Genomic DNA, 56,284 nt, shown 5'->3' on the forward strand with positions numbered 1-56,284 from the left:
TGGCGAGGAAGCGCAGGGCTGAGGTGGACAGATCGGCGCCAGCTGGGTAGACAAGCACGCGGAAGCTCCTGGCAGGACGGCTTGGACTCGACACCCACCCGTCTACCAGGAGCTTCTCTACATCTGCGCACCGCCCGCATACTCAACGGCCGTGCTCAGCAGACAGGTTGGAAAACGCTCACTGCCGCGCACGTCAAAGCCTTCCGGGAGCGCCCCGACAGCAAGATCGCCCAGCGGGATCTGGGCGACCTGCGTCTGCTGTTCGAAGGGGAATCGGTCAGGTCACAGCTGACCGAGGCCGCGTGGAACGCCTTCGACGTGCGGCTCTCCCGCGCGGGGCAGGCGGGCGGTGCGCCCGGGTACTCCGACGGCGAGCTGGCACGGCTGATGGCTGCTCTGCGGTCCGCGTGCCTGGCCATCCGGCGCCGGATCCGGGCAGGTGAGGACCTGCTGCAGCGGTACGGCACCACGCCGGACGCGCTCAGCATGGACGAGCGGGCACTCGGCGCGGTCCTGGCTGAGATGGATGGCGCGGGCGGTCCGCCGCGGCCGAGGCTGCACACCAGCGAGCTCAGGCCGTATCGGCGGGCGATGGCCGCACATCTCTTCCTGACCCGTGAGGATCTCGCCCCGCTGATGATGCTGATGGCCGCCCTTGCGCACCGCAACGGGGAGACGGTCAAGGAACTGCCGGTCAAGCACCGCGTCCTGGAGGGGCGCGCGGTCGAGCTCACCATCGTCAAACGCCGCCGCGGTGCGCGGCGCTGGCACGAGAGGGTCACCTGGGAGATCGGTCCGCCGGGACGCGAGCTGCACTACCCGGGCGGGATGTATCTCCTGCTGCTGGAGCTCACAGCCCGTAGCCGCGCACGTTGCAACTCGCCGCTGGCTCTGTGTATCTGGACCGACCGCCAAAATGCCGATGCTCCGGAGCACGTCGCCCCGTTTCAGGAGGACCTGCGCGGCCCCGACCTCCGGCTGAACGGATGGGCACGCGACAAGAAGCTGTGGGCCGATCCCGCACCGGGGAAGAAGCCGGTCGCACTGGACCTCTCCTTCAACCGGATCAAGACGAGCATGGACGTGCGCAGAACCAAGCATCTGGGCGGGCACCTGCCGTCGGCAGCCCGCAGCAACACCATGCAGGTCCTCTTCAGGCACTACCTCAGCGGCGATCCGGTCATTACGGCCTGGGCATCGGAGGTGATGGCCGAAGCCCTGGACGACGCGGAACAAGCGGCGATCGCCTCTCACCAGCGGGCGCTGAACGCGGCCGGCGGTGCGCTGCGCGTCGTGCCCGGGCCGGTCTCCGCCCACACACTGGTCGAAGCCGGGCTCGACGCTAAGACCGCCAAGCTGGCGGTGGCCGGAGACCTGGACACCGGATGGACCAGCTGCACCGACCACGACCATCATCCGCTCACCGGGGAGGAATGCCAGATCACCTTCCTGGATTGCTTCCATTGCGGCAACTGCCTGGTCACCAGAGCACACCTGCCGCGCCTGCTGGAACTGCTCGACGCGCTCAACGCCCGGCGCATCATGCTGTCCGAGGACGCCTGGTGGGAGAGGTACGGCCCCGCGTGGGCGGCGATCCGGCGCGACATCCTCACGAAGTTCACTCCGCAGGAGCGTGCCGCGGCGGAGCGGGAGAAGTCGGCCGACATGATCCTGGAGCTGGTGGAGAATCCGTGGGACGAACCTTAGTCGCCACCGTCAGTACTGGTCCCCCGCACCGGTTCGACCGCCGGTATGTGCTGCGGTCCTGCAAGCTGCGGCCCGGCCGCCGCCTGAAGGATACCGCCCGGTTCCATGACATGGTCTGGCGGCTGGCCCCGGCCGCGCCCCAGGCGCACCAGGACGTCGGCATCCTGAACTTCAACCTCGTGCCCAAGCGGTTCCTGATCGTTGCCAAGGAGCTCTTCTACGGGTTGTTGGCGGGCCCGCTGCCGCCGGGCGAGGACCGCCCTGCCCTTGCCGGACTGCGCTTGTACTTCAAGGAGATCGTCCGGTTCTGCAACTGGCTCGAGAAGCAGCCACAGGAACGCTTCCGTCGGCTGGAGAGCCTGGGTGGCGAGGATCTCACCGCGTATCAGAAGTATCTGCTGGCGAGCCTGCCGACCAAGCACACCACGCGATCGCACAGCCGGTCGGCCGTACGACTGCTGTGGCGGTGGCGCAGCCAACTGGCGGCGGACCGGCTGATGTTCGATCCCCGGCATGCCGAGGGATGGAGCGAAAGTCAGCGACGGCGCCATGAGAACAGCACGGACCGCGTGCCCGAGGAGGTCATGGGCCCCCTGTACGTGTGGGCGGTGCGGTTCATCGACTGCTTTGCGCCTGACATTCTCGCTGCTTCCGCGCGCTGGCAGGCACCGGACCGGCGTCCGCCTCGCCACTGCGGCAACCGTACGGTCCGGCAGCGGCTCGTGCGTCTGCTCGACAGCTATGTCCAACAGGGCAGGCCGTTGCCGGCCACGCGCTTTGACCAGGTGCACCTTGAGGCTCTCGCCGCCGAGATCAACTGCGGAGCAAAGGGGCTGTCCCACCGCTACCAGGATTTGATCGACCAAGCCGTTCAGGTCGTCGGGCTGGACGAAGGCACTCCCGTGGACGTGCCCATTCGTGCCCAGCTCGATGACCGCCCCTGGACGGAGCGAATCTATGTCAACAAGGGGCTGCACACCAGTGTGCGGCTGTTGCTGAGATTGCTGCAAAGCGCCTGCTACATCGTCATCGCCTATCTGAGCGGGATGCGTGACGCTGAGGTCAAGCACCTGCGGCGCGGCTGTGTGCAGGTCGAGCTCGACGAAGCCGGGCACCCCTATCGCTGGAAGGTCAACAGTCTGGCGTTCAAAGGCGAGGACGATACCGACGGCGTTCCCGCCACCTGGCACGTCGGAGAACCGGTCACCCGTGCCATCACGGTTTTGGAAGCGATCCACCCGCCCTCGGTCGATCTGCTGTTCACCCTGCCCCACCCCGGTAGCCGGCCGTCTGCCACTGAGGTGAGCCGCAGCACCCTCACCAACTCCCGCCTGCGGCAGTTCATCACCTGGGTCAACGACCATTGCGTCCTCCACGGCCGCGACGACGGCATTCCGGACGTCGACGGGCGGGCCTGGCACCTTCACACGCGGCAGTTCCGACGCACCCTGGCCTGGTACATCGCCCGCCGGCCGGGAGGTGCAGTGGCCGGTGCTCTTCAATTCCGGCATCACTCAATCCAGATGTTCGAGGGGTACGCGGACCCTCCGGAATTGCATCAGATGGGCGAGAAACCGCAGGTCGCAAGTTCAGAGCGACGACCCGATGGACTCAAACGTTACTACGGACTAGCCGCCTGAGCAGGCATGTTGCCGAAGTGATCCCGTCTGATGCATGATCTGCCCGCCAGAAGGGATGGTCTGGAGTGGTGCATCAGCAGAAGGTGGCCCTAGCGGGGGCGGCTCATCTGGAGCTTGTCTCCGGGGTGGTCCAGCTGCGTCCCGAGGACGCGATGTTCGACGCGATGATGCGGGGATGGCGGGCTCAGCAGAAGTCCCGGGGACTGAAAGATGAGACGATCCGCCCGCGGGAGCGGTTGGTCCGCCGGTTCCTCGAGTTCGCGAACGAGTACCCATGGCAGTGGACGCCGGCCCACATAGACGAGTGGTCGGCCTCGTTGACCGGTGAGAAGCATCTTGCGCCGTCCACGATCCGCAGCTACCAGGGCGACATCCGTCTGTTCAGCGAGTTCCTCATCGACGGTCGATACGGTTGGGGCCCGGCCTGTGAAGAAGCCTTCGGCGCTCATCCGGTGGCGATCTGCCATGAGTGGAATACCCTCCCTCACCTGCAGGACTACGAAGGCGACCCGGAGGCGCGACCGTTCACGCGGGAAGAGCTGCAGCGATTCCTCGACTACGCCGACGACCAGGTCGCCCGCGCCGTGAAGTCCAAGCGAAAAGGCGCTCTTGCCGCCTACCGAGACGCCACACTCTTCAAGGTCATCTACGGGTGGGGACTTCGCCGCACCGAGACGTCCAAGCTGGATGTTGTCGATTTCGGGCGGAACCCGAAGGCCCGCCAGTTCGGCCGGTACGGCACGCTCAATGTCCGCTATGGCAAGGCGAAGAAGGGCCAGCCGCCGCGGCGGAGGAACGTGCTATCGGTGATGGACTGGGCTGTCGAGGCGGTCGAGGACTACGTCGAGAACGTCCGGCCGCGCTTCGGATTCCCCGATCACCCGGCCCTATGGATCACTGAACGCGGGGGACGCCTCCAGCCCAGCTCCATCAACGACCGGTTCGAGGCATATCGAGATGCCCTAAAGCTCCCAAAAGGGTTAGTTCCGCACTCAATTCGCCATTCTTACGTCACGCATCTGACCGAGGATGGGGTCGACCGGCGCTTCATTCAGCAGCAGGTCGGCCATGAGTGCGACAGCTCCACCGCCATCTACACGCACGTCAGCGACGACTTCATGAACACTGCCCTGACCAAGGCCCTGGCACCCGCCTTCGCCGGAGCCTGACGAGGAAGGACCCGATGATGGTCGGCAAGCTCGACTACCGCTGGCACCTGCGCAAGGTCATGGCGGACCGCGGGATGTTCTCCACCACAGACCTGCTGCCAGCGTTGAAGGAACGCGGCATCGTACTGTCCACGAGCCAGGTCTACCGGCTCGTCGTCGAGCGACCCGAGCGACTCAGCCTGAAGATCCTCATGGCCTTGCTAGACATCCTCGACTGCTCCATGGACGACCTCATCGAGCCCATCATCGGGGCCGGCGCCGCGACGAAACCGAAGAAGGCCGCCGCTGGCGGGATCGCGGTCTCCGACGGTGTCGGTGACTTGCGGCCAAAGCGCGCCCGGATCACCGGAGTTGACCGGTGACCGGTCTTGCCGAGGAAGTCCTCGCGGACCCGGTCGGCCTGGTGGTGCGACTCGTCGGCAATGTCGAGAAGCATCTGGATGCCGCTCACATCCGCGCCATCGTCTGCATGGTCGTACGCGCACGAGCCGGCCGCCGCAGCCTCGCCCAGGCCCTGCACGACGACCCGTCGCTCCTGCGGACTGGGCAGCCGCCGGCGCCCTACTGCGTCGCGAAACTGCTGATGGCCCTACACGACGCCGGCGCCCGGGACGTCGCACTGCCCCGCTGCGGCGAGTGCGGCCGCGCATGCCGCTACGTCGGCAGCAGCACCGGAGGACGGTGGGGGTGCTCGCCCTGCTTCGACAAGCCAGCCGTATGCGCAAGCTGCCACGAAGAACGACGCGTCACCAGCCGAGACCGCAACGGCGAGCCCCGATGCGCGAACTGCCCCGACACTGACGGAGACCCGCTCCAAGAACTCACCGAGCTCGTCACTCGCCTGGATCCTGCCCTAGACACCGCCGGGGTCCTGGCCGCGCTCGGACGAGCCACCGTCCGGCCTGCCGGACAGCGCCGCCTGGCCTGGGCCGTCGTCGCCCGACCCGAGCTGCTGACCGGCGCCGGTTACGAAGCCCCCACCCCAGCTGCCCTGCGGTTCATCAACGAGCTCGTCGCGGCCGGGGCGACCAAGGTCGTCCGGCCTGCCTGCCCGCGCTGCCAGGGAGTGAAGGCGCTGTCCAAACTGCTGGAGGGCAAGCGGATCTGCCGGGCCTGCTTCGCCCACCACGCGGCTATCCCCTGCTTCGGCTGCGGAGCCGTTCGTGAGCCCGCCACCCGCGACTCCCAGGGCCGACCGTTGTGTCCGAACTGCATGATCAGACAGCCAGCGAACCTGGAGGAGTGCGTCGGCTGCGGCCGACGCATGCCCGTCGCGAACCGGCTGCCCGACGGCCCGCGCTGCAACAACTGCCGCCCGAGGCTGACCGCGGAGTGCGGCATCTGCGGGAGGACGACGCTCTGCGAGCTGTCTAGGGCCACCGGCCAGCCATGGTGCGAGCGATGCCAGCACCGATGGGTGACCTGCAACGGCTGCGGGACCGTCGCCCAGGCCCGCGGCGGCACCTGGGAGGCGCCCTTGTGCGCGAAGTGCACCAACCCCGACCCGGACTTCTGGGGCCGCTGCCCGGTCTGCACCACCACCTGGCAGCTCAGCCCCCGCCCCTGCCAGCGATGCCTCCTCGACCAGCAAGTACGCGACCTCCTCGGCGACACCACCGGCGCCATCCGGCCCGAACTCGTCCCGTTCCACGAAGCATTGACGAGCGCCGAACGCCCTGACGTCGCCATCGCCTGGATCGCCCGCTCGAAGGCCCGGGACCTCCTGGAACACATAGGACGCGACGAGCGGCCCGTCACCCACGAGGTCCTCGATGAATTACCTCCGGGCAAAGTGCTGGCCCACCTGCGCAGTGTCCTGGTCGCGACCGGTGCCCTCCCGCCCCGCGACGAACGGCTTCTTGCCTTGGAGAAATGGATCACCGAGACCGTCCACTCCCGCACCGATCTCGCCGAGCGCCGGATCCTGCACGGCTACGCGGTCTGGCACCACATGCGCCGGCTCCGTCGCCGCCTCGGCGAAGACCATACGACTCGTCTTCAGGATCTGAACGTGCGCTGCCACGTCACCGCAGCCGACAACTTCCTCACCTGGCTTACCGGTGAAGGGCTCACGATGGGGACCTGCACCCAGACGGATCTGGAACGGTGGATGGCCGACGCCACGGTCAGCTATCGCGACGAGACCGGCCACTTCGTCCGATGGGCGGTACAGCACCGACATGCCCGCGACCTGACCTACGGCACCGTCCGCTGGACCGGCCCGCTCAGCACCATCGACAGCGAGAAACGGTGGGCCGACGCCCGCCGCCTGCTCAACGACGACACACTGCCGACCCCGGACCGCGTCGCTGGACTGCTGCTGATCCTCTACGCGCAGAAGATCGCCACCATCAGCCAACTCACCGTCGACGACATCAACATCGACGGTGACACCGTCGCGATCGCGTTCGGCACATCGCCGGTCGTTCTCCCTGCACCGCTGGCCAGCCTGGTCCGCGATCTCGTCGCGACCCGCCGTGGGAAGGCGAAGATCGGCACCCCCGACGACGTCCCCTGGCTGTTTCCGGGTGGCCACCCGGGGCGCCCTCTCACCGACAGCCAGATCAGCAAGCGCCTTCACCGCATCGGAATCCGGCCCAAACAGGACCGATCCACCGCGCTGTTCACCCTCGCCACCGAGCTCCCCGCAGCGATCCTCGCCCGGATGCTCGGCGTCCACATCAAAGTCGCCGTCCAGTGGCAGCAAGCATCAGCCGGCGACTGGGCGGCCTATGCCGCTGACGTGAGCCGACGCACCAGCCAGCGGACCATATTGTTCCGGACCCCCATACCGTCCGGGGATTCAGATGAGTAGTCGACCAAACTAGGTTTCGTACTGTGCGAATGCACCCAATTTCCAGCGGAGTTGAAACTCCAAAGTGATACCGCGTCAAACGCGCCTGCCCGTCGACTCAATATCATTTTCCTCTGGAGAACTCGCGATGGACTGGCGTCCTTCGATAGACGCCCCGAGCGCAACCAATCTCACAGCCCCAGCCCCTTGCGGAAGAGTGTCGACGTCCGGTAGCAACTCGCCCCAAGGGTTGCCAATCGTTGCCTAGCAGATCTTCAGTGAGGTGCAGCCCCGCGCGCCCGCTGGAGATCATTTTGCGCACAGCGCCACAGAGGAGGTATTTTGTCAAATAGGGAGCGTGGGATCCGAGTAATGGCTACCCTGACCCGCTGGAAGCGGGAGGTAAAAGGAATGGCAACATCTAGGGTTAAGAAGACCTGGGAAAGGGTTACGCATCCAACCCCTGCTGGCCTTGCGGGTCAGCTCCCCAAGGCCGGAGAGGTGGAAGAGAAATACTTCACCTCCGGTCCCGATATTGACAGCCATCCGACTCCTGATGTCTTGTCTGCCTTTGCACGCGGCGTCGAACTCGACTCGGTGCGCAAGCATGCTGTGGTGCGGCATTTGGACACAAACTGTTCTCAGTGTTCCCATGCCGTCCAGTCGATACGCGAGAACATCGATTCCATTCGGAGGATGCCACCTCTGGTGGAGCCGTAGACTCTTCGCTTTCGAGGCGTAGTTACTCAATCGCGGGTTTGAGTATTCTCTTCTCGCTTGAGTAAGTACAGGTGCCCTGCCCGGCACAGGAGGTAGATTCTATGAAACACCTCCACATGGGAGCAGGCGGACTCGGGCTTGGGCTAGTCGTTGCGCTTACCGCAAAACTACGGGGCACGGACGCGTTCGTACTTCAACGCGACGGCCACAAGCTCGATGCTCTTCGGGACAAGCGCTTCTACTTTAGGGACGTAAAGCCAGGTGGAGAGTCGCAACAGGTAGACATATCGGGGGCGCTCAGCCTTGAGCAAGCGGAAGAAATCCGAGTTCTCATCACCCAGCCAGGGCCGGTTCTGCTAACTACAGCACTCACAGAAAACGGCCTTGAGGGTCAAGTCGAGCGGATAAGAGACCTGCTCTCTGAGCGGGTTTCAGCGGGTCACCCTGAGCCTCTCTACGTTATCGCCTGCGAAAATATCGTGGGGCGATTCTACCAGAAACTAGAGCAGGGACACTTCGGAGAGAATATACATTTTCTTCCGTGCGTAGTTGACCGGCTCTGCAATAATTCGAGTGTCGAGCATGGCTCCGTCCGAGTCGAAACCGAAGAGTATGGTAGCTGGGTGATTGAGAGGAGAACGCCTTGGACAGAGGAACTGGAGCGGATTCTGGCACCCGCCATCGCCAACATCTCATTCGTTGATGACTTGGAGTCCGAGGCCCGAAAGAAGCGGTGGCTGGTAAATGGCCCCCATTTCGCGCTTGGCCTGATGGCGCATAGGCGACGTCGAGCGTTGTTGCACGAATTCGCTTCTGATCCCGAAGGTGGGCAGCCGTTCTTCAGAGGCGTCCTGGCGGAGTGTGCTGACGCCTACGCCTACTGGTATCAGCTTGACCCCAGCGAGCTTGCTGATTTTGTGGACGTAGTTTACCGCCGATTCTCTTCTTTCTATACCGAAACACACAGGGTTGTTAAGCGACTCCACCCGGACAGGTTGGAGCCCCTACTGCACGCCGCATATGAGCGCATACTGGAACCCTCCGAATCTTTCCGAAGGGCTCGGCGCGAATGTCCGGAATACCTTCATTGGGCGTTGCGAACATTGCTCTGGCTGATTTATGTCGGCGACTACGTTGATCCGAGCCTGGATCCGGCTCCCGCTGCTGATCGGCCGGTGAGCGACCAGGCGCTGTGACCTGTGCATGAGGTGGTCGATGGAACTGTCCGCAGCTGCCACGGTGTCGTCCCGGTCACCCTGCCTGACCCACTGGCCGCCGCCACACCGTTCTCGCCCGCCGGCCCCGTCGTGGCTTCTTCCTGCGGCCAGCCCGGCCTCCCGATCAGCAGATGGGTCAGGACGAACGGTTCCGTAAGCTCGCCATCCGGCTCACGGAGCCCCTACCCATTCCGAGGGTTGCAATACCCGACTCCACCGTTAGGCACCAGCGACTCAGGGTTCCGCGCCGAGGTGGAGAGCGAACAGGCCCTGGCCCGCGGCGAGCACTACATGACCATGATCGATGCCCATGAGCACGAGGACCTCGCAGGCCCGGCCGCCGACGAAGCAGAGCGACGGCTGCAGGGCTTCGGCCATCGGGCACGCTTCCAGGGCCGGGTCATCGTCGACGACGACCAGCGGCTCAAGCGCATCCTGAAGCGTCACGACCCTGCCATCTACCCCGGTGAGTTCATCACCTGCGTACACGACCACCCCAAGGCCCTGTGCGAGAAAGCACGGCGAGGGCGCTCCGAGCAGCTCCCCGACCACGGTGGCTGCAAGCCGCTCGCCTGCCGCAACGTCACCCTCTCCCGCGCCAACATCGACGCCTGGCTCCGCGCAGTCGACCGCATCGACCGTCGGCTTGCCACCCAGCCGGCGCTGCCGCCGCTTCGGGAACGGATGCTGCACGCCCGTCGCCAAGAAATCGTCGGCTTCCTCCGCGCCAACGCCCCCGAAGGGACGAATCCGTGACCACGCCGAGCGGCTTCGTCAGCGAACGCCGGGTTCGTCAGGCTCTGGAGGAGCTGCTGCGCCGGGCGGAGGAGACAGGGCAGCGTCCTAGCGTGCTCGCCCTGGCCCGGCAGTTCTCCATGAGTAACACCACCTTCCGCCGTCACTTCCCCGACATCACCCGCGAGATCGGTCAGGCCCGCTCCACCGCGCCGGCCGACCGGGGCGAGCGGACCACGGCGTACGACAAGCTCGTGGCGCGCAACGCCCGGCTCAAGCGCCGCAACAGCGAGCAACAGGCCCACCTGCGTCTGGCCGCTGCGGAGATCCAGCGCCTTGCTCTGCTCAACGCCGCACTGCTGGAGGACCTGGAGGAGGCCCGCAGCATCACGCCGATCCGCCCCAGGACCAGGTGACCCCTCGACCGGAGTGACGGCGGGCGCCCCGAACGTCGGCGAAAAACGCGACATCGTGGCAGGGCTGCGCCGCGCCACGGCCCTTGCGGCTTCCGGCACGGATAACCGGTGTCGGAATCGGGTCGATCAGCCGTTCCCGTCCCGGTTCGCGGTTCCGAGCCAGGTTCGTGGCCAGGTCTCCTGAGCAGGGCGGGGGCGTCGCGGCGCACCCAGGTCCAGGAGACACAGGTCCAATCCGGAACGGTTTCAGGCCATTTCCATATGGGCGAGACAGTTTGACCACATCGATTGCTACGCTTCGTGACGTCCAAATCGCTCTCTGGTCATCGTGCCACTGGGGGTGGTCTATCCGTTGTTCCACCCCCGTTGCCCGCGAACGGTGTCCGTGCCCGGGACCTGCGCCGCCTTAGCGCTGGGCCCAGGCCCCTGCCCACCTCTTAGGCATCCGCATGCCGGCGTCCACGCCACCCATGCATATCCCGGTCGTGCACAACAGGCGTACCGGGCTCGGGGAGGTGGCAAGGATGCGCGGCCGTGGCTGCTTGGCGTCCGACCAGCCTGCTGATGTTCCGCGCCCGGGCGCCGCCTTGTTCGTTGGCCTTTGTCCTACCCAATTGTGCTCGCGTCGCTCCGTCGAGGCAGTCCTGCCTGTGCGGATGCCGTGTCGAGGAGGCGTGGAATTCAGTGACGGTCCAGGTGAACCAGCTGCGGGAGCGGCTGCGCGGGAACGGAGACGGCTCCGGCCCGGGGCACATGGTGGAGGTGCCCGGTGAGCTCCTCGGTGACGGTGAGGGGTTCCGGCCGGTATTCGCCGACGGAGTACTGCGTGCGGTGTGGGAGAAGGGCGACGCCGACGCTCTGGCGTTCGCCGGTTCGGCGCGCACCGCACTGGCGGACGCCGCGGTGCCTGTTGAGGTGATTTTCGAGCACGACGGCGGTGATGCCGTCACTGGGGCCCGGCTGTCGGTCGAGCTGCCGGCGCCGGGCGTGGCCGGTGAGTTGCTGGGCCGTGGGCTGGGAATCGACGTGCCGTGCCTGCCCCGGACGGCTGTCGTTTCCCGGCTGGTGTGGCAGCAGTCGGACGGCACCACGGTCGTGGTGGGTGAGGGTGAGCACGGGCGGATCACGGTGGTGTGCCGGCCGGACACCGGCAGGCTGCTGGTCGCCTCGGGCGATGCCTGGCACACCCTGTGCACCGACCAGGACCTGACGGCTGCACAGGTGGCCGTCTTGCTGGAGGCGAGTGACGTCACGACGGTGGCCCCGTCCGTTCTGCCTGCGGATGGCCTTGCGGCGGGGGCCTGGCTCGTCCTGCCCGATGCGAGCGGGAGGGGTGGCTCGGCGTGGGTTCCGGTACGTCCTGACCAGGCGCGGCGGGAGACGGACCCGTCACGCCGCGACGGTCTGGGCCGCCCCCTGCCGGTTGCCCGTGGGGGCGCTGAGCCGTCGGGGGTGCGGCGGGTGGGGATCCGGCGTGTCCCCCATGCGGTGGCGACCGACGACGGGTACGTCGTCCTGGCACCAGGTGCCCTGGCCGGACGGGGCCGCCGGGCCGGCTTCATGCTCGGCGGCGTGACCGACGAGGTGGCGCTGCGGGGGTTCCTCGACTTCGGCAATCTCGCGGACGGCAAGTCGAAGACGATCACGTACGACAAGCCTCCGTTGCTCATCAGTGGTGGTCTTGCGATCCGGAAGGCGCACCAGCCCTACACCCTGGCGGTGGGCGGGGTACTGCTGGTGGACACCGGAGCGATGACCGGCACCGCGATCGCCGCCGCCTACATCCCAGGCGCCGGGGCGCGGCCGTCGTTCTTCGCGTTCGGTGCGCTGAGCGCCGAGAAGGGGATCGGGCCGCCGCCGTTCCAGGTCCGCGGGATCGCCGCAGGGATGGGGTGGCGCAGCAACCTGCGGCTGCCAGACGGGGCACACAACGTCCCCGATTTCCCGTTCATCAAGGCTCTGGACGATCCGCGCTCGATCGGTGCGAGGCCGGACGGGACCGCGGATCCGCTGGCGGTGCTGGACACCCTCATCGGGGGTAATACGCCGTGGGTCACCCCGGCCCGCGGTAGTGACGATCCACTGTGGATCGCGGCGGGGCTGGCGTTCACAGTCGCCGAGCGGCTGGACGGACGGGCGATGCTCGTCCTGCAGACCGGCGCGGACCTGACACTGGGGCTGCTGGGCGTGGCCGGGATGAGTTTCCCCAAGGAGGCGGGACGACGGAAGTACGCGCACGCGGAGATCGGGCTGGAGGCGTTGCTGAAGCCGAAGGCGGGCGAGCTGAGCCTGTCCGCCGCGCTGACCCCGAACTCTTTCGTCCTGGACCCGAACTGCAAGCTGCGGGGCGGGGTGGCGTTCAAAACATGGTTCGGGTCCAACCCGAACCAGGGCGATTTCGTCGTCACCGCCGGCGGCTACCACCACAACTACCGCAGGCCCGCCCATTACCCGAACGTGCCGCGGCTGGGGTTCGACTGGGACCTGTCCGGCACAGTGACCGTCTCCGGCAGCGCCTATCTGGCGTTTACCCCGGCGGCGGTGATGGCCGGCGGGGCGCTGGAGGTGCGGTTCCACTCCGGGGCGGTGCGCGCGTGGCTGACGGCGAAGGTCGATGCGCTGATCCGGTGGAAGCCGTTCTACTTCGATGTCGGTATGCGGGTCTCGGTGGGAGTGCAGGCCCGCGTCAAGGTCCTGTTCGTCAAGATCACGATCACGGTGGAGGTCGGGGTCTCACTGAACGTATGGGGGCCGCCGACCGGTGGCAGGGCCAAGATCCACCTGTGGTTCATCTCCTTCACCGTCCACTTCGGCAAGGACCCCGAACCGGACGACAACCCGCTGGGCTGGGCGGACTTCCGCACGATGCTGCCGCCGCCGGAAACCGCGGTGCGGGTCCTGCCCGGTGCCGGACTGCTCGCCGACCGCCCGCAGGCGCCGGACGGGCAAACCCGCGGCAGTGACGATGAGCAGGCGTGGCAAGTCTCCTCCGCCGGCTTCACCTTCTCCACCGACTCCGCGGTCCCGGTCACCGAGCTGTACCTGACCCGAACCGGCGGCAGCCCGGCGGAAACCGGGAGCACCCTCAACATCCGCCCAATGCACAAGACCGGCCTGACCAGCACCCAGCGCATCTCCCTCGCACGTGAGAGCGGGCAGGTGGACCTCGCGGCCTGGGACCGGGCGCGGACCACCGCTTCGGTACCGCAGGCCCTGTGGGGCACCGGGGCCGGCGACGCGCTGCCCGCACCAGGCGAGCAGGTCATCCCCCGGCAGCTGACCGGGGCCACACTCAGCTCGCCGGGACCGGATTACGGCAACGACACCGGCTACATCACCGAGGAAGCCTTCGCCTTCGACCCGATGCCCCGGGACGGCGTCCAGCCGCTGGATCCGTCCGCCGGGCCGGCCGGGCCCACCCCGCAGCGCCCGGGCGGGGTGATCGGCACGATCGCGCGGACGGTCGCGGCCCAGGAGCAGACCCGCGACCGCGCCGAGCTGGTCCAGGCGCTGGCCGGGTTCGGCCTGAACCTCGGCCAGGTGGACGGGGACTTGTCGGCGCACAAGACGGCGGCCGAGACGGCATTCACCGCTGATCCCATGCTCATCCCGGCCTGACCCCGCCCCCCTGCCGTGGCGGCCCCGTGCCATGGGCCCGCCACGGCGCCGCCGATCACCGGCCACCAACGGCCCATCGCCGCGAGGCAGTCGCCCAGACACCCCCTTGCGGGACGTCCGACCACCCCAGGAGTGTGTTTTCGCCGTGCCGTCCACACCACCGGTCCAGCACCGGACCCGGTTCTTCGACCAGCGCGTCCCCGCGCTGTACTCGGGCAAATACACCATCACCACCGAGCAGTCCATCAGCGGCCTGAGCACCGCCGACGGGCTGCCGCCCCGCACCCAGCGGTTCGATGTGCGCGGCCCCCGCTTCCAGATCGCCGGGGACGACGTCCACGCCTGCTACCCCCTGCCGGGCTCAACGGGCCTGTACAGCCAGGTCCTGCCGCACATCACGCTCACCACCCCCGGCGTGCCGTGGCTGCGCCCCCTGGACGGGCAGGAGCGGGCGGTGCCGTGGCTGGCGTTGCTGGTCTTCCGCGAAGGCGAACTGGACGTCGACCCGCAGGCCATCGGCCAGGTCGACGCGTGCATGGTGCATGAACTGCTGGCCGGGCGCTGGGACAACGGGCAGACGCTGCCAGGCCGCCCGCCGCAGATCGACCCGCAGTGGCTGTTCGAGGACGAGGTGGATCTGGTCTGCGGCACCATCGTCGTGCCCAGGGAACTGTTCACTGCCGTCGTCCCGCTGCCGCAGGAGATGGCAGCACTGGCGCACGTACGCGAGGGCGGCCCGCCGGACGCCACCCGCGGCGCCACCCCGCCCCCGGACGAGGAACAGCTCAAAGCGGTGGTGGTCGCCAACCGCTTCCCCGACGTGGCCGGCGGGATGCACGTGGCCCACCTGGTCTCCTTCGACGGGCACGAAGACCTCCTGGCTCCAGGGGCTGTCGTGCCGGCCGACGGGGTGCGGCTGGTGTCGCTGCGCTGCTGGAGCTTCGAGTCCGACCCCGACCACGGCACCGGCTTCGGTGACCTGGTGGCGAACCTGGCCGCCGACCCCGACCCGCTGCTACGCCTGCCCGTCGACACCCCCGCCAGCCCCTCCCCGGCACAGAGCGCAGCACTGGAGCGGATCTGCACCGGCGCCACCGCCCTGCCGCAGCGCCTGGAATCCGGGGAGCGCACCGCCGCCTTCTACCGCGGGCCACTGACCGCGGCCCCCGCACAGCCGCTGCCGGACCCGGCAGGCGAGGTACGGCGGGAGTCGGTCGACGAGGCACTGGTCTACCTGGAGGCATACGGCGTCTATGACACCGGGTATGCCTCGGCGTTCGCGCTGGGGCGGGCCCTAGCGCTGGCCGACCCCGAGTTCCGCAGTCAGTTGCTGGCCTGGCGCAAGGCCGCCCGCGCCGCTGCCCGCCGCCTGCTGGCCCACCCGCGGCTGTCCGGGCGGGCACTCACCGCGGCCACCGCCTCCCAGCTCACCGCCGACCTATCCCGCGACGCCTTCGACGAACTCCTCACCGACGGTGAGACCGACGGCCGCGCCGACGGCCGGACCTCGCGGCTGTTCCAAGCGCTGAGCGGGGCCGGCGCCGATGTGGCCGCCGGCCGCCGGCACGCCCCCGCACCCCGCTCCTCCCCGGCCGGAGCACTGACCGCGGGCACCTTGCACACCGCGCTGGCGCGAGGCGAGGTGCGTGAGGTGCTGCGCACGGCGACCAGTGAGGAACTGGACCCGGTGGTCGCGTGGCTGGACCGGCTGGCACTGCTGGAGATGATCCCCTTCGAACACCTCGTCCCGGATGAGCGGATGCTCCCCGTGGAAAGCATCCGCTTCTTCCACGTCGACCCCGGCTGGGTGCAAGCAGCCACCGACGGGGCGCTGAGCATCGGCGTCGGCCACGGTTTCGATGCCGACCTGAACCAGCTGGCCCGTGGTGTGCGGCCCGCTCCTGCCAGCGGGGTCCTGATCCACTCCGATCTGGTCGAGGGCTGGCAGGAAACCATCTACACCGCCTTCCGCGGCAACACGCCTGTCGAGCCGGTGCGCACCGCGCATTACGGCACGCACATCCTGATGCTGCTGTATCCGGCTGTGTGCGACACCTTCACCGCCGCGGAGCCGCCGCAGGGGATCCACTTCGGCTTCGGTGACCTGGGCACCATCGAACTGCGCAAGATCGCAGGACCGGACATCGGCATGCCCATGGGCGACTTCCCCGAAGAGCCCGGCGACGACCGCTTCAGCCGCTTCCTGCGCCCCGGCGGATACGACGTCCTCAACGTCGCCGGCACCGGCGACGCGCTGCTGCCGGCCCTGGCCCAGGCCCACAACACCGCCGCGCTCTCCTCGGCGCAGTTCGCCCTCCAGATGGTCAGAGCCCCGCAACTGCAGACCTTCGTCCGTCCTCCCCGTCCCTGACACCACTCCGGCCGTCCAAAGGATCCGCACCCATGTCCTCTCGCAGCAGCAACGCCCTGGTGGTCCCGGTCGAGGTGGCCGCGCTCGCGGTCAACACCCGGACCCAGAGCACCGACGGCACCTTCGTCTTCCACCGCTGGCACGCCGACTTCACCCTCACCACCGGCCACAGCATGCCGCCGGAGCCGCAGCCGTTCCAGATCGACGAATGGCCCGGCACCGCCGAGCGCCGTGGGGTGTACGTGCAGTGGCAGCTGCCCGAAGCCCTCACCCGCGGCCGGCACGACCCCGAGCGGGGGGTGGAGGACTTCCCGCTGGTCCCCAACCGGTGGCTGGTCGTGCGCCACCAGGCCGCCTCGAAGGCGGTACGGGCCTGGATCGTGGAAAGCGACCACCTCGGCATGACCACCGGGACCGTCTCCTACCTCGACCCCCACGCCGGCACCCCGACCGCCACGAAGATCGGCCGCCGCCACGCCCTCACCCCGGACACGCCCTGGCGCGAACCCGAGGACGCCCCCACCCCGTTCCTGACCGCACTGGGACCCGGGCTGCTGACGTTCTCGGTCTTCCAGCCCTACAACGAGAACGTCTTCTCCCTCCACGACACCCTCGGCGACGTCACCGGCGCTGACCGGCTCAGCTACCACGTCACCGGCTGGTATACCGACGAAGACAGCGACATCCTCACCCGCCGTCGCCCCGGCGGAAGCCTGGCCGATCTGCTCGACGAACTCGAATGGCTCGCGCCCGCCGCCACCAGCAACACCAGGCGATCCCTGTACACCGGCAGTGTGCTGGGTATCGACTGGCAGCCCGACGGTCCCGTCCCGCCCTCGGACGTCCCCGATCCCGACGCGGTGGCGGTGGCGATCGGCAATTCCACCGCCGAGGCCATGTCCGGCCTCGTCGAGGAAGCCGCCGGCCCCGGCTCCCTGTCCAGGGACGAATCCCGCCTGGTGAAAGCGTTCGCCCTGGGCACCCTGGACACCCTGGACCGCACCGACGGCGACGAACTCACCGAAGAAGCCGCTCACCGCTCCGGATTCGGCCCCGCTCCCGCCGGCTACACCTGGCACCTCGCCGACCACACCGAACGCTCCGACGACGACGCCCCTTCACAGTCGGCCGCCGAGCGTTTTGCCGAGGAGCAGGTCCTGGCCGAACTCAACCGCGCCCAGGCCGAGCTCGATGCGGCCGAGCAGGACCTGGCCGCCGCTCAGCAATATCTCTACGTGCTGTGGGCCCTGGCCCAGGCCGAGAGGCTGCCACCGGACTTCGAAGGCCGGATCGAAGACGAACTTGACCCCGCCTACCCTGACGGTGCGGCCGGGCGTACGGACGCCTTGAGCAAGCACGTCGCCGACCTGCGCCGACAGGTTCCCTGGGCGACCACCCCCGAGGAACTGGAGGAAAAGGCCGCCACATACGCCACCGACCAGGAACTGCGCACAGGCCGTGTCCTCAAGCGCGTCCCCAAGGCGCCGCACGAAAACCCCGCCGACCCCGTCCTCCTCCTGCAAGGCACGCACCTGCACGCCCCGATGACCCGCGGCTCCCACCTGCCGTGCCGCACCCCCGACCGGCTCGTCACCGCCGTCGGCTCCCTGACCGCCGCCTCCGTCACCGCCGAGGTCAACAAGGTCAACACCGCCGCCCCGCTGCCCGCCGAGACGCGCGCGCTGCTGACGGAGTTCTTCCTCCTGGACCGCGCCCGCCACGAGGACATCGACCTGGGCGGGGCGACAGGCGCGCTGCCGGAGTACGGCACCGAGCCGTGGCGCCAGCCATGGCAGCCGCTGTTCCTGCAATGGGCGGTCGACTACACCGCCATCACCTACCGCGACGACACCGAAGAGCACTGGGCGTTCGACGGCCACCGCTACCGCTGGCAGGGCCGCGGACCGACCTCCGATCCGTTCGTGATCACCGGCCGCCAGATCCTCGCCCCGACCGCCGGCCACGACCTGGACGGCAAACTCGCCGCCCACGCCGCCGGCCGCACCGACCTGCCCGACCTCACGGCCCTGCGGGAAGACACCCGCAACCTCGACGTCCTCTCCCAGCGCCTGGACGGACTGTCCGCCTACCTCGACCAGCGCGACCCACGCGCCACCCTCACCCCCACCGGGCCCCTGACCGGCCTGATCGAACACGCCGACCAGTACCCGCCCCGCCCAGGCACCGTCTCCTTCACCTGGCCCGGCCGCCCCCCGGAGGTCACCTCCTCGCCCTTCTACGAACTGCGCGCAGGCCAGCTCGCCTTCACCCAGCTCGCCGTCGTGGACCGCTTCGGCCGCGCCGTCAACCTCGTTGAGCCCGACTCCGCACGCCACTTCAAGCCGTGCCGCCCGACGTCGATGATTCCCGACCACCCGGTGGAGTCCTCCGACACGCACCGGTTCGTCGAACTGTCCCCCCGGCTCCTGCAGCCCGGCCGCCTCGGCTTCGACTTCCTTGACGCCACCGCCGACGAGGACACCGACCTGACCCCCGGCGGCAACCCGGTGTGCTCGTGGATCCTGCCCAACCGCCTCGACAAAACCCTCGCCGTCTACGACCCCGCAGGCCACCCCTGGGGCGAACTGCGCACCGTCATGGGCACAGACAGCAACAAGCAGGTCGTGTGGGCCCCGCTGCCCGGCTCACCCATCACCACCCTCGCCCAGCTCGAGCAAGCCTCCCCGCACACCCACCGCCTGCTGGCCGCCATCGCCGCCGGCGGCCCGGCCCGCTTTGACGCGGTCCGCGCCACCATCGATGACGCCCTGACCACCATTGACCCCGACGGCGCCGACGACGAAAGCCTCGCCTTCCTCCTCGGCCGCCCCCTCGCCCTGGTCCGCGCCCGTCTCGACCTGCAGATGTGCGGACCGGCCCGCACCTCCATCGGCTGGAACGAGGTCCTCGACCCCGAAAACCACCCCGCCCAGCTACCCGCCTGGGACTGGACCGTACGCCTCGGCCAGACCACCAACACCCAAGACGGCCTGCTCGCCTACGTCCTGAACGAGGAATACACCCACCTGGAGACCATCACCGAGCCGACCGGGAACCACGGCGGCTACCTGCGCCCCATCGGCACCGGCGACCGCTTCAAACTCGCCTTCGAAGGGACCAGCACCGCCACCGTCACCCTCCTGACCGACCCGCGCGCCGCCGTCCACGCCACCACCGACATCCTCCCCGTCTCCTCGGTCCACGTCCCCCAGCAGTACACCGCCCAAGCCCTGGCGCGCATGGCCGTCTGCTTCCGCACCGGCCCCCTCCTCGCCCCCACCACCCCCGACCCCCGCACCGCCGTCATGCCCCACCCGGCCACCGCCACCGGCACCTGGACCTGGACCGAACCCACCGGCACCACCGGCGCCTGGCGCACCCTGCCCGTCACCGTCCCTGACCCCGGCGACCTGCCCCTGGGCGACCCCGAAATCCGGTCCGGCTTCCTCGTCCTGAACGACGCCGCCGACGCCACCCGCTGAACCCACTCACCTCACCGCGAAAGGCCACCACACGCATGGGCATCGTCACCCAGACCACCGCCGCCTCGGACCCCGAGACGGCCGCCGACTTCGGCAACCAGCTCCAGTACTCCCTCACCACCGTTCCCGACCCGCTCACCGTCAGCCCGGCCGGCACCGTCGAGACCGGTGACCTGATTATCGTCGGCAGCCGCATCGCCCCCACCCCCATCGAGACCAACGAGATCTCCGTATACGTGCCCCTTGGCACGGAAGCCTGGCAACTGGCTCTTGACCTCACCGGCGCGCAGACCTCCATCAACCTCCCCGGCTGGACCGGCACCCCCGACCCCGCGAACGAACGGATCCTGTTCACACCCAACACCGGCCACGCCACACTCACCCCCGAACAAGGCATCACCCTCCAGCTCAACCGGCTGCGCATCAACCGCCAGGTCGGCACCGCCCCCGTCATCATCGAACTCAAATGGCGCACCCCCGGCACCAACAACTGGCGCACCGAACAGCAGACCCTGTCCATCGGCAAATTCCCACCCGGGTTCTACCTGCGCGACCTCAAACCCCACTCCGCCTACATCGAGAACGGCGACCCCGTCACCCTCACCTGGCAACGCTCCGAAGGCGCCACCTACACCCTGCTCTACGAGAACACCGAAATCGACGTCACCAACTACAGCACCTTCCCCGTCCAGGACATCCGCCGCAACACCATGTTCTACCTCCGCGGCCGCATCCAACACGGCACCGGAACAGCCGAACGCACCATCAATACCTATGTCACCGTCAACCGGCCCGACCTCGAAGTCCGGCACCTCACCGTGCACGGCGAACTCGTGATGCCCCACCTTCTGCGGACCGCCAGCACGATGCTCGGTGTCGCCGACGACCACACCACCGACCTCATGTTCGACGCAGACCTCGAGACCTACTACCTGAGTGCCACGCGCCCCGATTCAACAAAATGGGTAGTCGTCGACCTCGGCACGGAGCAGCCGATCGAACACGTGGACATCTACTTCGGCACGCCGGACGGCGACCACTCCACTGTCGGGACCTTCCACCTGAACTACTCCCTGGATGGCGAACAATTCATGCAAGTGGCGCCGTTCCGCGATGTCGTTCGGGAGGTTCACTACACACGGCCACCATTTTCGCCGGTGCGCGCCCGCTATCTCCAACTCAAATTCTTCTCCCAATTGGAGCGTGTCGCCATCCGGTCCTTCGAGGTCCGGCCCAAACCGGAGGCCATGCGGATCACCCAGGCATCCGCCGTCTTCGCCGTACCCGTGACCATGAACGGTGGCACCACCGCAAACCTCGCCCGCGTAGACGACGTATCCCAGCAGGAATAGGCCGGCACCGACGTCAACCCCACAGCCGTTCAGCGCAGCGCCCGGACGCCGCCGAACCGATCACGGTGGGAAGCAAGGAGCCGCGGATCATCCGCATCGGCCGGGAAGGCATGGTCTTCGGCTCCACCGGCCCGACTTCGGCATCAACCTCCGGCCCCCGGCGGCACTGACCACGACATCAAGGCAAGTCCCGGCAGCCCGTTCTACCTCCCACTGCCACGCGATGCCCACCTCGTCGCCGAACCAGCGCCGGTGACCGCCACCGGCGCATAGTCCGCATCACCCTGTACTCGCGTACGGCAGAACATATGGCGATAGCCCAGCTACGGGCTTTTTATTGCCCAACTACCCATGATCGGTCACTCGCTGGGCGACATTACGGTCAGGGCCGTGCGACGGCAGCGGCAGCGGGGAGGGATGACAATCACCGGCATAACCATCTCGTCGGTGTGCCATTGAGCCGACGCACCCTGTTCGCCGTACCGCAGGAGCCTCGCTCACCGGCACGGGACTGCTCGCCACGGCCTGGGCACTAGCTGGCTGCTTCCCGGCAAGCCCCCGCCTCCCGGCACCAACACGGACGGTTCACCTCACGGGGGCGCCCCATGGTCCCGGGACCGACCCCGGCTGAAAAACCTGACGGCCGACGCCGGCCTCGCTACAACCGCCAGGACGAAAGGTCCGCGCCTGCCTCCGCTTCGCCCCCACTGCCAGCGTGGCCTCATGACAGCTACCGCCGCTGTACAGCCCTTCCGTGGCAGATGTCTGTTCCCGGCCCCCGCTCGAACAACTCAGCCCCAGGGCGGTCAACGGTCAGCGAGAAACCCCGTCCACAACCGGGCCTACCGCCATGTCGTACCCGCCCTCGGCCAGGGCCGGGCACCTCAGCTCCTCGACAGCCGGGCGGAGGATCTCGCGCTGCTGCTCACCGCGGTCCCGGGCCACCCGGTGCCGACCATCAACCTGAGTGCGGCCGAACAGCGGGCCGCGTACCGGCAGGCCGGCACGCTCCTCGCACGCCTCTACCAGGCCGGTGAGCTCAAGGGCCCGGACCGTATCGAGGCCGAAGCTGCCCTCAGCTTGGCGGCCGACGGCGTGGAGAAGCACCTCGCCCGGGCCGGTGACCGGCTCACCGAACCGGAGCGGCAGCTAGTCCGCGACCACGCCGACCGGCTCCGCCGTGTCGACCGGGTGCCCGTCGGCTTCATCCACGGCGACAACCAGCCCCGGAACTGGATGTGGTCCCGCCCCATCCGACAGCTCGCCCTCATCGACTACGAGCGGACCCGCCCAGCCGCCCTCGTGCAGGACCTCGTCATCCTCGCCGCGACCGAGTGGCTCGACCACCCCGACCGCGAGCACGCCTTCCTCCAGGGGTACGGAAGACCGCTCACCAACGCCGAACGGCTCGCGCTGCGCTGCCTGATCGCGCTGGATGCCGTCAACTGCCTGGCCTGGGGCCCGGACAACAACGACCCTGACGTCACCGCCCGGGGCCGCCGGACCCTGGACCGGCTGATGCGGGAGGACCGCCCATGAGTGATGTTACCGAAGCATCTCCCACGTCATGGTCCTGCGCCACTTCACCGCCCGCCGCCTGTACGCCAACGTCGTCGGCCCCGAGCAAAGGCCCGGGGGTGAGACAGGGTGACGGCTACCCCGCAGCCGCCAGGCAGGACGGCATGGGCGAGTCGGCCCTTCCGGTATCTGCTCGGCAGCGACGCCGCGAGCCTGTCCGGATCGGCGGTGAGCACTATCGCGATCCCCGCTCTCGCCATCCTGGAGCTGCGCGCGTCCACCACCGAGGTCGCCGTGCTCGCGTTCCTCGGCCGGCTTCCGAACGCGGTCGCGCTGTGGGCCGGTGCCATGTCGGACCGTTACGCGAAGCGCCCTCAGCTGATCGCGTCGGACCTGGCTGCAGCCGCTGCCCTGATCACCATTCCGGCCGACGCCCTCGCCAACGAGCTCACCGTCGTCCAGCTGTACGTGGTCGTGCTCGCGCTCGGGGCGGCCCAGGTAGTGCACGACGCCGCCGCGATCAGCCTCCTGCCGGTCCTCGTCGAGCCCCACCAGTTGCAGGGCACGAACGCCCGGCTCGGTGCGGCGTCCTCGGTGGCCGACAGCGCCGGCAGCAACGCGGGTGCCGCGCTGGTCGGCGCGGTCGGCCCCGCGCGATCGGTCCTCGCCGACGTCTTGCGCAAGAAGACCACCACCACTGCTCCGGCTGTGCTGCCGCGCGCCGCCGACGGCGAGATCCTCCTCGAAGCCACCGGCGTCACCAAGTCCTACGCCGGCGCCGACGGCGAACTGCCCGTCCTGGCCGGCATCGACCTGAAGGTGCGGGCCGGCGAGATCGTCGCCCTGCTGGGCAAGTCCGGCTCGGGCAAGTCGACCCTGCTGCGCTGCCTCGCGGGACTGATCCCGGCCAGCTCCGGCACCATCGCCTACCGCGGCACCCCGCTGACCGGCGCCAACCCCGGCACGGCGATGGTCTTCCAGACCTTCGCACTGCTGCCCTGGCTGACCGTGCTCCAGAACGTCGAACTCGGCCTGGAGGCCCGCGGCGTGCCTGCCGCCGAACGCGCCGAGGCGGCCCTCAAGGCCATCGACCTGATCGGCCTGGACGGCTTCGAGTCCGCCTACCCCAAGGAACTGTCCGGCGGCATGCGCCAGCGCGTCGGCTTCGCCCGCGCCCTGGTCGTCGAGCCGGACGTGCTGATGATGGACGAGCCGTTCTCCGCCCTCGACGTGCTCACCGCGGAGAACCTGCGCGGCGAGCTGATGGAGCTGTGGGAGTCCGGCCAGTTCCCCACCCGCGCGGTCGTCCTGGTCACCCACAACATCGAAGAAGCCGTCCTCATGGCCGACCGCATCGTCGTCCTGGACTCCCGCCCCTACGGCACCATCCGCAAGACCATCGAGGTAGGCCTGGACCGCCCGCGCGACCGCGACTCCGCCGCATTCGCCGACCTCATCGACCGCGTCTACGCCGTGATGACCGGCCGCCCCAAGGAAACCCGCCTGCCCGGCCGCACCGAGACGGTCCAGCTGGACAAGCGCACCGTCGCCAACACCCCGCTGCCCACCGCCAGCGTCGACAGCCTCTCAGGACTCGCGGAGATGGTCGCCCACCAAAGCGGCCAATGCGACCTGGTGGAACTCGCCGACGACCTCGGCCTGGACGTCGACGACGTCCTGCCCCTGGTCGACGCCCTCGAACTGCTCGGCCTGGCCAAGGTCAGCGAGAACGACCTGCTGCTCACCGACACAGGAGCCGCCTTCGCCGGCGCCGACGTGCAGGAGTCCAAGACCCTCTTCGCCACCGCGGCCCTGGACGTCCCGCTGATCAAACTGATCACCAACAGCCTCCGCCAGCAGGCCGACCACACCCAGGGTGCCGGCCTCTTCCGCGACCTGCTCGCCCACCACTACACCAGCGAACAGGTCGACCAGCAGCTGGAGACCGCCACCGACTGGGGCCGCTACGCCGAGCTGTTCTCCTACGACGCCGGCCCGCAGGAATACCGCCTCGACGAGGACACCTCCGCTACCACCGGCTGAGGTGAGCGGAGGCAGGGCGTGCTCAGTCGGCGTGCCGCCCCCTACTGGGCGGTCGCCGGGCGCGCCCTGCGCACACGGGCGGCTGGTACGGGCTGTTCCTGGGCAGCTGTCGCCACGGTCTGCGGGGCTGCGCCACCGTGGCCATCGCTGCTCTCGGCGGCGTCCGCGACCAGCGAAGCCTCCTCCAACAGCCCCCGCACCCGCTGACCGGCCCGGTAGTAGATGCGCGTCCCCTCACGCCGGGAGGTCACCAGACCGGCGGCACGCAGTTTCGCCAGGTGCTGCGAGGTCGCGGCAACATGCGCGCCCAGGATCTCAGCGAGCCTGCTCACCGGCAGCTCCTCGCGGCTGAGCGCCCACAGCAGCCGATACCGGGAGGAATCGGCCACCGCCTTCAGCACCGCCACCGCCCGATCGGCGGCGTCCGAATCCCACGACAGAGTTTGCACATCCATGCAAATATGGTAACGGGCCGTTCACCCTGTAGCACGTGCCCGTCGTCAGGAGCCGACATGACGGACCGCACCACGCCACAGCACCCGTCCTCCGTGGTCGACTGCGCCCTGTACGAATACGGACGCCGCCGCCCCGGCCACCTCCCCCTCGACCACGCCCTGGACACCGCCCGCACCACTCCCGGCAGCTTCATCTGGATCGGCCTGCACGAACCCACCGAGGACCAACTCCAGGCCGTCGCCCGCGCCTTCGCCCTGCACCCACTGGCCGTCGAGGACGCACTCCACGCCCACCAGCGCCCCAAACTGGAGCGCTACGACAACACCTTCTTCGTCGCCATGCGAAGCGCCGTCTACGTCGAACACGAACAGCTCACCCCGACCACGGACGTCATCGCCACCGGCGAGATCATGGCCTTCATCGGCGCCGACTTCATCGTCGTCGTCCGCCACGGCCCCTCCCCGCAGCTCACCGGCGTCCGCCGCCAACTGGAGGCCGAACCCGAACTGCTCGCCCACGGCCTCACCGCCGTCCTGCACGCCATCACCGACACCGTCGTCGACCAGTACCTCGACGTCCTCGATGCCCTCGAAACGGACGCCGACGAGGTCCAGACCGACGCCTTCTCACCCGACAACACCCGCGAGATCGGCCGCATCTACCAGCTCAAACGCGAACTCGTCGAACTCAGGCGCACGATCCTCCCCCTCGGCCTCCCCTTGCGTGACCTCGCCGAACGCCGCGTGCCGGGAGTCGACAAGGAGGTAGCGGCGTACTTCCGGGACGTCCACGACCACCTCACCCAGGCAGCCGAACGCCTCACCACCCTGACCGACCTGGTAGACACCGCCCTGGAACTGGCTCTCGCCCGGACCGGCGTCCAGCAGAACCACGACATGCGCCGCATCAGCGCCATCGCCGCCATGATCGCCGTACCCATCGCCGTGTTCGGCGTCTACGGCATGAACTTCGACCACATGCCCGAACTGCGCTGGTACCTCGGCTACCCCATGGTCCTGCTCACCACCGTCGGCGTGGTCGCCCTGGTCTACCGGGTCTTCCACGGCAAGGAATGGCTGTAGATGATCCCGCAGGTGGCAGGGGCCCACCTGCACCGCAGTTGAAGATCTTGGTGACCGCGGGACCGACCCGTCCTACAAGCCCTCGATGATCGCGCAGACGGTGGCAGGTTCGCCTTCTGCCCGGGCGTCAGCTCGCTGACGGATGTCGGTGAGAGTCTTGCGCAGAGCGAGGAGTTCGGCGACGGTGGCATCGATTTCGGCGATCCGCGCGTCGAGCAGGGCGCGGACCGTGCCGCACGGCTGAGTGCCGCCGTCACAGATGGCGAGGACCTCGCGGATGCCGTCCACGTGCAGGCCCAGGGCACGGGCCCGGCGAATGAAGGCCAGGCGCTCGATGTCACGCTCGGCGTAGAGCCGATAGCCGGCACCAGTTCGCTCAGCGGCGGGCAGCAGTCCCCTGGCTTCGTATACCCGCACCGCCCTGCGCGTGACCCCGGCGGCCTTGGCGGCCTGCCCGATCGTCAGTCCCGAGAATGCCATGGCCACAACCTCCTTCCCTCCCATGGTTGACCTTGCCCCGGGGGCCAGGTTCTAGCGTCGCAGGGGTACGGCGAGGCCGCGACGAGTGAGGTGATCGCCATGCCGTTCCGCGAAGGTGAGGTCTACCGCTGCCCCGATCCGGCGTGCGGCTGTGAGCTGACGGTGACCAAGGCCGCGCCGCCGACGTGCACGGGCCAGCTGAGCCCGACGTGCTGCTGCGGCAAGACCATGGTCAAGAAGACCGCGTCGTAGCGATCCGGCAGGGGCAGCGCGCCGCTACGATCCTGGCAACCCGCCCCGGTGGTCTCCCCGTACCACCGGGGCGTGGCTCGCCCTGAGCCGTGCCAGTGTCAGGAGCACCTTCGTCGCGCCGTGGGGGTTATCCGGCTTCGTCGAGCAGGCGGGCGGGATCCAGGACGGTGACGCGGCCCCGGGCCAGGCGGAGCAGGCCGCGGTCGGCGAACTCGTGCAGGACCTTGGTGGTGGTTTCCCGCGAGGTCCCGGCGAGCGCGGCAAGCTGTTCGTGGGTGAGGGTGATCTGCGGGTGACGGGTGCCGGGCCGGAGCTTGCCCGCCGGGGTGTCTGCCCGGCTGGCGAGCGTGGTCAGCGTAGTGGCGATGCGCTGGGGCACGGACTTGAAGACGCTGTCGGACAGGCGCTGTTCGAGGTCGGCGAGGCGGCGGCCGAGGATCTCGGTGATCCGGGCGGCGATCCGCGCGTCAGACAGCAGGAAGCGGTGGACGTCGGCGCGGCTCATCACGCAGACGGTGACGTCGTCGAGGGCCTCGGCGAAGTTGTCGTACATGCGCTGGCCGAGCAGCGCCATCTCGCCGAAGATCGTGCCGGGGCTGATGATCGCGGTGGTCAGGGCGCGGCCGTCGGCGGAGACCCGGAAGATGCGCACCCGGCCGCGTTTGAGGATGAACAGCACCTCGCTGGGCTGCTGCGGGGAGTGCAGGATCTCCCCGGCGGCGTAGGTCTTCATGGGGGCCGCGGCGGCGATGGCGTCCATCTCCGCCTCCGAGAGGTCGCGGAAGATGTCGACCTCGGAGATGCACCAGGTGCGCTCCTCGTCGGCGGGCTCGGTCATGCGGTTGGTCTCCTCGCGTCGCCCCGGGGCCCAGGGCGGGGGTGCGGCGCCCCACACCGGGCTGGCCAGCGCGTCGGCGCCCTCAGCCAGACAGTAGGGCATCACCCCCAGGTCTGCGGCGCCGCGACGCTCGGTGGCCCCCGGCCGGGGCGTGCCGGCGCCGGGCGTTGACGCGGGTGGTGTTGGTGTCATCCTCGGGCCGGGCCCGTCCGCTTGCCCGTCACCTGTGCGATGCAGGAGAAGGCCAGGCCGGCCAGGAGTCCGTAGACCAGGTGGGCGCCGAGGCTGGAGCTGGTGACGTCGTTCCATTCGAAGACCGGCATGCCCATGTTGGCGGGCATGATCCACAGCGCGCCGACGGTCCACCACACGGCGGCGTAGACCAGTCCGAGGATCACCGCGGGCGCCATCTTCTGGGCGTACTGGCCGAGCAGCACGCCGAAGCCGGTGCCGGCGAAGACGGCGATGGCCAGGTGGATCAGCCAGCCGGCGAAGGCGTTGGTGGAGCCGAGGAGACCGGCGACCATGGTGATCATCGCGGTGTCCATCATCGGCCGGGAGATCGACATCCAGATGCCCATCCCGATGCCGCCGACCACACCGGCGGCGGCGCCGTAGACCGCGTAGAGGGGGACGACGGCGGTGCGTGGGGAGACGTGCACAGTGGTTGCCATGACGGAAGTCCTCTCCTGGATGGGAAGCCTGCTCTGGTGCTGACGCTAGGGCGGGTGACGGGTGCGGGAATGTGAGGGCGCTTACGTACCGGCGGGTAGACGGTGCGGCCGTCAGGGGGATTTCTCAGCGATCAGCAGGGCGTAGCCGAGGACACCGTCCGCGACCGCCGTGCGGGCCGCGCCCAGGACCGTGGGGGCGGCGTCGAGGTCGACGCCCGCGGCGGTGAGCTTGGCCGGCGCGGTCATGCGCAGCAGCTGGAGCCGTGCCTCGATCTGGTCGATCATCCGCAGCATCGCCCCGTCGTGACGTTCGGTGCGCAGCGTGCGCAGGCCCGCCGTGGTGAGGAGGTCTGCGTATGCGGCTAGTGGCCGGGCATCGGCGATGCAGGCGATGTGAGCGGCGAGGCCGGTGAGCTCGGACGGGAGCCGGGCAGGGTCGACGGTGACGTCGGTGATGCCGACTCGGCCGCCGGGCTTCAGCACGCGGGCGAACTCGGCGGCGGCGCGCTGCTTGTCGGGGAAGGTGCACAGGGCGCACTCGCACATCACCGCGTCGAAGATGCCGTCCGCGTAGGGCAGGTGCTCGGCGTCGCCGGTGGTGAAGCGCGCGGTGTCGGCGAGTCCTGCGGCCTGGGCGGCGCCTTGGGCGAGGGCGGTGTTGGCGGCTGAGTAGTCCACCCCGTCGACCTCGGCGCCGTAGGCGTCGGCCATGAGCAGGGCCGTGGTGCCGCGTCCGGAGGCGACGTCGAGGACCCGTGCGCCCGGTGCGAGGGAGAGGGCGTCGGCGAGGCGACGGGTGAGGGCGGTGCCGCCGGGGTGGTAGGAGTCGCCGAGCAGCAGGGTCACGATGTCGGCGGAGTACGCGGCGGCGCAGCACGCCTTCAGCTCCTCGCCGGTTGGGGGCTGGGTCATGACGGGGACTCCGCTTCTGCGGTGGCGGTGCTCGCGGTCTTCGACCCGTACGGCGTCGCGGTGAGGCGGTCGGCGAGTGGCAGGGCGTTGGGTGCGACCGGGGCGACGGGCACGCCGGACATCTGCTCGCGGACCTGTTCGCGGTAGCCGACGGAGTTGTACGCGCAGAACGGGATCAGGCGGCCGTCGGGGGTGATCTCCTCTACGCAGCACTTCATCAGCTGCTTGACGTTGAGGGTGTAGGGGTCCTGGAAGTCCTGCACGACGATCATGAATGCCTTGTCGTTCAGGTCTTTCACGGCCTCGGGCAGGTCGATGCCGCAGGCGTCCGCGCAGTCCAGTGCCTCGGCGGTGGCGCGCAGCTTCTCCTGGGTCGTCTGCGTGCCCATGAACGCGGATGCAGACCAGAGTTTCTCCAGGGCTTCGCGGATGCCGGCGTCGGGCAGGACGCGGTTGGCCACGTAGTCGAGGTAGTCCTCGACCTGGAGCAGCCGCGGGATCGGGAGGACGGTGCGGTTGCCCGGTTCGCCGTCGACCAGCAGGTAGGTGATGGAGCGGCAGGTCGGGAAGCAGCAGGGGACGGGGAAGAAGTCGCCCTTCTGAAACCACTGGGGCCGCTGGGCGTTGATCAGTTTGATGACGTCGGGGTTGGTGAGCCGCTGCAGCGGGTCGAAGGCGACGTGGCGGCCGGAGTGGGTGACCGGCTGGAAGGCCACGGAGCGCACCGCCGGGTGGTCGATGCCGTACTCGATGATGTCGCCAAGCTCGTGCTCGTTCAGGCCGCGCTCGACGGCGGCGACCAACGTCACCGTCAGGCCGGCCTCAGCGCAGTTGTCCAGCGCTCGCTGCTTGAACGTGCGCAGGTCCCGGCCGCGGATCTCCCGGTGGGTGCGCTCGTCGAAGCCGTCGAACTGCAGGTAGATGTTCACCGACCGTCCCGGCACCTGGTTGCGTTTGCCCAGCTCGGCGACGAACGGTGTGTCGGAAGCGAGCCGGATGCCGTTCGTATTGAGGTTCACGTTCTTGATCGGGCGGGCCTGGGCGAGGTCGATGAAGTCCAGGATGTGCTTGTGGATGGTGGGCTCGCCGCCGGAGAACATCACCACCTCCGCCTCGCCCTCGGAGGCCACGAACGCGTCCAGCATCCGCTCGCACTGCTCGTGGGTGATGGAGTAGCCATCCGGCTGGTGGCCGGAGTCGGCGAAGCAGATGGGGCAGTCCATGTTGCAGTCGGTGTTGACCTCGATGATGCCCAGGCAGGCGTGCTGCTTGTGCTCCGGGCACAGGCCGCAGTCCGACGGGCAGCCGTCCTTCACCTCGGTCTGGAAGGCCAGCGGGATCGTGCCCGGCTTGTTGAACCGGGCGGAGGCCAGGTACTCCTCGGCGTCCCCGTACACCAGGGCCTCGAACTCGCCATGCTCGCGGCAGCGTTTGCGCAAGTAGACCTTGCTCTCGCGGATGTTGACCTGGGCGTCGATGGGCGTCTTGCACAGGGGGCAGATCGACTTGGTGAACTCGATGAAGACCTCGTCCCGTTCCTTCTTGGCCTGCGGCGGGTCGGCCGCCCCCGCTGCCGCCGGTGCCGGACGTGGCGTGTTGTCCACCGTCATCGCGTCTCCGCCTTCGCTTCGCCGTTGTCGTGTTCTCGCTCCCCGGTGTGGTCACCACGCGCAATTGGTGTGCGGCGGGCGCCGCGCAGCAGCAGCCCCGCGTACAGCAGCGTCAGCGCGTCCTGCAGCAGGACGAACCAGCCGAGCCGCTGCGTCAGGTAGACCCCGAAGCAGCCGCAGTTGGCCACCGTCAGCCCGCGGACGTACGCCTGCACCGCCAGGGCGCTCCACACCACGGACACCGCGGTGTACGCCCACACCGGGGCGATCGCCGTCGACCGCGGGCGGGTCAGAAACCACAGGCCGCACACCAGCTCGCCGACGATCAGCCCGGCCGCCAGGACGCCGGCGGCGGCGCCGTCCACCAGCCCATAGGCGGCCAGAATCCCGGGCATGCGGTCGAGGGAGGTGAGCTGGCCGATACCCATCGCCGTGTAGATCGTGCCGAGCACGAGTCGTAGCACCACACCCGCGACGCTACGGCCGCCGCAGCGCCGGGAACTGTAAGCGCGCTCACCGAACCCGCTCCGCGTTCACCGGCGGCCGGCCCGGCGTTCGGCTTCCGCCCTGGCCGCCGACAGGGAGGCGGCGACCGCGGTCTCCCACCGCACGACGCTACGGCCGATCGGTGAGCGCGCTTGGCTGTGTCCCTTTCAGTGGACGTCATTTCGACACGAGTTCGGGAGTCACCCGCCGGTCGTCTACATGATCAATGTCGATGAGAGATTTGATGTCACTATGCCGCTGCGTCAGCCCGTCAGGGCTGACGCAGCGGGCCGATCGTTGACACGAGAGCGGCAGTCATGAGGGGAAGGCATACGGTTCTTGCGTGGCCTTGCTGGAGGATCGCTAGGCTCCGGACAAGAACTCCGCCGCGCTGTCTCTTGGTGAGACGGTTGGGAGAACGTTGTGGCTGATCCCTCCGTCGAGACGATCACCTCTGGCCGCTGTTTGGTGGCGAGGGTCAGCGGCGAGATGGACTACCTGACCGATCCGGTGTTCCGTGCCCGGTTCAAGGAGCTGATCGTCCGGGCCGAGCGCTTCATCGTGCTGGAGCTGTCCGGGGTGTCGTTCTGCGACTCGGCCGGGCTGAATGTGCTGCTCGGAGCGCGCCGGCAAGCGGACGCAGTCGGCGCGGTGCTGGTGCTGGCGTGTGTGCCTGAGCCGTTGCGGCGGGTCCTTGAGATGACCGGAGCGGATCACGTCCTGCGGGCCTTTGACACCGTCACCGACGCAGAAGCGGTGTTCGGCGGCTGAGAATCTGATGCTGGAGCCGACATGCCAGCGCTCTGCTTCTGAACCGGCCTCGGGGATGGAAAATGGAGCGGTCTCGGAAGCATGTGCAGTGAGGAACGTCCAAACGAAGACTGGCGCTGAGCCGCCCTTACCGGATCAAGATCAATGTCGCCGACCCCCGAGTCCGCATGGTGGGCCCTCGTTCGGCCGACAGCGTGAGCGGCGCCTCGCTCGTTGTGCGGGCGTGGAGGACGAGCGGACGGTTGTGGACCATGGTGGCCGGGCGTCGCGTCCGGTGCGTGCAGTCGGTCGGCCGTACGGGGAGGGGCAGCTGCGCCGCGCGCTGAGGTTCCGCGTCGAGGCCGCTCTGGCCCGGCGCCTTGGGGTGATGCCCAGGCCGTCAGCGTGGCCCGGCGCGGAGAGTTCCGGCGGGACCAGGCGGTGCGACGGCGGGTGCCGGCTCGTAGGCTGCGGCCATGACCGAGATCCAGACCCCGACGCCCTCCGAAGCCTTCGAGCTGCTGCTGGCCGGTAACCAGCGCTTCGTCGCGGGCACTCCCGAGCACCCGAACCAGGACGCCACCCGCCGCGCCGAGATCGCACCGGCCCAGCAGCCCTTCGCCGTGCTGTTCGGGTGTTCCGACTCCCGCCTGGCCGCCGAGATCATCTTCGACCGCGGCCTGGGCGATCTGTTCGTGGTGCGTACCGCGGGCCACGTCGTGGGTGCGGAGGTGCTGGGCAGCATCGAGTACGGCGTGGGCGTGCTGGGCTGTCCGCTGGTGGTGGTGCTCGGTCACGACTCGTGCGGCGCGGTGGGCGCGGCGTGCGCCGCGCTGGAGGACGGCATGGCGCCAGCCGGGTATGTCCGGGACGTCGTCGAGCGGGTGACTCCCAGTGTGCTGGCGGCGCGGGCCGCCGGACGGGTCGAGCCGGAGGAGATCCTCGCCGAGCACATACGGCACACCGTCGACCTGCTGCTGGACCGCTCCCGGGTACTCGCCGAGAAGGTGTCCGCCGGCCAGGCCGCCGTGGTGGGCCTGTGCTACCGCCTGGCCGACGGCAGCGCGCAGCTCGTCGCGTCCCGCGGTCTCGACGAGGCAGTCCCCGCCGCATCCTGACCGCCCCGACCGTGGCTGTTCCTTCCAGGGGCCCCGGCCTTGCGCGGGGTCGGACGCGCATCCGGTGGGCGCTGTGGGAGCATCGCACGGCGTCGATGCTGGCCTCTTAAGAGGGCCGGGGTCCCGCGGCGCGGCGGAGCCGGTTGGCGATCGCCAGTCCCAGCCCCTCCTCCATCGGCAGGGACGCGACGATGAGGTCGCACCCCTGCTGGTCGAGTTCGCGCAGGAACCCGTACAGCCCGCGCGCGTAGGCGGCCATCGAAGCGGGGACCGCCACCACGGCGTGCGCCTTCACCGGAGCGTCAGCGAGGTAGGGGGGAAGAAACACGCCCACCTGGTGGCCCAGCTCCTGCGCGAGCTCCGCTTCGGCGACGACCTTCTCCGGCTCGACGAGGACGACCCGCGCCTGCGGCGCGTAGTGTGACGGATGCTGGCCCGGCACCCGGACACGGCTCGTCGAGGGGACCGTAAGCGGGCGCCCCAGCACCGCTTCGAGGTCCTCGCGCGTCACCCCGCCGGGCCGAAGGACGCTCGGGATCTCGCCCGTGGCGTCGACGATGGTCGACTCAACGCCGACATCGCAAGCGCCGCCGTCCAGCACAAAGTCGACGGCATCGCCGAGCTCCGCACGGACGTGGTCGGCGGTGGTGGGGCTGACCGAGCCGAAGCGGTTGGCGGATGGGGCCGCCACACCGCCGCCGAAGGCCGACAGCAGCGCGAGCGCCACGGGGTGATCGGGCACGCGTACGGCCACCGTCTCCAGTCCACCGGTCGCCTCCAGGGGCACCCGGCGACCGCGCCGCAGAACCAGCGTCATCGGCCCCGGCCAGAAGCGTTCGGCCACCAGGCGCGCGGTGGCGGGCACGTCCTCGACCCAGTCGCCCAGGTGCTCCGCGCCGGCGATGTGGACGATCAGCGGATGGGAGGGTGGGCGCCCCTTGACCTGGAAGATGCGCGCGACCGCGGCGGGATCCTCGGCGTTGGCGCCCAGACCGTAGACAGTTTCGGTCGGCAGAGCCACCAGACCCCCGGCGCGCAGCACCCCGGCTGCCTTCTCGATGTCACTGGTTCGTGCCGTCACGTCTGGCATTCCTCTCGCTGCGCGGCGTCGGTGTCCGTGTTCTGGAGCGCGTGGCCGGCCATGAACTCCAGGAGGACACCGATGGACAGGCCGGCCTCCGCCGGATGCCGGAAGGGCCAGTCGCGGTTGACGAGGTACTGGGTGCGCCGGCCGATCCGTTGTCTGTGCAGATAACCGGCCTCTTCGAGATCGGCCGCGATGCGCTGGGCGGATCGCTCGGTGATCTGGCAGGCGGTAGCGACCTGGGTCAACCGTACGTTGGGATCCCGGGCGATCGCGGCGAGCACCCGCGCATGGTTGGTCAGGAACGTCCACCGGCGGTCCTGGTGATCCGTGGCGTCATCAGCCATCTCCGCCCCGTCTCCCGTTTGATGGGCGATGAAGAATACCGGAAACCCTCATCACCCATTTTGGCTGAGACAAGCGTGATCGCAGTGCCGTCCGTGCTGGATGCGTGCCCTTGCCGGTGCACGTGTCGTTGACCTGGAGCGGCACAACGTTGTGCACTTGTGTCGGCGGCTCCGCGTCCTGCTCTCCCGCGCGGGCATGGGCTGCATCCTCTCCGGTGAACCGGCCGGTTGGGCGGCTCCGGGCATCACGCACCGACATGCCCGGAGCCTGCCCGGATGCCAGCTGGCTGCGGCGCGTTCAGCCTGGGCCTTGGTGTGGGCGAGGCGATAGGACTCGGTGCCGGTCTGGATGATCGCGTTGAAGGTCAGCCGGCCGACGATGGCCGAGCACAGCCGCAGGTCGGTGAAAGTCTTCGGCCAGCCCGAAACCTAGGGATCCAGCCGCAACTCCCGCCGGCGCGGCTTCCTCCGCTCCTGCGGCCACTGCCTGTCCAAAGCCCGCCGCACAGTCCGCCAGGCCACGTTGTACTTGCGCTGCAAAGCCCGCGGGGTCAGCCCACCGCGGTGGTCACGGCGTATCGCGGCGTAAAGATCAACCTTCGACTGCGACTTCCCCATCCGGCCCCCTGCGGCAGAAGGTGACTCCCGCAGTCGCCTCGAAACGACTCCCGCCCTCGGTTACAAAGCCACACGCTCACGGTCCGGTGGCGGATCTGCTGCCTACGGTGAGCGCAACACACCCCCGACGCGCCCGACGAAAGGCCCACCGCCGTGTCCGTAGCCGACCTCACCGACAGCCGCACGGCGACCGATGCCCTGCTGACAACGCTGAAACAGGAACACTGGAGACCCCGCGGCGTAGCACGCTTCCTGGGGCTGGCCGCCCAGCGATCAGTACGCCAGGCGACCCACCATCCCCGGGCACTCACCCAGACCACCGCGCTGCACGGCCTGCTACTCGCCCTCACCCGAGACCGGCGAGGCAGGGCGTGGGTGGCAACCAGCTGGACCCTCACCATCCTCCATCTGGGCCTGCTGGAGCACCGCGATCGGCTTTCACCGGCAGATGTGCTCACTCTGCTGCGCGGCAACCTCCCCGCCACCTCTGTGGCGCCGAGCCGCGTCTCGGGCGTGCTGGCCATCGCCTCGGACCTCGCCGACGGCCGCCTGGCCCGCCACCAGGCCACCGAGTCCCCGTTCGGCGACTACGCCGACTCCTTCGCCGACGCCGCGTTCTGGACCTGGCTCGTCCTGCGGCACGAACCCAGCCGTACGGTGCGGGCGGCGGCGATCGCGGCATGGGCGCTGCCGGTCGTCACGGTCACCGCCGTCGCCGTCGGACGCGGCGCGATGCCTGAGCGGCCCCGCCCTGCGCTGCTGCGCCCGGCTGCCGCGATGCAGGGGTTTGTCACCGTGCGGCATCTGTTGCGTCGCTGACGGGCGGACGGGCGCGCAGGCGCGGGAGCGGGGCTCAGCCGAGGGTGTCGAGGGCGGCGAGGATGTCGGCCGGTTCGGCGCGGGCGGTGTGGTCGGTGGCGACGAAGGACCACATGACACGGTGTGCCGTCACCGGCGGGCTCTGCGTTCCGCTTCCTCTTTGACCGATGCCAGCGAGCCCGCGACCGTCTCTTCCCAGCGGTCGGCGACCAGTTGCCCCCAGCGTTGCCCCAGCCACCAGAGGTCGGTGCCCAGCGCTCCTTCGTACTCCAGCCGCGTGCCGGAGGCGCGGTCGGTGAGGACGAACGCCTCGACGACGTGCGGCACCGGGCCGCGTACAAGACGGAAGTCGACCCGCTCGGGCCGGGTGAACCGCACCGTCTCCACCGTGGTCGCGGTCAGCCGCCCGCCTGCTACCGGGGTGTGGTGCGCGGCGAGCACCATGTCGCTGCCCCGCTCCAGCACGTTCACCTTCTCCCGCATCGCCCGGGTGGCCCGCCCGAGATACGGCTGGGCGATCACATCGAAGACCATGTCCCTTGGCGCCGCGATGTCGACGGTCTGCGGGCCCAGCGCGCGCGTGCGCCGCCCGACGCCCACATCGACGGGCAGCGCGCCGCTCACCAGCCCGAGATAGCTCGCGATCACAGCGCCCCCAGCACTGACCGTCCACGCCGCGAGGCGCGCAAGCCGATGGGCGCTCACCGGCCGGTCTCCGGCGGCGCTTCGACCGTGACGCCGTTCCAGAAGGCGACATGATTCTTGATCTTCTTGGCCAGCGGGGTGGGGTGCGGGTAGTACCAGGCGGCATTCGCGTTGACCTGCCCGTCGACCGTGACCGTGTAGTAGCGGGCGAGCCCCTTCCAGAAGCACAGCGACTTCGTCCGGCTCTCCGCGAAGTGCTCAGGGTGCAGCGACTGGGGCGGGAAGTAGTGATTGCCCTCGACCACGACGGTGCGCTCCGCCTCCGCCAGCACCGAGCCGTTCCACACCGCGCGCATCATGATCTTCCACCTTCCGGGAGGTCCTGAGAGTCCATGATGCGACGCTAGAGCGCCGACCCCGGTGGCTACGGTGATCCCGCTTACAGTCCGGCACGTGTTTCGGCCCTGTCGGCGTCAGCCCCGACGGATTTCTTCCGCCCGGGCCGGTTCGTACGGGCGCCGGCGTGCCCTGCGCCTGGCGTGCTGGGGCAGGGATTCATGCCCAAGACGCTTGTCCGGCCGACCGGTTCGGGCACAGGCTGGATGTCACGACTCGCTTCGGCGCTGGGGGACGGGGGCCGCCCGTGGCCAAGGACTGTTCTGCCGAGTCTTCCCGGTGTGCCTCCTGCCTGTGCTGTGGGCGGCGGCCCTGCACCATGTGGCAGGGGCCGCGCAGCGTCGTCCGGCTGGGTCGCACCGTGGTGACGTACCGCGGCTGTTTCCGCTGGTCCCTGGTGGCCTGCACCGCTGTCGCCGGTCTGTTCACGGGCGGTGCGACAGCCGGTGTGCCGCTGCCCACCGGGGTGGCCGCCGCGGTGGTCGCGCTGGTCTGGGGCGCGTTCACCCTGCGGGTGCTCAGGCTCGCGCCGTCCTGCGGCTCGCCCGGTTCAGGCTTAGGTCCCGGTGGCGCGGGGGTACGGGAACCCCGTCGCCCCAAGCCCGGCGCACCCGGCGACGTGATCACGCTGCGCTTGCCCGAGGATCCGTCAGGCCGGACTGCCGCGCTCGCCTGACGCACCCGCGGGTGCGTCATAGGTGGTGCGGGCGTTCCTTGAAGGCAGGGTCCACGGCGCGGTCCTGGTCGGCCGGATCGGTGGGGACGGATTCCGGCGGGCAGCAGTCCCCGCCACGGGTGAGGCGGCGCACGATCACGGTGACGGCCGCGGCGGCCAGGACGATCGCGGCGGCGATCACCCACGGGCTGGAGATCCAGGCGCCGATCCCGGCGAGGGCACCGGCGGCGATCAGGGCGGGAGCGGCGCAGCAGACGATCATCAGCAGGGCGGCGCCGATCCCGGCGACGGCCATGTGGGGGCCGGAGCGGTCCGGGTCGCGCTGGTGTGGGGGACGGGGAGGGGCCATGACGGTCTGCCTTTGCTGGTCAGGCGCGGTCGGCCGACGGGATGCGCGGGCAGCAGTCCAGTGCCGTGGCGTTGTCCGCGGCCAGGGAGCGGGCCAGCACGACAAGGTCGGCGACCCGGGGGTCGCCCACGGAGTAGCGCAGCTTCTTGCCGTCGCGGCGGGCGGTGATGTAGCCGCAGTCCACGAGGCAGGACAGGTGCACCGAGACGCGCGGCTGGGAGATGCCGGCGTGCTCGACGCAGTCGGCGCTGGTGCGCTCGCCGCGCAGGATGAACTCCAGCAGCTTCAGCCGGGTGGGATCCGCCAGGGCCCTAAAGAAGCGGGCGGTGGTGTCCAGGTGGGTGCACGCGACCTCATTGTCGGCGGCCGGGCCGGTGGATGCGGGGGCGGTCGTGGATGTCATGGGCAGGGCCTTTCCACATACTGCTATTCGCCTATCCGCATAGTATGGTGGCAGTCTGGTATTCGGCAAGCCGCATAGCAGCTCGGGAGTGAGGTGGCCCGGCCCGCAACGAGGAGGCAGCGCCATGACCGGTACGCGTTCCGGATTCGACCTGGCCGTCATCGGTTCGGGCGGGGCGGCGTTCGCCGCCGCCATCGCCGCACGTACCAAGGGCCGATCCGTGGTGATGGTCGAGCGCGGCACCATCGGCGGCACCTGCGTGAACACCGGGTGTGTGCCGTCCAAGGCGCTGCTGGCCGCGGCCGAGGCCCGGCACACCGCGCTCGCCCAGCCGTTCCCCGGCATCAGCACCGACGCCGCTCCGGTGGACTTCGCCGCCCTGATCGGCGGCAAGAGGGCGATGGTGGACGCGATGCGGGCGGACAAGTACGAGGACCTGGCAGCCGAGTACGACTGGCCGATCCTGGCCGGCGCCGCCCGCTTCACCCCCGGCCCCAGCCTGGAGGTCGCCCTCGCCGACGGGTCCACCACGGTGATCGAGGCCGCCCACTATGTGATCGTGACAGGCTCCGCGCCGTGGACGCCGCCCATCGACGGCCTCGACGAGGCCGGCTACCTGACGTCGACCACCGCCATGGAACTGGACCACCTGCCGCAGTCGATGATCGTGGTCGGTGGGAACGCCGTCGGCCTGGAACAGGCCCAGCTCTTCGCCCGCCTCGGGGTGAAGGTCACCGTCGTCGAGGCGCTGGAGCGGCTCGCCCCGTTCGAAGAGCCCGAGGTCTCCGCAGTGATCGAGGACGTCTTCCGCGACGAGGGCATCGCCGTGCACACCGGCGCCGGCCTCACCGCCGTACGCCGCGACGGCACCGGCGCATACACGGTCACCACCGCCCAAGCGGGCAAGGTGTTCCAGCTGACGGCGGAGCAGCTGCTGGTCGCCACCGGCCGCCGCCCCGTCACCGACGGTCTCGGCCTCGACGCGGTGGGCGTGAAGACCGGCGAGCGCGGCGAGGTGGTCGTCGACGAACACCTGCGCACCGGCAACGAGCGGATCTGGGCCGCCGGGGACGTCACCGGGCATCCGCAGTTCGTGTACGTCGCCGCAGCCCACGGCACACTGGTCGCCGACAACGCCCTCGACGCAGCCGGGCGCACCCTGGACTACCACCACCTGCCGCGGGTCACCTTCACCAGCCCGGCCATCGCCGCCGCGGGTCTCACCAACGCCCAGGCCGTCGCGGCAGGCTACGCGTGCGACTGCCGCGTGCTGCCACTTCAGTACGTGCCCCGGGCGCTGGTCAACCGCGACACCCGCGGCCTGATCAAACTCGTCGCCGAGGCCGGCACCGGACGGCTGCTCGGCGCCCACGTCATCGCCGAGGGCGCCGGAAACGTGATCGCCACCGCCGTCTACGCCCTCGCCAACCACATGACGGTGCAGCAGATGGCCGACCTGTGGTGCCCGTACCTGACCATGGCCGAGGGCCTCAAGCTCGCCGCCCAGACCTACACCCGGGACGTGGCCAAGCTGTCCTGCTGCGCCTCCTGACCCGCACCTGCCGCTCACCGCTACTGATGATCTTCGTGTGATGTCGCGTCACGGTTGCCCTTCGCCGCAGGTCAGGGCGCGTGCTCCAGCGACATCACGCGGCGAAACTCAGTAATCAAGGGAGGCTGCCGTGACCGTCGATGGGCACGCACGATCGATGACCGTCGGAGAGCTCTCCCGCCGCACCGGCGTCCCGGTCAAGACACTGCGCGAGTACACCGACCTCGGGCTGATCTACACCCTCGGCCGCAGCCCGGCGGGCTACCGGCTGTTCACCGCGGACGCCCTGTGGTGCGTGCGATGGATCGGCGAACTGCGCGGCCTCGGCCTGACCCTGGCCGAGATCCGCGAGCTGACCACCGCCTACCTGGAGCGCACCGGCCGCCCCTTCGGACCGGCTCTCGCGCAGCGGCTACAGGCGGCCCGGGAGCGGCAGCGGGCCCGCATCGCCGCCGCCGGGCAGACGCTCGACAGGATCGACGCATTCGAGAAGGCGCACCAGGCCGAGCTCGCCGACGCAAGCGGGAACTGCTGGGCGGACGACCCGAAACGCTGCCCGAGCCCTTGACCCTCACCCCGGGGGCAGACCCTACGGTCCCAGGCATCGAACCAACCCGACACCTGGAAGGAGTCCACCGTGGACACCGACACCCGGCAGTTCGCCACCCGGTTCCTGGATGCGGTCAACCGCGCTCCCGGCGTCAACTTCCCGCTGCTGCGCCCCGTACAGACCCTGCTCGTCTCCGGCGAGCCGGTCACCATCACCGCCCTCGCCGCTCGGGCCGGACGGACCGAGGAAGAGGTCCAAGCCGCACTGGCGGCAATGCCGGACACCGAGTACGACGCCGAAGGCCGCATCATCGGCTTCGGCCTCACCTTCAACCCCACCCCGCACCGCTACGAGACGCATGGCCGCACCTTCTACACCTGGTGCGCGCTGGACACCCTGGTCTTCCCCGCCATCCTCGGCGAGAACGCGAGGGTGACCTCCCCATGCCGCGCAACCGGCGAACCGGTCCGGCTGACCGCGACCCCGGAAGGCCCGAGGAACGTGGAGCCCGCCAGCGCGGTGGTCTCGCTCGTCACCCCCGGCGCACCGGCCTCGGTCCGCTCCTCCTTCTGCAACCAGAGCCACTTCTTCACCAGCGCGGACGCCGCGAAGGACTGGCTCGCCGAACATCCCGAGGGCCGCGTCCTGCCGGTCGCCGACGCCTACGAGACCGGACGGCCTTTGATCGAGCAGGTCCTCTCCGGCTGCACCCCCAACGGCTGCTGCTGACACCGCCAACGGGCACGGCCGGGCAGGCCCCCACAAAGCCGCCCGGTCATCCTGTTAGCCCCAATTGATCGGCCAGCGCCTCGGCGGTCTCAACGACCTGTTCACCGAGGACGGCGAGTTGCAGCGGACGACCTCGGCCTGCGCGCCGCTGCATAGACCAAGGACGGAATCAGCACTACTGCGGGCCAATGAATCAGACAGAAGTGTCCTGTCGCAGTGCATCTGGCAGGCAGCGGGCTACTGACCTGCCTGGCTGCCAGGTCGGTTGAGAACGTTGACCCTCGCCGTTCTCAACCGACCTGGCGTTCGCGGAAGCCGGAGTCGTGTTGACGGACCGAGAAGACCCCCACGGCCGCTCCGGTTCCCCACTCAGCGCGCGACGCGATGAGAATCCGTCAGTACGAACGAGAACGAGTGAGAATCCGACAGCTTCCATGCGGCAGGACAAGAAGTTCGTCTCACCTTGCCGTCCTTTGGGCCGGACAAAGGCCACCGTCAATGAGAAAGGGACGCGCGAAATGCGAACCTACACTCCGATAAGTGCCGCCAAGTCGCGGTCGCGTTCCAGATCGACGAGGGCGTACACATGCAGCAGTGTCTGGCCCTCGGCCCACAGGTCCTCGGCATGCTTGAAGGCGAACGGCTTCACGACGCGCCACAGTAGCCGCCACCGTGCGCTTCGACGAGGCGAATTACGGACCTTGAGCACCGGCCCGCGTCGGTCGGCAGGTCACCTCCGATCGGCCGGTGCTCCTCCCAGCGCAAGAACGGCAGCCGTCGCTGAAATGAGCGCGAGCGCGATGAACAGCTCCGGGTAACCACCGAGGGGTCCGGCCAGTGCCGCGCCGGCGAACGGGGCCAGGGCGGAGGCGGTGGTGGCCGGCGCCGCAAGGAGCCCGGAGAGGCGGCCGTAGTGGGTGGCGCCCCAGCGGTCGGTGACGGCGGTGGCCTGGAGGAGGGTCAGATTGCCGCGCACCATGCCGGCCGCGATGGCGAGCAGCACGAGCAGCGGGAGAGGGCCGGAGACCAGGGCCAGCGCCGTGGTGGTGGCTCCACCCGCGGTGAACAGGATGACCGTACGGACGGTGACGCCGGTGCGGCGGGCCAGGGCGGCGTACAGGGTGCGGCCGAGTGTCTGCCCCGCGCCGCCGAGCCCGAGTGCCCAGGCGGCGGCGGTGGGGCTGGCGCCGCGTGAGGTCAGGAGGGGGACGAGGGCGATGACGACGGCGTACATCGCGAAGCCGTTGAGGGTGAGTGCGGCGGCCAGCAGCAGGAAAGGACGGCTGCGCGCAACGGCCCTGCTGTCACTGGGGTGTTGGGTGGAGCGCTTTGGTGCGGGCGGCCACGGTGCGCGGAGGGCGAGTGCATGGGCGGGGATGGTCACGAAGGCGAGGATCGCCGCGAGGACGGTGTAGGTGGTGCGCCAGCTCAGGTGCTCGGCGAGCGTGGCGGTCAGCGGGGCGAAGGCGGTGGAGGCGAGGCCGCCGGCAAGGGTGACGACGGTGAGCGCGCGGACGCGGTCGTTGCCCCACCAGCGGGTCAGGGCGGCAAAGGCGGGGTGGTAGAAGGTGGCGGCCATGGCGACTCCGGCGAGCAACCAACTCACAGTGAACAGCGCGAGGTTGGGTGCGTACGCGACGGCGAGCACGGCGGCGGTGCCGAGCGCCGAGCCGGTGGTCATCACGGCACGCGGGCCGTGCCGGTCGAGAATACGGCCGACGGGGATGCCGACGAGCGCGGAGACTAGCAGCGCGCCGGAGAACGCCGCGGTGGTCGCTGTGGGTGACCAGCCCGTGTCATCCGTGATCTGCGGGTTCAGCACGGGGAAGGCGTAGTAGACGATGCCCCAGCTGGTGATCTGGGTCGCGCACAGAGCGGGCAGGACGCCGCGGGGCCGCGACCGGTCCCCGGTTCCGGTCGCGGCCTGAGGGGTGTTGAGGCTGGTCACCGTCGGGTCAGCAGCCGCCGGTGGAGGCCGGGGCGCCGACGCCGATCTGGAGGGTGGCCGGGGCCGCGCAGCAGCCGCCGCCCGCGTCGGCTGGCGTGGTGTCGGGCTCGTCGAACAGGCCCGCACCGCCGCACACGCCGGTCTCCGGCAGGGTCAGCTCGACGCGCTCGGCGGCTTCCCGGTCCCCGGCGAGGGCGGCGGCGATGGAGCGCACCTGCTCGTAGCCGGTCATGGCGAGGAAGGTGGGGGCGCGCCCGTAGGACTTCATGCCTACCAGGTAGACGTCTCCTTCCGGGTGGGACAGCTCGTTCACGCCGTGCGGGTAGACGGTGCCGCAGGAGTGCACATTCGGGTCGATCAGCGGGGCCAGCGCGGTCGGGGCCTGCAGGCGCTCGTCCAGGCCGAGGCGCAGCTCGGAGACGAAGGACAGGTCGGGGCGGAAGCCCGTGAGCACGATGACCTCGTCGACCGGGTCGAGGCGGCGGCCGTCCTCGGCCACCAGCACCAGCCCACTGTCCGTGCACTCGACGGCCGTGGTGCGGAAGCCGGTGACGGCGTCGGCGTGGCCCTCCTCGACGGCGGCCTTGGCAGCAAGACCGAGGGCCCCGCGGGCGGGCAGCTGGTCGGCCTCGCCGCCGCCGAAGGTGGAGCCGCTGATGCCACGCCGCAGGACCCACACAGCCTTCGTGCCGGCGCCGTCCTCGGCCTTGGCCAGGTCGGCAAGGTAGGCAAGGGCAGTGAAGGCGGACGCTCCGGAGCCGATGACAGCGGTGCGCTTGCCCGCGTACCGGGCGCGCACGGCCGGGTCCTTGAGGTCGGGGACGCGGTAGGAAATCCGGTCGGCCGCCGCCTTCTCGCCGAGGGCCGTCAGACCGTCACCGCCGACCGGGCTCGGGGCGGACCAGGTGCCGGAGGCGTCCACGACGGCGCGGGCGATGATCCGCTCCTCGGTGCCGTCGGCGCACTGGACGTGGACGGTGAACGGCTGCTGCTCGCGCTCGGCGTCCACGACACGGTCCCGGCCCAGACGCGAGACTCCGGACACCGTCGCGCCGAAGCGGACCTTGTCGCCGAGCGCGTCGGCGAGCGGCTGCAGGTACTGCTCGGCCCAGTCACCACCGCTGGGGTACGTGGCACCGTCCGGCCGGGTCCAGCCGGTGGGCGCCAGGAGCTTCTCGGCGGCCGGGTCGATCACCTCGTCCCAGGGGGAGAACAGCCGCACGTGCGCCCACTCGCGGACGGCGCTGCCCGCGGCCGGCCCGCCTTCCAGCATCAGCGGTTCGAGGCCGCGCTCGACAAGATGGGCGGCGGCGGCCAGGCCGATGGGGCCGGCCCCGATAACCACGACGGGCAGGCGGTCGGTGGCGGTGGCGTTCACGACAATTCCCCTGTGCTTCGACATTCGTCGATGGCTTGCGCAGCCAGCATCCCACCTGATTCGATAGACGTCAACATAGACATACATCGAAGTGAGGGGTGGTCATGGAGTACGTCGATGTCGCGGTGATCGGGGGCGGCCAGTCCGGTCTGGCGGCGGCCCACGCGCTGCGCGAGCGAGGACTGCGGCCGGTGGTGCTGGAGACGTCCGCGCAGGCGGCCGGTTCGTGGCCGCAGTACTACGACAGCCTCACGCTGTTCTCGCCCGCGCGGTACAGCGCCCTGCCGCACGCCCCCTTCGGCGGGGACGGTGACCGCTACCCGCAGCGGGACGAGGTCGTCGCCTACCTCACCCGCCTCGCGCAGCGGCTGGATGCCGAGATCCGGCTCAACACGCGCGTCGAGACCGTGGAAGCGGACGACGGGGACTTCCTCGTCCGCACCGCCGGCGGAGCCACGCTGCGGGCCGGCGGGATCGTCGCGGCCACCGGGGCCTTCGGCAACCCGTGGCTGCCGGTGTTCCCGGGGCAGCAGGACTTCACCGGGCAGGTGCTGCACGTCGCGGACTACCGCACTCCCGCGCCGTACGCGGGCAAGCGGATCGTTGTCGTCGGCGGCGGCAACTCCGCGGTCCAGGTCGGCTACGAGCTGGCCGACGTAGCCGACGTGAGTCTGGCCACGCGCGCCCCGCTGCGGTTCCTCCCTCAGCTGCGCGAGGGCAAGGACCTGCACCACTGGCTCACCAGCACCGGGTTCGACACCCTGCCGCCCGAGTGGCTCGTCCGCTACGTGGGCGGCACCCTCGTCCTCGATCCCGGCATCTACCAGAGCGCCCTGGAGGCAGGCCGCCTGAAGCGGCGGCCGATGTTCACCGACCTCGACGGCGACGCGGTCGTGTGGGCCGACGGAACCCGCGAGCGGGTCGACGTGCTGCTGCTCGCCACGGGTTACCGGCCGAACCTGGGCTACCTGAACAAGCTCGGCGCGCTCGACGCGAACGGCATGCCCCTGCACAGCGGCGGCATCTCCACCACCCAGCCCGGATTGGTCTACCTCGGACTGGAGTTCCAGCGGTCCTTCGCCTCCAACACGCTGCGCGGCGTCAGCCGAGACGCGGACTGCGTCATCCCGCCGCTGGCCGCCCACGTCCACAAGGCCCCGGCCGCCACCGGCCTCTGACACCCTCGGCGCCACCCTGCCGCGCGTCCGGCACCGCCCCCCCCTCCGCTTTGATTCGACATGCGTCAACATAGATGCATGTCGAATGCGAAGGTGCTGCCGCTGCTGGAAGCCGGGGCCGATCAGGCCGTGGTGCCGTGCTGCCCGCCGCTGTCCGAGCGGCCGTTCACCGCCGAGGAGGCCGAGACGGCCGCGCGGATGTTCAAGGCGCTCGGGGATCCGGTGCGGCTGCGCCTGTTCTCGGCGGTGGCCTCGCACGAGGGCGGCGAGGCGTGCGTGTGCGACATCTCCGACGTCGGCGTGTCCCAGCCGACCGTCTCCCACCACCTGAAGAAGCTCAAGGAGGCCGGGCTGCTGACCTCCGAGCGGCGCGGCACCTGGGTCTACTACCGGGTGGCGCCGTCGGTCCTGGCCGCCATGGGGCAGCTGCTCACCGCCCGGTAGGGCACTCTTGGTTGCCTCGGCGTGGGCCCGAGGCAACCGGGGTGGGTTATGCCTCCTCGATGATCGAGCAGACCGTCACGGGCCGTTCGTCGGGGCAGTCGTCGGCCCGGCCCCGGGTGGTCACCAGGGTGGTGCGCAGGGCGAGGAGGTCGGTGACGGCTGCGTCGATCTCGGCGATGCGGGCGTCCAGCAGGTCGCGGACGGTGGCGCAGGGCGGGATGCCACCGTCGCGGATGGCCAGCACCTCGCGGATGTCGTCCAGGCGCAGCCCGAGGGTGCAGGCCCGGCGGATGAAGGTCAGCAATTCCACGTCGGCCTGGCTGTAGAGCCGGTAGCCGGTCGTGGTCCGCTCGGCGGCGGGCAGCAGACCCTTGGCCTCATACACCCGCACCGCCTTGCGGGTCACGCCCGCGGCCTGGGCGGCCTTTCCGATGGTCAGTCCCGGTTGCGCCATGGTCGTAAGCCTCCTCACCCCCATTGTTGACCTGGCCCCAGGGGCCGGGTTCTAGCGTCGCGAATGCAGGGATGGAACGCGACGAGAGAGGTGATGGCCATGCCGTTCCGCGAGGGTGAGGTCTACCGCTGCCCGGACGAGGGCTGCGGGTGCGAGCTGACGGCGACCAAGGCGGCTGCGCCGACCTGCACCGGCCAGCAGAGCCCGACGTGCTGCTGCGGGAAGACCATGGTCAAGCAGAACGTCCGAGGCGGGCCGGCGCCGCACCCCAGACACACAGAAACGGTGGGGCCGCCCAGCACACGCTGGGCGGCCCCACCGTCGTCCCGCTCCGAGACGGGCTTCACCGCAACAGATCCGCGATCTGCCGTGCCGCCTCCCGTGCTGGGCGCCCGACGCCGATCAGGGTGGCCGAGGCCGGGCCGGTCCAGTCGCCGTAGCCGAGCAGGTGCAGCCGCGGCTCGTCCACGGACCGCGTGCCGACCGTGGCGATGTGGCCACGTCGGCCGCGCAGTCCCAGGGGCGCCAGGTGCGACAGCGCCGGGCGGAAGCCCGTGCATCAGATGACCGCATCGGCCGGCGCCCGGGTGCCGTCGGCCCAGACGACGCCGTCGCGGTCGAGGCGTACGAACATGGGCGACGCCTTCAGCAGTCCGGCGTCCCGGGCCTCCCGCACGGGCGGTACGGCGACGATGTCGCCCAGCGACGCGACGCCTCCGGTGTCGGTGCGGCCCTCGTCGAGGGCGCGGCGGCGGGCGGTGGCCGCGTCGAACAGTGCGCGGCCGTCGATGTCGTCGGCAAGGAAGCGGGGCGGGCGCTGGGTGACCCACGTCAGTTCGGCGTCGTGGGCCAGGTCGGCCGCGATCTGCGCGCCGGAGTTGCCGCCGCCGACGACCACGACCCACTGCCCCGCGAAGTCGCGCGGGCTGCGGTACTCGACGGTGTGCAGCTGCCGCCCGTGGAAGTCCGCCCGGCCGGGCACCGCGGGCAGGAAGGGACGCCACCAGGTGCCGGTGGCGCTGATGACGGCCCGGGCGCGCCAGGTGCCGGAGTCGGTCTCGACGCGCAGGGATCCGCTGTCCCGGTGGACCCCGGTGACCCGTACAGGCCGGTGCACAGGAAAGTCGTACCGGCTCTCGTATTCGGTGAGATAACCGACCACGTGGGCGGCGTCCGGGTACGTCTGCCCCGCCTGCACGGGCATCGGACGCCCCGGCAGCGAAGAGAACGCGGCCGGTGAGAACAGGTGCAGCGAGTCCCAGGCGTGCTGCCAGGCGCCGCCCGGCTCGGCCTGGGCGTCGAGGATGACGAAGTCCACGCCGAGGCGGCGCAGGTGATAGCCGGCGGCGAGCCCGGACTGGCCGCCGCCGATGACCACCACCTGCGTGCGCGGGGCACTCACGAGGTACGGATGGTGTTCGCGGACTGCGGGCAGCACGCCGCGTGGGACCGGTGGGCCGCGGCGCAGGTGCTGCACAGCAGCCGCCGCACCGGTGGCTCGGTGGCCACCGGGCGGGAGATCGGCTTCGTGCAGGTCAGGAACTGCTGTGAGACCTCGGCGTGGACGGCGCACACGGCGGCTCCGCACTGGCTGCAGATACCGACCGCGGCGACCTGCGCACCGATGGCGTCGCAGTCCATGCAGTGCATCAGCTCTCCTGCGGTGCTGCCGTCAACTGCTGGGCGGCGGTGAACTTCCGCCGCCAGGCCAGCGAGACGTACACGAGCGCGACCAGGACCGGCACCTCGATGAGCGGGCCGACCACACCGGACAGCGCCTGGCCGGAGGTGACCCCGAAGGTGGCGATGGCGACCGCGATGGCCAGCTCGAAGTTGTTCCCCGCCGCCGTGAAGGCGAGCGTGGCGGTGCGGTCGTAGGCCAGGCCGATCGCCTTGCCGAGCGCGAAGGTGCCGAACCACATCACCGCGAAGTACACCAGCAGCGGGAGCGCGATGCGGGCCACGTCCAGCGGCTGCGAGGTGATCGTCTTCCCCTGCAGGGCGAAGAGGATGACGATCGTGAAGAGCAGGCCGTACAGCGCCCACGGACCGATCTTCGGCAGGAAGCCCGTCTCGTACTTCTCGCGGCCGAGCTTCTTTTCGCCGATGCGGCGGGTGAGGAACCCGGCCAGCAGCGGGATGCCGAGGAAGATGACGACGTTCAGGGCGATCTTCCACATGGAGATGTCGAGGTGCTCGCCGTTGCCCAGGTTCAGCCAGCCGGGCAGCAGGTCGAGGTAGAACCAGCCGAGCAGGCCGAAGGCGAGGACCTGGAAGACCGAGTTCAGCGCCACGAGCACGGCGGCGGCCTCGCGGTCGCCGCAGGCGAGGTCGTTCCAGATGATGACCATGGCGATGCAGCGGGCCAGGCCGACGATGATCAGGCCGGTGCGGTACTCGGGCAGGTCCGGCAGGAAGATCCACGCCAGTGCGAACATGACCGCCGGACCCAGGACCCAGTTGATGACCAGCGACGAGACCATCAGCTTCTTGTCGCCGGTGACCGCGTCGAGCTTGTCGTAGCGGACCTTGGCGAGAACCGGGTACATCATGATCAGCAGGCCGAGGGCGATCGGCAGGGAGATGCCGCCGATCTCGACCTTGGCGAGGGCGTCGTTGAGGCCGGGGATGACCCTGCCGAGGCCGAGGCCGACGGCCATGGCGGCAAGGATCCAGACGGCGAGGAAACGGTCGAGCGTCGACAGCTTCGCGACGACCGAGGACTCCTCGGTGGTCGCGGATGCTTCGGTGCGGGTCACGGGCAGGCCCTCTTGTTGTCGGCGGCGGTACGAGCGGACTCGGCCAGGTCAGTGAACTGACTGGCGAGCTGGGCGATGACGTCCGGGCGGAGCTTGTAGTACGTGTAGCGGCCGCATGGCTCCGTCTCGACGACCCCGGCCTCGCGCAGCACTCTCAGGTGGTTGGAGAGGTTGGTCTGCCGGGCGCCCGTTTCTTCCACGAGGTGGGTGGTGCACAGCGCCTCTTTGGCCAGCAGGGTCACGATCTGGAGCCTGAGCGGGTCGGCCAGAACCCGGATCAGGTCAGTGTCGACTGACGTCATCATGAACTGATACTCTCACATCAGTGGTAGCTGACACCACCGGGTGCTGAAGTCATTCGCGCCTGATGCCGTCGCGAGACAAGAGAGACCTCCTGATGTCCGACAAGCCCTCCGTGCTCTTCGTCTGTGTCCACAACGCCGGCCGTTCCCAGATGGCCGCCGCGTGGCTGACCCACTTGGCCGGGGACCGCGTCGAGGTCCGTTCCGCCGGCTCCAACCCGGGCGCCAACGTCAACCCGGCCGCCGTCGAGGCCATGGCTGAGGTCGGCATCGACATCTCCGCCGAGGTGCCGAAGATGCTGACCGTGGACGCGGTCAAGGAGTCGGACGTCTGCATCACCATGGGCTGCGGAGACACCTGCCCGGTCTTCCCCGGCAAGCGGTACCTCGACTGGCAGCTGGAGGACCCGGCCGGCCAGGGCGTCGAGGCCGTGCGGCCGATCCGGGACGAGATCAAGGTACTGATCGAGGGCCTGATCAAGGAGATCGCGCCGGAGCCCCAGGCATGAGCACGACGGCGGACGTCCGCAACGTCATCGTCATCGGCTCCGGTCCCGCCGGATACACCGCCGCCCTCTACACCGCCCGCGCCTCGCTGAAGCCGCTGGTCTTCGAGGGCGCGGTCACGGCCGGCGGTGCGCTGGTGCAGACGACCGAGGTGGAGAACTTCCCCGGCTTCCGCGACGGCGTCATGGGCCCGGAGCTGATGGAGAGCATGCGGGCCCAGGCCGAGCGTTTCGGCGCCGAGCTGGTCCCCGACGACGTCGTCGAAGTCGACCTCACGGGCACGGTCAAGACCGTGACGGACAGCGCGGGTACGGTCCACCGGGCCAAGACGGTGATCGTGGCGACCGGCTCGCAGCACCGCAAGCTGGGGCTGCCCGGCGAGGACGCGCTGTCCGGGCGTGGCGTGTCGTACTGCGCGACCTGCGACGGCTTCTTCTTCCGCGAGCACGACATCGTGGTCGTCGGCGGCGGCGATACCGCCATGGAGGAGGCCACCTTCCTCTCCCGCTTCGCCAAGTCCGTGACCGTCGTCCACCGCCGGGACACCCTGCGGGCCTCCAAGGCCATGCAGGACCGCGCCTTCGCCGACCCGAAGATCTCCTTCGTCTGGAACAGCGAGGTCGCCGAGATCCACGAGGACGGCGGCAAGCTCGCCGGGCTCACCCTGCGCGACACCGTCACCGGCGAGACCTCCCGCCTCCAGGCCACCGGGCTGTTCGTCGCCATCGGCCACGACCCGCGCACCGACCTGGTCACCGGCCAGCTGGACCTGGACGACGAGGGCTACCTCAAGGTCGCCTCCCCCTCCACGCGCACGAACATCCCCGGCGTCTTCGGCGCCGGTGACGTGGTCGACCACACCTACCGGCAGGCCATCACGGCCGCGGGCTCCGGCTGCGCGGCGGCCCTGGATGCCGAGCGGTACCTCGCCGCCCTGGGTGACACCAGCGCGGGCGAGACCGACGACAAGGACGAGTTGGTCACGGCTGCCGTCTGACCCTCACCACCCGCAGGAGACAAGCAACATGGCTCTGAAGAACGTCACCGAGGAGTCCTTCGACCAGGACGTCCTCAAGAGCGACAAGCCGGTCCTGGTCGACTTCTGGGCCGCCTGGTGCGGCCCGTGCCGCCAGCTCGCTCCCTCCCTGGAGGCGATCGCCGCCGAGCACGGCGACCAGATCGAGATCGTCAAGCTCAACATCGACGAGAACCCGGCCATCGCGGCCCAGTACGGTGTCATGTCCATCCCGACGATGAACCTCTACAAAGGCGGCGAGGTCGTGCAGACCATCGTGGGCGCCAAGCCCAAGGCCGCCCTCGAACGCGAGCTCGCCGACCACCTCGCCTGACCCAATCGACGGTGGGGTGCCCTTCCGCACCCCACCGCCCCCTCTCCGACGGAGGTATTCCGGTGGCCAGCAAGCGCATCGTCGCCATCGGCGGCAGCGACGCCGGCATCAGCGCCGCCCTGCGCGCCCGCGAGCTGGATCCCGACAGCGAGGTCACCGTGGTCGTGGCCGACGCCTACCCGAACTTCTCCATCTGCGGCATCCCGTACTACGTCTCCGGCGAAGTCGGGCACTGGGGCAACCTCGCCCACCGCACGCTCGCCGACCTGAAGGCCACGGGGATGGAGGTTCGTACCGACACCCTGGCCACCGGGATCGACGTGATCGGCCAGCGGCTGGCGGTACGGGGCGTGGACGGCCGGAGCGAGGAGCTGCCGTACGACGCACTGATCGTCGGTACGGGGGCCGTCAGCATCCGCCCGCCCATCGAGGGCCTGACCGGGCCCGGCGCGCTCGGCCCGGCCGACGGCCTCCACCTGCTGCACAGCATGGGCGACACCTTCGAGGTCATGCAGAGCATCGCGGAGCGCCGCCCGAGGTCGGCTGTTGTGATCGGCGCGGGATACATCGGCTTGGAGATGGCCGAGGCCCTGACCACCCGTGGTCTGCGGGTCACCCAGATCGAGGCCCTGCCCGAGGTGCTGCCCACCGTCGACCCGGAGCTCGGCGCCCTCGTACACGCGGAACTCACGTCGCACGGTGTCGAGGTCATGACCGGTACCCAGGTCACCGAGATCGCCCGGAGCCACTCCGGCGAGACACTCCATGTCCGAGCGGCCGGACCGGACGGGACGACGTTCACGCAGACTGCCGACCTCGTGCTCGTCGTCGTGGGCGTCCGCCCCGATACCACGCTCGCCGCGACCGCCGGGGCCAAGCTCGGCGCCAAGGGTGCGATCGAGGTGGACGAGTACATGCGCACCTCGCTGCCGGATGTGTACGCGGCCGGGGACTGCGCCGTCACCTACCACCGGCTGCTGGGCAAGACCTGGCTGCCGTTGGGTACCACCGCCCACAAGCAGGGCCGGATAGCGGGGGAGAACGCCCTCGGAGGCCGACGGTGGTTCGCGGGCAGTCTGGGCACGCAGGTTGTCAAGGTCTTCGACCTGGTCGTCGCCCGCACCGGCCTGCGCGACCACGAAGCAGCAGCCGCGGGCCGGGATTGGACGCCGGCCAGCACCGCCAGCCGCCCGGACGACCACAAGGCGTATTACCCGGGCGCCTCCCCGATCTCGATCCGCGTCACCGGCGACATCAACAACGGTCTCTTGCTGGGCGCCCAGCTCGTGGGGCGGCGCGGCGCGGAGATCTCCAAGCGCGTCGACACCTACGCCACCGCGATCTTCCACGGCATGGCCGTCGACGACATTAGCGAACTCGACCTCTCCTACACCCCGCCGCTGGGCTCCCCGTGGGACGCGGTCCAGGTCGCGGCGCAGGCGTGGATGAGCGAGCACCACCTCGGCGTGCAGCGCAGGATGCTGGGCGCTTCATAACACGGGTCAGGCGGCCACACGCTCCGGCTTGTTGGCGGACGCCGGGTCTAGGATCTTCTCTTCCGTACGCGGGGCAGTTCGTCGTGGTTGAGGGAGTCCCAGGCCCAGGGCGCCGACTCACCCAGACCATCGTCGACGCCAAGGCGCCTTCAAGGAACGCTGGGGCGCTATACCTGGCTGGAGGCCGCAGCCGCGAGGGCGCCGACCGCCGGGTCCAGGATTGCGCGCACTCTGTTCAGGCCGTCGTAGTTCACCGAGTACCACGCCCAGGTCCCGCGGCGTTCGCGGTTGAGCAGGCCCGCGTCGGTCATGACCTTCAGGTGGTGACTGACGGTCGGCTGCCGGAAGCCCAGGCAGTCGGCCAGGTCGCAGACGCAGGCTTCGCCGGCCGGTGCTCGCTCGATGATGCGGAATATCTGTAGCCGCGTGGGGTCGGCGATGGCCTTGAGCATGGCGGCGAGACGCTCGGCCTCGTCACGCCCGATGAGCAGGCAGGCGAGGCCGGGAGCGCAGGCTCCGGCGTTCGTCTCGTCCGCTGCCTCCGCAGCGCCCAATTCACTGATAGCCATCTATTCACCCTAAGCGGGGGCTGGTAGTCCACCGTGTGTTCGAAGCCACAACCAAGCCGTTGTTCACCAAGCGTTCACTTAGGTTGCCGTCTATCCAAAACATAGATGCATGCCTATTCTTCAGGGTGGGAGTGGACCCGTGAGCCGTCAACCGAGGAATGCCCATGAACGAGCAAAGCCCTCTTGGCCCAGGCCGCCGAGCAGCCCCGCCGTTGCGGGACCACGGACCGGTACTCGAACGCATCACGGCCCGGCTGGCCGCCCGCCACAGCAGGGCTTTCTCCCGGGAGACGGTGGAGAGTTACGTGGAGGAGTGCTCCTGGCTGCTGTCGGCGAAGGACCGCGTCGGGATCCATCTCCCGGTGCTGGTCGAGCGGTTCGCGGACCAGCGGCTCGGCGCCCTCGCCCGCGGCCTGGGGCTGTCGCCGAAGCCGGTGCCCGAGGTGCTGTTCGTGTGCACCGAGAACGCGGGCCGCTCCCAGCTGGCCGCCGCGCTCCTGCGGCACCGGGCGGGTGACCGGATCCGGGTGCTGACCGCCGGGTCCGAGCCCGGCACAAACATTGCCCCCGTCGTGCACCGGCTCCTGGACGAGCAGGTTCTGGACGCGGACGAGGAGTTCCCCAAGCCGCTGACCGCCGAGGTCGTCACCGCCGCCGATGTCGTCGTCACTCTGGGCTGCGGCGACGCGTGCCCGGTCCGGCCGGGGCGACGCTATCTGGACTGGGACCTGCCGGACCTGAACGGCCTGGACATCGAGAGCGCGCGGGCCGTATGTGACGCGCTGGCCGCGCGGATCGACGTACTGGCACAGGAGCTGTTGCCCACCGGAGCGTCCCGGAGCTGATCGGGAAGCACGCGGCCCGGGCAAGGAGTTGGCCCGGCCGGCGGGGCACCGCCATGCAGCCTGCCGGCCGGAGTCTGTGGATGCGGCCCGCACTCACGGGTCCGCGTTGGTCAGGCACAGGGGGATCAGCGTCCGGGCCACGGCCACCGACTCTGCGGTGATGATCTCCATCAAGGTGTTCGGGTCGGTGGTGAAGGTCAGCCACCGCGTCTGGCCCACGGGCAGATAGCGCACGCGGACCTTCGCCGACAGCCACCGCTTGCGGTGGTACAGGGTGCCGATGGTGGGGATGTGGTGCCGCCCTTCCGCGGGGCCCCACCGCGGGTAGCGCGTCGCCCACAGGGGCACGTCCAGGTAGGAGTCCTCGTCGTCCGGCACGTCGGCCATACGCTGGCTCCCCGTTCTTACGAGGACGGAATCTGGCTGGATGAGGCGCCTTGTGCACCGGTGGTACCGGTGGGGGAACACTCAAAGCGGTAGCCCATCCCGCGGATGGCGCCGATCGTGCAGCAGCCGCCCGCCTCCTGGATCTTGTTACGGACCCGTCGGATGTGCACGGTCAGGGTGTTGCTGTCCAGCTTCTCGCTTCCCCACAGGGCCTGGGTCAGCTCGGCGCGGCTGATGACCCTGTTGGGGCGCTCCATGAAGTAGCGCAGCAGCAGGAATTCACGCACCGGCAACTGCACCGACCGTCCGCGGACGTAGACATGAAAGCCCGCAACGTCAAGCTCGACATCGCCGACGACGAGCGTGGAGTCCGAACCGTCTGACGGCTCCGTGCCCTTGATGAGCGACAAGATCTCCAGGGCCCGGTACGGTCGGGCGACGAAGGCCACCGCGCCCGCCGCCACGGCCGCGGTGGCCTCCTTGGCGCCATCAGGGCCCGCGCCCACGATGACGGGCACCGGGTGGAGTTTGGCGATCAGTTCCGTCACCTGGGCGGCACCGACCACCGGGAGAGGGGCGCTCAGCAGCACCGCTCGCGGGCTGAGGGCCCCGACCTCCAGGAGGGCTTCCGCTCCGTCGTGGCAGACGACGGTGCGCAGGCCGGCGGCGCGGAACCGGGCCACGACCTGCTTGGCCAGTTCCTCGTCGGGCTCCGCCAACAGGATGTCGGGAACCCCGGTGTCCTCGGGGCCGCTGCGTGGAGCCGTGTCCGGGGTTCGGTGTGCGTCGGGTGTCACCCGTGGAACTCCTTTACGTAATACGCGCAAAGGGGGCGCAGAGGGCGGACGTCGGACGGGCATCCGTCAGCCGAAGCGGCCGGAGATGTAGTCCTCGGTGCGCTGGTCGGAGGGGTTGGAGAAGATCCGCTCGGTCTCGTCGTACTCGACGAGCCGGCCGTGGCGTACGCCCTTGTCGTCGACGTCGGCTGTGAAGAAGGCCGTGCGGTGCGAGACGCGGGCGGCCTGCTGCATGTTGTGCGTGACGATGACGATCGTGAACT

General features: G+C 69.5%; 55 protein-coding genes and 2 pseudogenes (1 of these 57 cut by a window edge). 31 read left to right on the forward strand and 26 right to left on the reverse strand.

The features are described 5' to 3' along the window. Positions 1–81: 81 nt before the first annotated feature. From ACYVMZ_RS29390 to ACYVMZ_RS29460, 15 genes are all read left to right on the forward strand, one after another. Positions 82–1,707 carry a hypothetical protein gene (locus ACYVMZ_RS29390; protein WP_461084945.1) on the forward strand — a complete coding sequence of 542 codons (1,626 nt, stop codon included), beginning with the start codon at positions 82–84 and terminating at the stop codon, positions 1,705–1,707. Further along, entirely contained in the window at positions 1,692–3,347 is a 1,656-nt protein-coding gene (locus tag ACYVMZ_RS29395; RefSeq protein ID WP_461084947.1) for a hypothetical protein, read from the forward strand. The genes ACYVMZ_RS29390 and ACYVMZ_RS29395 overlap by 16 nt, the downstream gene beginning before the upstream one ends. A 65-nt stretch (positions 3,348–3,412) precedes the next feature. After that, a complete protein-coding gene (locus tag ACYVMZ_RS29400; RefSeq protein WP_461084949.1) occupies positions 3,413–4,516 on the forward strand; it encodes a tyrosine-type recombinase/integrase in 1,104 nt (367 codons plus the stop codon). Positions 4,517–4,530: 14 nt separating this feature from the next. Next, positions 4,531–4,878 carry a helix-turn-helix domain-containing protein gene (locus ACYVMZ_RS29405; RefSeq protein ID WP_461084951.1) on the forward strand — a complete coding sequence of 116 codons (348 nt, stop codon included), beginning with the start codon at positions 4,531–4,533 and terminating at the stop codon, positions 4,876–4,878. Further along, complete coding sequence (locus ACYVMZ_RS29410; protein ID WP_461084953.1) at positions 4,875–7,331, forward strand: site-specific integrase; 2,457 nt, start codon at positions 4,875–4,877, stop codon at positions 7,329–7,331. The genes ACYVMZ_RS29405 and ACYVMZ_RS29410 overlap by 4 nt, the downstream gene beginning before the upstream one ends. 351 nt (positions 7,332–7,682) lie before the next feature. Continuing rightward, positions 7,683–8,030 (forward strand): hypothetical protein, encoded by a 348-nt coding sequence (locus ACYVMZ_RS29415; protein ID WP_461084955.1) that lies wholly within the window; start codon positions 7,683–7,685, stop codon positions 8,028–8,030. Between the two features lie 101 nt (positions 8,031–8,131). Beyond that, the gene (locus ACYVMZ_RS29420) at positions 8,132–9,226 is read left to right on the forward strand and encodes a mannitol dehydrogenase family protein (protein ID WP_461084957.1); all 1,095 of its coding nucleotides are present in this window, start codon (positions 8,132–8,134) and stop codon (positions 9,224–9,226) included. A gap of 273 nt (positions 9,227–9,499) precedes the next feature. Further along, positions 9,500–10,003: a hypothetical protein gene (locus ACYVMZ_RS29425; RefSeq protein WP_461084959.1), complete on the forward strand. Its 504-nt coding sequence runs from the start codon at positions 9,500–9,502 to the stop codon at positions 10,001–10,003. Next, complete coding sequence (locus tag ACYVMZ_RS29430) at positions 10,000–10,398, forward strand: hypothetical protein (RefSeq protein WP_461084961.1); 399 nt, start codon at positions 10,000–10,002, stop codon at positions 10,396–10,398. The genes ACYVMZ_RS29425 and ACYVMZ_RS29430 overlap by 4 nt, the downstream gene beginning before the upstream one ends. Before the next feature lie 684 nt (positions 10,399–11,082). Next, positions 11,083–14,016: a DUF6603 domain-containing protein gene (locus tag ACYVMZ_RS29435; RefSeq protein ID WP_461084963.1), complete on the forward strand. Its 2,934-nt coding sequence runs from the start codon at positions 11,083–11,085 to the stop codon at positions 14,014–14,016. A gap of 145 nt (positions 14,017–14,161) precedes the next feature. Continuing rightward, entirely contained in the window at positions 14,162–16,387 is a 2,226-nt protein-coding gene (locus tag ACYVMZ_RS29440; RefSeq protein WP_461084965.1) for a hypothetical protein, read from the forward strand. 32 nt (positions 16,388–16,419) lie between these two features. Beyond that, on the forward strand, positions 16,420–19,869 hold the full coding sequence (locus tag ACYVMZ_RS29445; RefSeq protein WP_461084967.1) for a hypothetical protein: 3,450 nt from the start codon (positions 16,420–16,422) through the stop codon (positions 19,867–19,869). 35 nt (positions 19,870–19,904) lie between these two features. Then, positions 19,905–21,221 (forward strand): discoidin domain-containing protein, encoded by a 1,317-nt coding sequence (locus tag ACYVMZ_RS29450; RefSeq protein ID WP_461084969.1) that lies wholly within the window; start codon positions 19,905–19,907, stop codon positions 21,219–21,221. Positions 21,222–21,944: 723 nt separating this feature from the next. Then, the gene (locus ACYVMZ_RS29455) at positions 21,945–22,760 is read left to right on the forward strand and encodes a phosphotransferase (protein WP_461084971.1); all 816 of its coding nucleotides are present in this window, start codon (positions 21,945–21,947) and stop codon (positions 22,758–22,760) included. Positions 22,761–22,967: 207 nt separating this feature from the next. Next, entirely contained in the window at positions 22,968–24,782 is a 1,815-nt protein-coding gene (locus ACYVMZ_RS29460) for an AAA-associated domain-containing protein (RefSeq protein ID WP_461084973.1), read from the forward strand. A gap of 41 nt (positions 24,783–24,823) precedes the next feature. Here ACYVMZ_RS29460 and ACYVMZ_RS29465 read toward each other — a convergent pair whose 3' ends face one another. Continuing rightward, positions 24,824–25,237, reverse strand: coding sequence for an ArsR/SmtB family transcription factor (locus tag ACYVMZ_RS29465; protein WP_461084975.1), 414 nt, complete (start codon positions 25,235–25,237; stop codon positions 24,824–24,826). Positions 25,238–25,294: 57 nt separating this feature from the next. Between ACYVMZ_RS29465 and ACYVMZ_RS29470 the strand changes: the two genes are divergently transcribed. Continuing rightward, positions 25,295–26,320, forward strand: coding sequence for a magnesium and cobalt transport protein CorA (locus ACYVMZ_RS29470; RefSeq protein WP_461084977.1), 1,026 nt, complete (start codon positions 25,295–25,297; stop codon positions 26,318–26,320). A gap of 72 nt (positions 26,321–26,392) precedes the next feature. Here ACYVMZ_RS29470 and ACYVMZ_RS29475 read toward each other — a convergent pair whose 3' ends face one another. Beyond that, positions 26,393–26,800 carry a MerR family transcriptional regulator gene (locus ACYVMZ_RS29475; RefSeq protein WP_461085164.1) on the reverse strand — a complete coding sequence of 136 codons (408 nt, stop codon included), beginning with the start codon at positions 26,798–26,800 and terminating at the stop codon, positions 26,393–26,395. Positions 26,801–26,899: 99 nt separating this feature from the next. On the opposite strand from ACYVMZ_RS29475, the gene ACYVMZ_RS29480 reads away from it, so the two are divergent. Beyond that, entirely contained in the window at positions 26,900–27,052 is a 153-nt protein-coding gene (locus ACYVMZ_RS29480) for a hypothetical protein (RefSeq protein ID WP_461084979.1), read from the forward strand. A 127-nt stretch (positions 27,053–27,179) separates the two neighbouring features. On the opposite strand, the gene ACYVMZ_RS29485 is transcribed toward ACYVMZ_RS29480, so the two are convergent. The 5 genes from ACYVMZ_RS29485 to ACYVMZ_RS29505 form a co-directional block, all read right to left on the reverse strand. Then, on the reverse strand, positions 27,180–27,992 hold the full coding sequence (locus ACYVMZ_RS29485; RefSeq protein ID WP_461084981.1) for a Crp/Fnr family transcriptional regulator: 813 nt from the start codon (positions 27,990–27,992) through the stop codon (positions 27,180–27,182). Positions 27,993–28,078: 86 nt separating this feature from the next. Then, entirely contained in the window at positions 28,079–28,564 is a 486-nt protein-coding gene (locus tag ACYVMZ_RS29490) for a hypothetical protein (RefSeq protein WP_461084983.1), read from the reverse strand. A gap of 111 nt (positions 28,565–28,675) precedes the next feature. Next, a complete protein-coding gene (locus ACYVMZ_RS29495) occupies positions 28,676–29,476 on the reverse strand; it encodes a class I SAM-dependent methyltransferase (RefSeq protein ID WP_461084985.1) in 801 nt (266 codons plus the stop codon). Continuing rightward, positions 29,473–31,086 (reverse strand): radical SAM protein, encoded by a 1,614-nt coding sequence (locus ACYVMZ_RS29500; protein WP_461084987.1) that lies wholly within the window; start codon positions 31,084–31,086, stop codon positions 29,473–29,475. Before ACYVMZ_RS29500 ends, ACYVMZ_RS29495 begins: the two co-directional genes overlap by 4 nt. Continuing rightward, complete coding sequence (locus ACYVMZ_RS29505) at positions 31,083–31,553, reverse strand: MauE/DoxX family redox-associated membrane protein (protein WP_461084989.1); 471 nt, start codon at positions 31,551–31,553, stop codon at positions 31,083–31,085. Before ACYVMZ_RS29505 ends, ACYVMZ_RS29500 begins: the two co-directional genes overlap by 4 nt. A gap of 442 nt (positions 31,554–31,995) precedes the next feature. On the opposite strand from ACYVMZ_RS29505, the gene ACYVMZ_RS29510 reads away from it, so the two are divergent. Together ACYVMZ_RS29510 and ACYVMZ_RS29515 are read left to right on the forward strand one after the other, a co-directional pair. Beyond that, positions 31,996–32,343: an STAS domain-containing protein gene (locus tag ACYVMZ_RS29510; RefSeq protein ID WP_461084991.1), complete on the forward strand. Its 348-nt coding sequence runs from the start codon at positions 31,996–31,998 to the stop codon at positions 32,341–32,343. Positions 32,344–32,798: 455 nt separating this feature from the next. Next, the gene (locus tag ACYVMZ_RS29515; RefSeq protein ID WP_461084993.1) at positions 32,799–33,440 is read left to right on the forward strand and encodes a carbonic anhydrase; all 642 of its coding nucleotides are present in this window, start codon (positions 32,799–32,801) and stop codon (positions 33,438–33,440) included. A gap of 106 nt (positions 33,441–33,546) precedes the next feature. Here ACYVMZ_RS29515 and ACYVMZ_RS29520 read toward each other — a convergent pair whose 3' ends face one another. From ACYVMZ_RS29520 to ACYVMZ_RS29530, 3 genes and pseudogenes are all read right to left on the reverse strand, one after another. Beyond that, entirely contained in the window at positions 33,547–34,530 is a 984-nt protein-coding gene (locus ACYVMZ_RS29520; RefSeq protein WP_461084995.1) for an L-threonylcarbamoyladenylate synthase, read from the reverse strand. Further along, a complete protein-coding gene (locus ACYVMZ_RS29525; RefSeq protein WP_461084997.1) occupies positions 34,518–34,871 on the reverse strand; it encodes a MarR family transcriptional regulator in 354 nt (117 codons plus the stop codon). The genes ACYVMZ_RS29520 and ACYVMZ_RS29525 overlap by 13 nt, the downstream gene beginning before the upstream one ends. Positions 34,872–35,153: 282 nt before the next feature. After that, positions 35,154–35,294: pseudogene (locus tag ACYVMZ_RS29530) on the reverse strand (IS21-like element helper ATPase IstB); the annotation flags it as partial. Positions 35,295–35,642: 348 nt separating this feature from the next. Here ACYVMZ_RS29530 and ACYVMZ_RS29535 point away from each other — a divergent pair. Beyond that, positions 35,643–36,308 (forward strand): CDP-alcohol phosphatidyltransferase family protein, encoded by a 666-nt coding sequence (locus tag ACYVMZ_RS29535; protein WP_461084999.1) that lies wholly within the window; start codon positions 35,643–35,645, stop codon positions 36,306–36,308. A 129-nt stretch (positions 36,309–36,437) separates the two neighbouring features. Here ACYVMZ_RS29535 and ACYVMZ_RS29540 read toward each other — a convergent pair whose 3' ends face one another. Together ACYVMZ_RS29540 and ACYVMZ_RS29545 are read right to left on the reverse strand one after the other, a co-directional pair. Further along, a complete protein-coding gene (locus tag ACYVMZ_RS29540; protein ID WP_461085001.1) occupies positions 36,438–36,956 on the reverse strand; it encodes an SRPBCC family protein in 519 nt (172 codons plus the stop codon). 53 nt (positions 36,957–37,009) lie between these two features. Beyond that, the gene (locus ACYVMZ_RS29545; RefSeq protein ID WP_461085003.1) at positions 37,010–37,312 is read right to left on the reverse strand and encodes a DUF427 domain-containing protein; all 303 of its coding nucleotides are present in this window, start codon (positions 37,310–37,312) and stop codon (positions 37,010–37,012) included. 398 nt (positions 37,313–37,710) lie between these two features. Between ACYVMZ_RS29545 and ACYVMZ_RS29550 the strand changes: the two genes are divergently transcribed. Then, the gene (locus ACYVMZ_RS29550) at positions 37,711–38,025 is read left to right on the forward strand and encodes a hypothetical protein (RefSeq protein WP_461085005.1); all 315 of its coding nucleotides are present in this window, start codon (positions 37,711–37,713) and stop codon (positions 38,023–38,025) included. A gap of 16 nt (positions 38,026–38,041) precedes the next feature. On the opposite strand, the gene ACYVMZ_RS29555 is transcribed toward ACYVMZ_RS29550, so the two are convergent. Together ACYVMZ_RS29555 and ACYVMZ_RS29560 are read right to left on the reverse strand one after the other, a co-directional pair. After that, positions 38,042–38,374, reverse strand: a complete 333-nt coding sequence (locus ACYVMZ_RS29555; protein WP_461085007.1) for a hypothetical protein — start codon at positions 38,372–38,374, stop codon at positions 38,042–38,044. Between the two features lie 19 nt (positions 38,375–38,393). Next, positions 38,394–38,777: an ArsR/SmtB family transcription factor gene (locus ACYVMZ_RS29560; protein ID WP_461085009.1), complete on the reverse strand. Its 384-nt coding sequence runs from the start codon at positions 38,775–38,777 to the stop codon at positions 38,394–38,396. A gap of 124 nt (positions 38,778–38,901) precedes the next feature. Between ACYVMZ_RS29560 and merA the strand changes: the two genes are divergently transcribed. The 3 genes from merA to merB all read left to right on the forward strand — a co-directional run bounded on the left by merA (position 38,902) and on the right by merB (position 41,608). After that, positions 38,902–40,329 carry a mercury(II) reductase gene (gene merA / locus ACYVMZ_RS29565; protein ID WP_461085011.1) on the forward strand — a complete coding sequence of 476 codons (1,428 nt, stop codon included), beginning with the start codon at positions 38,902–38,904 and terminating at the stop codon, positions 40,327–40,329. A gap of 157 nt (positions 40,330–40,486) precedes the next feature. Then, positions 40,487–40,897, forward strand: coding sequence for a MerR family transcriptional regulator (locus ACYVMZ_RS29570; protein ID WP_461085013.1), 411 nt, complete (start codon positions 40,487–40,489; stop codon positions 40,895–40,897). Positions 40,898–40,966: 69 nt separating this feature from the next. Then, entirely contained in the window at positions 40,967–41,608 is a 642-nt protein-coding gene (gene merB / locus ACYVMZ_RS29575) for an organomercurial lyase MerB (protein WP_461085015.1), read from the forward strand. A gap of 526 nt (positions 41,609–42,134) precedes the next feature. Here the strand turns inward: merB and ACYVMZ_RS29580 are convergent. The 3 genes from ACYVMZ_RS29580 to ACYVMZ_RS29590 all read right to left on the reverse strand — a co-directional run bounded on the left by ACYVMZ_RS29580 (position 42,135) and on the right by ACYVMZ_RS29590 (position 44,934). After that, on the reverse strand, positions 42,135–42,257 hold the full coding sequence (locus ACYVMZ_RS29580) for a hypothetical protein (protein ID WP_461085017.1): 123 nt from the start codon (positions 42,255–42,257) through the stop codon (positions 42,135–42,137). 81 nt (positions 42,258–42,338) lie between these two features. Beyond that, positions 42,339–43,556 (reverse strand): MFS transporter, encoded by a 1,218-nt coding sequence (locus ACYVMZ_RS29585; protein ID WP_461085019.1) that lies wholly within the window; start codon positions 43,554–43,556, stop codon positions 42,339–42,341. A gap of 7 nt (positions 43,557–43,563) precedes the next feature. Continuing rightward, on the reverse strand, positions 43,564–44,934 hold the full coding sequence (locus tag ACYVMZ_RS29590; protein ID WP_461085021.1) for an NAD(P)-binding domain-containing protein: 1,371 nt from the start codon (positions 44,932–44,934) through the stop codon (positions 43,564–43,566). Positions 44,935–45,038: 104 nt separating this feature from the next. On the opposite strand from ACYVMZ_RS29590, the gene ACYVMZ_RS29595 reads away from it, so the two are divergent. Together ACYVMZ_RS29595 and ACYVMZ_RS29600 are read left to right on the forward strand one after the other, a co-directional pair. After that, on the forward strand, positions 45,039–46,112 hold the full coding sequence (locus ACYVMZ_RS29595) for a flavin-containing monooxygenase (RefSeq protein WP_461085023.1): 1,074 nt from the start codon (positions 45,039–45,041) through the stop codon (positions 46,110–46,112). 78 nt (positions 46,113–46,190) lie between these two features. Then, positions 46,191–46,556 carry an ArsR/SmtB family transcription factor gene (locus ACYVMZ_RS29600; RefSeq protein ID WP_461085025.1) on the forward strand — a complete coding sequence of 122 codons (366 nt, stop codon included), beginning with the start codon at positions 46,191–46,193 and terminating at the stop codon, positions 46,554–46,556. A 46-nt stretch (positions 46,557–46,602) separates the two neighbouring features. On the opposite strand, the gene ACYVMZ_RS29605 is transcribed toward ACYVMZ_RS29600, so the two are convergent. The 5 genes and pseudogenes from ACYVMZ_RS29605 to ACYVMZ_RS29625 form a co-directional block, all read right to left on the reverse strand. Further along, positions 46,603–47,010 carry a heavy metal-responsive transcriptional regulator gene (locus tag ACYVMZ_RS29605; protein ID WP_461085027.1) on the reverse strand — a complete coding sequence of 136 codons (408 nt, stop codon included), beginning with the start codon at positions 47,008–47,010 and terminating at the stop codon, positions 46,603–46,605. A 343-nt stretch (positions 47,011–47,353) separates the two neighbouring features. Beyond that, positions 47,354–48,412: pseudogene (locus tag ACYVMZ_RS29610) on the reverse strand (ArsO family NAD(P)H-dependent flavin-containing monooxygenase). Then, on the reverse strand, positions 48,409–48,660 hold the full coding sequence (locus tag ACYVMZ_RS29615; RefSeq protein ID WP_461085029.1) for a DUF2180 family protein: 252 nt from the start codon (positions 48,658–48,660) through the stop codon (positions 48,409–48,411). The pseudogene ACYVMZ_RS29610 and the gene ACYVMZ_RS29615 overlap by 4 nt, the downstream one beginning before the upstream one ends. Next, positions 48,660–49,769 (reverse strand): ACR3 family arsenite efflux transporter, encoded by a 1,110-nt coding sequence (arsB, locus tag ACYVMZ_RS29620; RefSeq protein WP_461085031.1) that lies wholly within the window; start codon positions 49,767–49,769, stop codon positions 48,660–48,662. Before arsB ends, ACYVMZ_RS29615 begins: the two co-directional genes overlap by 1 nt. Further along, complete coding sequence (locus ACYVMZ_RS29625; protein WP_461085033.1) at positions 49,766–50,074, reverse strand: ArsR/SmtB family transcription factor; 309 nt, start codon at positions 50,072–50,074, stop codon at positions 49,766–49,768. The genes arsB and ACYVMZ_RS29625 overlap by 4 nt, the downstream gene beginning before the upstream one ends. 92 nt (positions 50,075–50,166) lie before the next feature. Between ACYVMZ_RS29625 and ACYVMZ_RS29630 the strand changes: the two genes are divergently transcribed. From ACYVMZ_RS29630 to ACYVMZ_RS29645, 4 genes are all read left to right on the forward strand, one after another. Next, positions 50,167–50,580 (forward strand): arsenate reductase ArsC, encoded by a 414-nt coding sequence (locus ACYVMZ_RS29630; protein ID WP_362756802.1) that lies wholly within the window; start codon positions 50,167–50,169, stop codon positions 50,578–50,580. Then, positions 50,577–51,575, forward strand: a complete 999-nt coding sequence (gene trxB / locus ACYVMZ_RS29635) for a thioredoxin-disulfide reductase (protein ID WP_461085035.1) — start codon at positions 50,577–50,579, stop codon at positions 51,573–51,575. The genes ACYVMZ_RS29630 and trxB overlap by 4 nt, the downstream gene beginning before the upstream one ends. Positions 51,576–51,603: 28 nt before the next feature. Then, a complete protein-coding gene (trxA, locus tag ACYVMZ_RS29640) occupies positions 51,604–51,927 on the forward strand; it encodes a thioredoxin (protein WP_461085037.1) in 324 nt (107 codons plus the stop codon). A gap of 62 nt (positions 51,928–51,989) precedes the next feature. Continuing rightward, positions 51,990–53,423, forward strand: coding sequence for an FAD-dependent oxidoreductase (locus tag ACYVMZ_RS29645; RefSeq protein ID WP_461085039.1), 1,434 nt, complete (start codon positions 51,990–51,992; stop codon positions 53,421–53,423). Positions 53,424–53,590: 167 nt separating this feature from the next. Here the strand turns inward: ACYVMZ_RS29645 and ACYVMZ_RS29650 are convergent, their stop codons facing one another. After that, positions 53,591–53,992 (reverse strand): ArsR/SmtB family transcription factor, encoded by a 402-nt coding sequence (locus ACYVMZ_RS29650; RefSeq protein WP_461085042.1) that lies wholly within the window; start codon positions 53,990–53,992, stop codon positions 53,591–53,593. A 164-nt stretch (positions 53,993–54,156) separates the two neighbouring features. Here ACYVMZ_RS29650 and ACYVMZ_RS29655 point away from each other — a divergent pair, with 164 nt between their 5' ends. After that, positions 54,157–54,837 carry an arsenate reductase/protein-tyrosine-phosphatase family protein gene (locus tag ACYVMZ_RS29655; RefSeq protein WP_461085044.1) on the forward strand — a complete coding sequence of 227 codons (681 nt, stop codon included), beginning with the start codon at positions 54,157–54,159 and terminating at the stop codon, positions 54,835–54,837. 93 nt (positions 54,838–54,930) lie between these two features. On the opposite strand, the gene ACYVMZ_RS29660 is transcribed toward ACYVMZ_RS29655, so the two are convergent. The 3 genes from ACYVMZ_RS29660 to pstB form a co-directional block, all read right to left on the reverse strand. Then, entirely contained in the window at positions 54,931–55,224 is a 294-nt protein-coding gene (locus ACYVMZ_RS29660; protein WP_461085046.1) for a hypothetical protein, read from the reverse strand. A 17-nt stretch (positions 55,225–55,241) separates the two neighbouring features. Next, positions 55,242–56,021, reverse strand: a complete 780-nt coding sequence (locus tag ACYVMZ_RS29665; protein WP_461085048.1) for a winged helix-turn-helix transcriptional regulator — start codon at positions 56,019–56,021, stop codon at positions 55,242–55,244. 66 nt (positions 56,022–56,087) lie between these two features. After that, positions 56,088–56,284, reverse strand: partial view of a phosphate ABC transporter ATP-binding protein PstB gene (pstB, locus tag ACYVMZ_RS29670; protein WP_461085166.1) — the end only. 652 nt of this gene lie beyond the right edge of the window; 197 of the gene's 849 nt are visible here — the last part of the coding sequence; its start codon lies beyond the right edge, outside the window — the gene reads right to left on this strand; its stop codon occupies positions 56,088–56,090.

The organism is Streptomyces deserti (assembly GCF_054782695.1).

Excerpts from the sequence above, each read along its gene's own strand:
- ACYVMZ_RS29405 (WP_461084951.1), top strand. The coding sequence starts at position 4,531 with ATGATGGTCGGCAAGCTCGACTACCGCTGGCACCTGCGCAAGGTCATG.
- ACYVMZ_RS29415 (WP_461084955.1), top strand. The coding sequence starts at position 7,683 with ATGGCTACCCTGACCCGCTGGAAGCGGGAGGTAAAAGGAATGGCAACA.
- ACYVMZ_RS29420 (WP_461084957.1), top strand. The coding sequence starts at position 8,132 with ATGAAACACCTCCACATGGGAGCAGGCGGACTCGGGCTTGGGCTAGTC.
- ACYVMZ_RS29445 (WP_461084967.1), top strand. The coding sequence starts at position 16,420 with ATGTCCTCTCGCAGCAGCAACGCCCTGGTGGTCCCGGTCGAGGTGGCC.
- ACYVMZ_RS29450 (WP_461084969.1), top strand. The coding sequence starts at position 19,905 with ATGGGCATCGTCACCCAGACCACCGCCGCCTCGGACCCCGAGACGGCC.
- ACYVMZ_RS29455 (WP_461084971.1), top strand. The coding sequence starts at position 21,945 with ATGACAGCTACCGCCGCTGTACAGCCCTTCCGTGGCAGATGTCTGTTC.
- ACYVMZ_RS29465 (WP_461084975.1), bottom strand. The coding sequence starts at position 25,237 with ATGGATGTGCAAACTCTGTCGTGGGATTCGGACGCCGCCGATCGGGCG.
- ACYVMZ_RS29470 (WP_461084977.1), top strand. The coding sequence starts at position 25,295 with ATGACGGACCGCACCACGCCACAGCACCCGTCCTCCGTGGTCGACTGC.
- ACYVMZ_RS29475 (WP_461085164.1), bottom strand. The coding sequence starts at position 26,800 with ATGGCATTCTCGGGACTGACGATCGGGCAGGCCGCCAAGGCCGCCGGG.
- ACYVMZ_RS29480 (WP_461084979.1), top strand. The coding sequence starts at position 26,900 with ATGCCGTTCCGCGAAGGTGAGGTCTACCGCTGCCCCGATCCGGCGTGC.
- ACYVMZ_RS29485 (WP_461084981.1), bottom strand. The coding sequence starts at position 27,992 with ATGCCCTACTGTCTGGCTGAGGGCGCCGACGCGCTGGCCAGCCCGGTG.
- ACYVMZ_RS29490 (WP_461084983.1), bottom strand. The coding sequence starts at position 28,564 with ATGGCAACCACTGTGCACGTCTCCCCACGCACCGCCGTCGTCCCCCTC.
- ACYVMZ_RS29495 (WP_461084985.1), bottom strand. The coding sequence starts at position 29,476 with ATGACCCAGCCCCCAACCGGCGAGGAGCTGAAGGCGTGCTGCGCCGCC.
- ACYVMZ_RS29500 (WP_461084987.1), bottom strand. The coding sequence starts at position 31,086 with ATGACGGTGGACAACACGCCACGTCCGGCACCGGCGGCAGCGGGGGCG.
- ACYVMZ_RS29515 (WP_461084993.1), top strand. The coding sequence starts at position 32,799 with ATGACCGAGATCCAGACCCCGACGCCCTCCGAAGCCTTCGAGCTGCTG.
- ACYVMZ_RS29520 (WP_461084995.1), bottom strand. The coding sequence starts at position 34,530 with ATGCCAGACGTGACGGCACGAACCAGTGACATCGAGAAGGCAGCCGGG.
- ACYVMZ_RS29525 (WP_461084997.1), bottom strand. The coding sequence starts at position 34,871 with ATGGCTGATGACGCCACGGATCACCAGGACCGCCGGTGGACGTTCCTG.
- ACYVMZ_RS29545 (WP_461085003.1), bottom strand. The coding sequence starts at position 37,312 with ATGATGCGCGCGGTGTGGAACGGCTCGGTGCTGGCGGAGGCGGAGCGC.
- ACYVMZ_RS29555 (WP_461085007.1), bottom strand. The coding sequence starts at position 38,374 with ATGGCCCCTCCCCGTCCCCCACACCAGCGCGACCCGGACCGCTCCGGC.
- ACYVMZ_RS29560 (WP_461085009.1), bottom strand. The coding sequence starts at position 38,777 with ATGACATCCACGACCGCCCCCGCATCCACCGGCCCGGCCGCCGACAAT.
- merA (WP_461085011.1), top strand. The coding sequence starts at position 38,902 with ATGACCGGTACGCGTTCCGGATTCGACCTGGCCGTCATCGGTTCGGGC.
- ACYVMZ_RS29570 (WP_461085013.1), top strand. The coding sequence starts at position 40,487 with ATGACCGTCGGAGAGCTCTCCCGCCGCACCGGCGTCCCGGTCAAGACA.
- ACYVMZ_RS29595 (WP_461085023.1), top strand. The coding sequence starts at position 45,039 with ATGGAGTACGTCGATGTCGCGGTGATCGGGGGCGGCCAGTCCGGTCTG.
- ACYVMZ_RS29600 (WP_461085025.1), top strand. The coding sequence starts at position 46,191 with ATGTCGAATGCGAAGGTGCTGCCGCTGCTGGAAGCCGGGGCCGATCAG.
- ACYVMZ_RS29605 (WP_461085027.1), bottom strand. The coding sequence starts at position 47,010 with ATGGCGCAACCGGGACTGACCATCGGAAAGGCCGCCCAGGCCGCGGGC.
- ACYVMZ_RS29615 (WP_461085029.1), bottom strand. The coding sequence starts at position 48,660 with ATGCACTGCATGGACTGCGACGCCATCGGTGCGCAGGTCGCCGCGGTC.
- ACYVMZ_RS29625 (WP_461085033.1), bottom strand. The coding sequence starts at position 50,074 with ATGATGACGTCAGTCGACACTGACCTGATCCGGGTTCTGGCCGACCCG.
- ACYVMZ_RS29630 (WP_362756802.1), top strand. The coding sequence starts at position 50,167 with ATGTCCGACAAGCCCTCCGTGCTCTTCGTCTGTGTCCACAACGCCGGC.
- trxB (WP_461085035.1), top strand. The coding sequence starts at position 50,577 with ATGAGCACGACGGCGGACGTCCGCAACGTCATCGTCATCGGCTCCGGT.
- trxA (WP_461085037.1), top strand. The coding sequence starts at position 51,604 with ATGGCTCTGAAGAACGTCACCGAGGAGTCCTTCGACCAGGACGTCCTC.
- ACYVMZ_RS29650 (WP_461085042.1), bottom strand. The coding sequence starts at position 53,992 with ATGGCTATCAGTGAATTGGGCGCTGCGGAGGCAGCGGACGAGACGAAC.
- ACYVMZ_RS29655 (WP_461085044.1), top strand. The coding sequence starts at position 54,157 with ATGAACGAGCAAAGCCCTCTTGGCCCAGGCCGCCGAGCAGCCCCGCCG.
- ACYVMZ_RS29660 (WP_461085046.1), bottom strand. The coding sequence starts at position 55,224 with ATGGCCGACGTGCCGGACGACGAGGACTCCTACCTGGACGTGCCCCTG.